The sequence below is a fragment of the Mesorhizobium sp. WSM4822 genome, from assembly GCF_055811155.1.
In genome coordinates this window covers 805386-860744 of the sequence record NZ_JBVVQM010000001.1, presented here as the reverse complement: position 1 = coordinate 860744, position 55359 = coordinate 805386, and the positions used below count along the sequence as shown (strand labels likewise).

General features: G+C 64.0%; 58 protein-coding genes (2 of these 58 running past the window's edge). 28 read left to right on the top strand and 30 right to left on the bottom strand.

Annotation, left to right across the window (positions count from 1 at the left end; translation table 11 throughout):
• From AC0L3E_RS04295 to AC0L3E_RS04245, 11 genes are all read right to left on the bottom strand, one after another.
• Positions 1 to 291 carry the 5' end (the start) of an exodeoxyribonuclease III gene (locus AC0L3E_RS04295; protein ID WP_128290287.1) on the bottom strand. Its footprint begins 480 nt before the window's first position, so only the first 291 of its 771 coding nucleotides appear in the window; it begins with the start codon at positions 289 to 291; the stop codon falls past the left edge of the window.
• Between the two features lie 4 nt (positions 292 to 295).
• A complete protein-coding gene (locus AC0L3E_RS04290) occupies positions 296 to 940 on the bottom strand; it encodes an alpha/beta hydrolase family protein (RefSeq protein ID WP_128309309.1) in 645 nt (214 codons plus the stop codon).
• 232 nt (positions 941 to 1172) lie between these two features.
• Positions 1173 to 2288: a tetratricopeptide repeat protein gene (locus AC0L3E_RS04285; protein ID WP_473604297.1), complete on the bottom strand. Its 1116-nt coding sequence runs from the start codon at positions 2286 to 2288 to the stop codon at positions 1173 to 1175.
• A complete protein-coding gene (ku, locus tag AC0L3E_RS04280) occupies positions 2285 to 3190 on the bottom strand; it encodes a non-homologous end joining protein Ku (RefSeq protein ID WP_024501732.1) in 906 nt (301 codons plus the stop codon). The genes AC0L3E_RS04285 and ku overlap by 4 nt, the downstream gene beginning before the upstream one ends.
• Positions 3191 to 3417: 227 nt before the next feature.
• Positions 3418 to 5910: a DNA ligase D gene (gene ligD / locus AC0L3E_RS04275; RefSeq protein WP_473604296.1), complete on the bottom strand. Its 2493-nt coding sequence runs from the start codon at positions 5908 to 5910 to the stop codon at positions 3418 to 3420.
• 43 nt (positions 5911 to 5953) lie between these two features.
• Positions 5954 to 6178, bottom strand: coding sequence for a hypothetical protein (locus AC0L3E_RS04270; protein ID WP_127317999.1), 225 nt, complete (start codon positions 6176 to 6178; stop codon positions 5954 to 5956).
• Between the two features lie 217 nt (positions 6179 to 6395).
• Complete coding sequence (locus AC0L3E_RS04265) at positions 6396 to 7577, bottom strand: glycosyltransferase family 9 protein (protein WP_473604294.1); 1182 nt, start codon at positions 7575 to 7577, stop codon at positions 6396 to 6398.
• Positions 7578 to 7680: 103 nt separating this feature from the next.
• Positions 7681 to 8904, bottom strand: a complete 1224-nt coding sequence (locus AC0L3E_RS04260) for a GNAT family N-acetyltransferase (protein ID WP_127269109.1) — start codon at positions 8902 to 8904, stop codon at positions 7681 to 7683.
• Between the two features lie 12 nt (positions 8905 to 8916).
• Positions 8917 to 10146, bottom strand: a complete 1230-nt coding sequence (locus tag AC0L3E_RS04255) for a GNAT family N-acetyltransferase (protein WP_473604293.1) — start codon at positions 10144 to 10146, stop codon at positions 8917 to 8919.
• 7 nt (positions 10147 to 10153) lie between these two features.
• Positions 10154 to 11461, bottom strand: coding sequence for an MATE family efflux transporter (locus tag AC0L3E_RS04250; RefSeq protein ID WP_473604291.1), 1308 nt, complete (start codon positions 11459 to 11461; stop codon positions 10154 to 10156).
• Positions 11458 to 12627, bottom strand: coding sequence for a glycosyltransferase (locus AC0L3E_RS04245; protein WP_473604290.1), 1170 nt, complete (start codon positions 12625 to 12627; stop codon positions 11458 to 11460). Before AC0L3E_RS04245 ends, AC0L3E_RS04250 begins: the two co-directional genes overlap by 4 nt.
• A 314-nt stretch (positions 12628 to 12941) precedes the next feature.
• On the opposite strand from AC0L3E_RS04245, the gene AC0L3E_RS04240 reads away from it, so the two are divergent.
• Together AC0L3E_RS04240 and AC0L3E_RS04235 are read left to right on the top strand one after the other, a co-directional pair.
• Complete coding sequence (locus AC0L3E_RS04240; RefSeq protein ID WP_473604289.1) at positions 12942 to 14111, top strand: DUF1972 domain-containing protein; 1170 nt, start codon at positions 12942 to 12944, stop codon at positions 14109 to 14111.
• Positions 14108 to 15370 carry a glycoside hydrolase family 5 protein gene (locus AC0L3E_RS04235; protein ID WP_473604288.1) on the top strand — a complete coding sequence of 421 codons (1263 nt, stop codon included), beginning with the start codon at positions 14108 to 14110 and terminating at the stop codon, positions 15368 to 15370. Before AC0L3E_RS04240 ends, AC0L3E_RS04235 begins: the two co-directional genes overlap by 4 nt.
• Here the strand turns inward: AC0L3E_RS04235 and AC0L3E_RS04230 are convergent.
• Both AC0L3E_RS04230 and AC0L3E_RS04225 read right to left on the bottom strand, forming a co-directional pair.
• The gene (locus AC0L3E_RS04230; RefSeq protein WP_473604287.1) at positions 15333 to 16664 is read right to left on the bottom strand and encodes a VpsF family polysaccharide biosynthesis protein; all 1332 of its coding nucleotides are present in this window, start codon (positions 16662 to 16664) and stop codon (positions 15333 to 15335) included. The two genes, AC0L3E_RS04235 and AC0L3E_RS04230, sit on opposite strands and share 38 nt — an antisense overlap.
• Before the next feature lies 1 nt (position 16665).
• Positions 16666 to 18768, bottom strand: a complete 2103-nt coding sequence (locus AC0L3E_RS04225) for a GumC family protein (protein ID WP_473604286.1) — start codon at positions 18766 to 18768, stop codon at positions 16666 to 16668.
• Between the two features lie 249 nt (positions 18769 to 19017).
• On the opposite strand from AC0L3E_RS04225, the gene AC0L3E_RS04220 reads away from it, so the two are divergent.
• The 4 genes from AC0L3E_RS04220 (at position 19018) to AC0L3E_RS04205 (ending at position 23516) form a co-directional block, all read left to right on the top strand.
• Positions 19018 to 20526, top strand: a complete 1509-nt coding sequence (locus tag AC0L3E_RS04220; RefSeq protein WP_473604285.1) for a glucosamine inositolphosphorylceramide transferase family protein — start codon at positions 19018 to 19020, stop codon at positions 20524 to 20526.
• 118 nt (positions 20527 to 20644) lie between these two features.
• A complete protein-coding gene (locus AC0L3E_RS04215) occupies positions 20645 to 21835 on the top strand; it encodes an FAD-dependent oxidoreductase (protein ID WP_473604284.1) in 1191 nt (396 codons plus the stop codon).
• A 429-nt stretch (positions 21836 to 22264) separates the two neighbouring features.
• Complete coding sequence (locus AC0L3E_RS04210) at positions 22265 to 23296, top strand: hydroxyacid dehydrogenase (protein WP_473604283.1); 1032 nt, start codon at positions 22265 to 22267, stop codon at positions 23294 to 23296.
• A gap of 103 nt (positions 23297 to 23399) precedes the next feature.
• A complete protein-coding gene (locus AC0L3E_RS04205) occupies positions 23400 to 23516 on the top strand; it encodes a putative RiPP precursor (protein WP_372337971.1) in 117 nt (38 codons plus the stop codon).
• A 283-nt stretch (positions 23517 to 23799) separates the two neighbouring features.
• Here the strand turns inward: AC0L3E_RS04205 and AC0L3E_RS04200 are convergent, their stop codons facing one another.
• Entirely contained in the window at positions 23800 to 24015 is a 216-nt protein-coding gene (locus AC0L3E_RS04200) for a hypothetical protein (RefSeq protein WP_127321045.1), read from the bottom strand.
• 454 nt (positions 24016 to 24469) lie between these two features.
• On the opposite strand from AC0L3E_RS04200, the gene AC0L3E_RS04195 reads away from it, so the two are divergent.
• On the top strand, positions 24470 to 25195 hold the full coding sequence (locus AC0L3E_RS04195) for a Crp/Fnr family transcriptional regulator (RefSeq protein WP_473604282.1): 726 nt from the start codon (positions 24470 to 24472) through the stop codon (positions 25193 to 25195).
• Here AC0L3E_RS04195 and AC0L3E_RS04190 read toward each other — a convergent pair whose 3' ends face one another.
• Positions 25196 to 25498, bottom strand: a complete 303-nt coding sequence (locus AC0L3E_RS04190; RefSeq protein ID WP_256746781.1) for a hypothetical protein — start codon at positions 25496 to 25498, stop codon at positions 25196 to 25198.
• A 228-nt stretch (positions 25499 to 25726) separates the two neighbouring features.
• Here AC0L3E_RS04190 and AC0L3E_RS04185 point away from each other — a divergent pair, with 228 nt between their 5' ends.
• The 3 genes from AC0L3E_RS04185 to AC0L3E_RS04175 all read left to right on the top strand — a co-directional run bounded on the left by AC0L3E_RS04185 (position 25727) and on the right by AC0L3E_RS04175 (position 29229).
• On the top strand, positions 25727 to 26473 hold the full coding sequence (locus AC0L3E_RS04185) for a helix-turn-helix domain-containing protein (RefSeq protein WP_473604281.1): 747 nt from the start codon (positions 25727 to 25729) through the stop codon (positions 26471 to 26473).
• Positions 26474 to 26637: 164 nt separating this feature from the next.
• Entirely contained in the window at positions 26638 to 26943 is a 306-nt protein-coding gene (locus AC0L3E_RS04180; RefSeq protein WP_127270646.1) for a hypothetical protein, read from the top strand.
• Positions 26944 to 27204: 261 nt separating this feature from the next.
• The gene (locus tag AC0L3E_RS04175) at positions 27205 to 29229 is read left to right on the top strand and encodes an acyltransferase family protein (protein ID WP_473604279.1); all 2025 of its coding nucleotides are present in this window, start codon (positions 27205 to 27207) and stop codon (positions 29227 to 29229) included.
• Positions 29230 to 29339: 110 nt separating this feature from the next.
• Here the strand turns inward: AC0L3E_RS04175 and AC0L3E_RS04170 are convergent, their stop codons facing one another.
• The gene (locus AC0L3E_RS04170; protein ID WP_127321050.1) at positions 29340 to 29933 is read right to left on the bottom strand and encodes a DUF6456 domain-containing protein; all 594 of its coding nucleotides are present in this window, start codon (positions 29931 to 29933) and stop codon (positions 29340 to 29342) included.
• 241 nt (positions 29934 to 30174) lie between these two features.
• On the opposite strand from AC0L3E_RS04170, the gene AC0L3E_RS04165 reads away from it, so the two are divergent.
• Positions 30175 to 30456, top strand: coding sequence for a DUF982 domain-containing protein (locus AC0L3E_RS04165; RefSeq protein ID WP_127268742.1), 282 nt, complete (start codon positions 30175 to 30177; stop codon positions 30454 to 30456).
• 108 nt (positions 30457 to 30564) lie between these two features.
• Positions 30565 to 30873 carry a DUF982 domain-containing protein gene (locus AC0L3E_RS04160; protein ID WP_164754123.1) on the top strand — a complete coding sequence of 103 codons (309 nt, stop codon included), beginning with the start codon at positions 30565 to 30567 and terminating at the stop codon, positions 30871 to 30873.
• Between the two features lie 243 nt (positions 30874 to 31116).
• Here the strand turns inward: AC0L3E_RS04160 and AC0L3E_RS04155 are convergent, their stop codons facing one another.
• Entirely contained in the window at positions 31117 to 31764 is a 648-nt protein-coding gene (locus tag AC0L3E_RS04155) for a GcrA cell cycle regulator (protein WP_473604278.1), read from the bottom strand.
• 573 nt (positions 31765 to 32337) lie between these two features.
• Here AC0L3E_RS04155 and AC0L3E_RS04150 point away from each other — a divergent pair.
• Complete coding sequence (locus tag AC0L3E_RS04150) at positions 32338 to 33042, top strand: XRE family transcriptional regulator (protein WP_127268739.1); 705 nt, start codon at positions 32338 to 32340, stop codon at positions 33040 to 33042.
• Positions 33043 to 33114: 72 nt separating this feature from the next.
• On the opposite strand, the gene AC0L3E_RS04145 is transcribed toward AC0L3E_RS04150, so the two are convergent.
• The gene (locus AC0L3E_RS04145) at positions 33115 to 33417 is read right to left on the bottom strand and encodes a hypothetical protein (RefSeq protein ID WP_127383501.1); all 303 of its coding nucleotides are present in this window, start codon (positions 33415 to 33417) and stop codon (positions 33115 to 33117) included.
• Positions 33418 to 33605: 188 nt separating this feature from the next.
• Between AC0L3E_RS04145 and AC0L3E_RS04140 the strand changes: the two genes are divergently transcribed.
• Positions 33606 to 33974: a hypothetical protein gene (locus AC0L3E_RS04140; RefSeq protein ID WP_473604277.1), complete on the top strand. Its 369-nt coding sequence runs from the start codon at positions 33606 to 33608 to the stop codon at positions 33972 to 33974.
• Between the two features lie 278 nt (positions 33975 to 34252).
• On the opposite strand, the gene AC0L3E_RS04135 is transcribed toward AC0L3E_RS04140, so the two are convergent.
• The 4 genes from AC0L3E_RS04135 to AC0L3E_RS04120 all read right to left on the bottom strand — a co-directional run bounded on the left by AC0L3E_RS04135 (position 34253) and on the right by AC0L3E_RS04120 (position 38177).
• Positions 34253 to 34417, bottom strand: a complete 165-nt coding sequence (locus AC0L3E_RS04135; protein ID WP_473604276.1) for a hypothetical protein — start codon at positions 34415 to 34417, stop codon at positions 34253 to 34255.
• Between the two features lie 109 nt (positions 34418 to 34526).
• Positions 34527 to 35543: an ABC transporter permease gene (locus AC0L3E_RS04130; RefSeq protein WP_027035281.1), complete on the bottom strand. Its 1017-nt coding sequence runs from the start codon at positions 35541 to 35543 to the stop codon at positions 34527 to 34529.
• A complete protein-coding gene (locus tag AC0L3E_RS04125) occupies positions 35540 to 37108 on the bottom strand; it encodes a sugar ABC transporter ATP-binding protein (protein WP_473604275.1) in 1569 nt (522 codons plus the stop codon). Before AC0L3E_RS04125 ends, AC0L3E_RS04130 begins: the two co-directional genes overlap by 4 nt.
• Before the next feature lie 121 nt (positions 37109 to 37229).
• Entirely contained in the window at positions 37230 to 38177 is a 948-nt protein-coding gene (locus AC0L3E_RS04120) for a substrate-binding domain-containing protein (protein WP_013530574.1), read from the bottom strand.
• Between the two features lie 351 nt (positions 38178 to 38528).
• On the opposite strand from AC0L3E_RS04120, the gene AC0L3E_RS04115 reads away from it, so the two are divergent.
• Positions 38529 to 39239, top strand: a complete 711-nt coding sequence (locus AC0L3E_RS04115) for a RibD family protein (protein WP_473604274.1) — start codon at positions 38529 to 38531, stop codon at positions 39237 to 39239.
• Between the two features lie 67 nt (positions 39240 to 39306).
• Here AC0L3E_RS04115 and AC0L3E_RS04110 read toward each other — a convergent pair whose 3' ends face one another.
• Positions 39307 to 40197: an SDR family oxidoreductase gene (locus AC0L3E_RS04110; protein ID WP_292335399.1), complete on the bottom strand. Its 891-nt coding sequence runs from the start codon at positions 40195 to 40197 to the stop codon at positions 39307 to 39309.
• A 90-nt stretch (positions 40198 to 40287) separates the two neighbouring features.
• On the opposite strand from AC0L3E_RS04110, the gene AC0L3E_RS04105 reads away from it, so the two are divergent.
• A complete protein-coding gene (locus tag AC0L3E_RS04105) occupies positions 40288 to 41121 on the top strand; it encodes a helix-turn-helix transcriptional regulator (protein WP_473604273.1) in 834 nt (277 codons plus the stop codon).
• A gap of 37 nt (positions 41122 to 41158) precedes the next feature.
• Here the strand turns inward: AC0L3E_RS04105 and AC0L3E_RS04100 are convergent, their stop codons facing one another.
• Complete coding sequence (locus AC0L3E_RS04100; protein WP_473604272.1) at positions 41159 to 41605, bottom strand: SRPBCC family protein; 447 nt, start codon at positions 41603 to 41605, stop codon at positions 41159 to 41161.
• A 137-nt stretch (positions 41606 to 41742) separates the two neighbouring features.
• On the opposite strand from AC0L3E_RS04100, the gene AC0L3E_RS04095 reads away from it, so the two are divergent.
• A complete protein-coding gene (locus AC0L3E_RS04095) occupies positions 41743 to 42495 on the top strand; it encodes a pseudouridine synthase (protein WP_473604271.1) in 753 nt (250 codons plus the stop codon).
• 118 nt (positions 42496 to 42613) lie between these two features.
• Complete coding sequence (locus AC0L3E_RS04090) at positions 42614 to 43015, top strand: VOC family protein (protein WP_127267214.1); 402 nt, start codon at positions 42614 to 42616, stop codon at positions 43013 to 43015.
• Between the two features lie 31 nt (positions 43016 to 43046).
• Here AC0L3E_RS04090 and AC0L3E_RS04085 read toward each other — a convergent pair whose 3' ends face one another.
• Positions 43047 to 43628 carry a histidine phosphatase family protein gene (locus AC0L3E_RS04085; protein WP_127267215.1) on the bottom strand — a complete coding sequence of 194 codons (582 nt, stop codon included), beginning with the start codon at positions 43626 to 43628 and terminating at the stop codon, positions 43047 to 43049.
• A 208-nt stretch (positions 43629 to 43836) separates the two neighbouring features.
• On the opposite strand from AC0L3E_RS04085, the gene AC0L3E_RS04080 reads away from it, so the two are divergent.
• The 3 genes from AC0L3E_RS04080 to AC0L3E_RS04070 all read left to right on the top strand — a co-directional run bounded on the left by AC0L3E_RS04080 (position 43837) and on the right by AC0L3E_RS04070 (position 45237).
• Positions 43837 to 44286, top strand: coding sequence for a universal stress protein (locus tag AC0L3E_RS04080; RefSeq protein ID WP_127267216.1), 450 nt, complete (start codon positions 43837 to 43839; stop codon positions 44284 to 44286).
• Between the two features lie 156 nt (positions 44287 to 44442).
• On the top strand, positions 44443 to 44961 hold the full coding sequence (locus AC0L3E_RS04075; RefSeq protein WP_127408821.1) for a sugar O-acetyltransferase: 519 nt from the start codon (positions 44443 to 44445) through the stop codon (positions 44959 to 44961).
• Positions 44962 to 45051: 90 nt separating this feature from the next.
• Positions 45052 to 45237, top strand: a complete 186-nt coding sequence (locus AC0L3E_RS04070) for a type II toxin-antitoxin system TacA family antitoxin (protein ID WP_236382721.1) — start codon at positions 45052 to 45054, stop codon at positions 45235 to 45237.
• Positions 45238 to 45291: 54 nt separating this feature from the next.
• On the opposite strand, the gene AC0L3E_RS04065 is transcribed toward AC0L3E_RS04070, so the two are convergent.
• Positions 45292 to 46041 (bottom strand): sulfite exporter TauE/SafE family protein, encoded by a 750-nt coding sequence (locus AC0L3E_RS04065; protein WP_473604269.1) that lies wholly within the window; start codon positions 46039 to 46041, stop codon positions 45292 to 45294.
• Positions 46042 to 46129: 88 nt separating this feature from the next.
• Entirely contained in the window at positions 46130 to 46279 is a 150-nt protein-coding gene (locus AC0L3E_RS04060) for a hypothetical protein (RefSeq protein WP_292335393.1), read from the bottom strand.
• 112 nt (positions 46280 to 46391) lie between these two features.
• Here AC0L3E_RS04060 and AC0L3E_RS04055 point away from each other — a divergent pair, with 112 nt between their 5' ends.
• Positions 46392 to 47306, top strand: a complete 915-nt coding sequence (locus AC0L3E_RS04055; protein WP_473604267.1) for a LysR substrate-binding domain-containing protein — start codon at positions 46392 to 46394, stop codon at positions 47304 to 47306.
• Here the strand turns inward: AC0L3E_RS04055 and AC0L3E_RS04050 are convergent.
• Positions 47272 to 48915 carry a tetratricopeptide repeat protein gene (locus AC0L3E_RS04050; RefSeq protein ID WP_473604266.1) on the bottom strand — a complete coding sequence of 548 codons (1644 nt, stop codon included), beginning with the start codon at positions 48913 to 48915 and terminating at the stop codon, positions 47272 to 47274. The genes AC0L3E_RS04055 and AC0L3E_RS04050 overlap by 35 nt on opposite strands.
• 269 nt (positions 48916 to 49184) lie before the next feature.
• Between AC0L3E_RS04050 and AC0L3E_RS04045 the strand changes: the two genes are divergently transcribed.
• From AC0L3E_RS04045 to AC0L3E_RS04020, 6 genes are all read left to right on the top strand, one after another.
• A complete protein-coding gene (locus AC0L3E_RS04045) occupies positions 49185 to 49685 on the top strand; it encodes an Lrp/AsnC family transcriptional regulator (RefSeq protein WP_127271168.1) in 501 nt (166 codons plus the stop codon).
• Complete coding sequence (locus tag AC0L3E_RS04040) at positions 49682 to 50845, top strand: saccharopine dehydrogenase family protein (RefSeq protein ID WP_127271167.1); 1164 nt, start codon at positions 49682 to 49684, stop codon at positions 50843 to 50845. Before AC0L3E_RS04045 ends, AC0L3E_RS04040 begins: the two co-directional genes overlap by 4 nt.
• Positions 50846 to 50956: 111 nt before the next feature.
• A complete protein-coding gene (locus AC0L3E_RS04035) occupies positions 50957 to 51745 on the top strand; it encodes an ABC transporter substrate-binding protein (RefSeq protein ID WP_127272106.1) in 789 nt (262 codons plus the stop codon).
• Positions 51746 to 51873: 128 nt separating this feature from the next.
• Positions 51874 to 52545 (top strand): amino acid ABC transporter permease, encoded by a 672-nt coding sequence (locus AC0L3E_RS04030; RefSeq protein ID WP_127271796.1) that lies wholly within the window; start codon positions 51874 to 51876, stop codon positions 52543 to 52545.
• Positions 52542 to 53216, top strand: a complete 675-nt coding sequence (locus tag AC0L3E_RS04025; RefSeq protein ID WP_127272108.1) for an amino acid ABC transporter permease — start codon at positions 52542 to 52544, stop codon at positions 53214 to 53216. The genes AC0L3E_RS04030 and AC0L3E_RS04025 overlap by 4 nt, the downstream gene beginning before the upstream one ends.
• Before the next feature lie 26 nt (positions 53217 to 53242).
• Positions 53243 to 54001 (top strand): amino acid ABC transporter ATP-binding protein, encoded by a 759-nt coding sequence (locus AC0L3E_RS04020; RefSeq protein ID WP_084652555.1) that lies wholly within the window; start codon positions 53243 to 53245, stop codon positions 53999 to 54001.
• A 7-nt stretch (positions 54002 to 54008) separates the two neighbouring features.
• On the opposite strand, the gene arsK is transcribed toward AC0L3E_RS04020, so the two are convergent.
• On the bottom strand, positions 54009 to 55247 hold the full coding sequence (gene arsK / locus AC0L3E_RS04015) for an arsenite efflux MFS transporter ArsK (RefSeq protein ID WP_473604265.1): 1239 nt from the start codon (positions 55245 to 55247) through the stop codon (positions 54009 to 54011).
• Positions 55240 to 55359 carry the 3' portion of an NAD(P)-binding domain-containing protein gene (locus AC0L3E_RS04010; RefSeq protein ID WP_473604264.1) on the bottom strand. Its footprint extends 1305 nt past the window's final position, so only the last 120 of its 1425 coding nucleotides appear in the window; its start codon lies beyond the right edge, outside the window — the gene reads right to left on this strand; the stop codon is at positions 55240 to 55242. The genes arsK and AC0L3E_RS04010 overlap by 8 nt, the downstream gene beginning before the upstream one ends.

Sequence of the window (55359 nt, the reverse complement as noted above, 5' to 3'; positions counted from 1 at the left end):
CACCGCCGCCTCGATATAACGGCTCTGCCTGTCGGCATCATCGCCGGGCAAGGCATCGCGGGTCAGCACTGGCTCGGCGCCCCGTGCCAGGATGGCAACACCGTTCCACGTCGGCTCGCCCTTCCACACCGCGCCATAGCCGGCCGCCGCCAATGCCGAGCGTGGAAACTGCATGTCGCGCGCCTTCAGCTCCTGCAGGCAGGCGACATCGGGCTTTGCCACAGCCAGCCATCCCAGCAGGTTTTCAAGCCGGCTGTTGATGTTGTTGATGTTGAAGGAGGCGATCTTCATCGCTTCAGGAAGCGATCCGACCCGACCACGCCTTGACCGTCTCGGCCAGCGTCTTCAGATGGTCGGCCGCCGAAAATCCCGAGATGCTCTTGCGAGGCTTGAGATCGTGGTCGCCGTCCTCCAGCCAGATGACCTCGATGCGATCGGAAAGGTCATAAGTCGCAACCTCGTCCCTGGTGCCGAACTCGTCGCGGGTACCTTGGAAGATCAGCGTCGGCGTCTTCAGATCGGCAAGGTGTTTGGTGCGCAATTGCTCGGGCTTGGCCGGCGGATGGAAGGGATAGCCGAGGCAGACCAGCCCTGAAATCTCGCCCTTGGCAAACATCTCGTCCGCGACCATGGAGGCGACGCGCCCACCCATCGACTTGCCGCCGATGATCAGCGGTCCCGTCACGCCCTTTGCCCTGAGGTCGGCTGTCGCCTTGATATATTCCGGGTTGACCGTCTCGGCTCGCGGCGGCGGTTTGCGGTGGCCGTAGCGGCGGGCAGCCATGTAGTGGAATTCAAAGCGTGCGACCTGTAAGCCGGCCGCGGCCAGCGCCTTGGCGGTGGCGGTCATCGAAGGCGAATCCATCGACGCGCCGGCGCCATGGGCGAGCAGGATGGTGATGGCAGCGGTGTCGGGACCGTCGAAGAGGAAGGTGGTCATGCTGTGATGTCCGGCGCGACGGCGACGCTGCTGATCTCCCCCCTCGTGGGGGAGATGCCCGGCAGGGCAGAGGGGGGCGTGAAGGAATGCCAGCCTTCGGTCATGCTTGCGTGCGGGAACACGCGCCAAAATTGGCCGATCTGTTGGCGGGACAGCGCCCCCCTCTGTCCTGCCGGACATCTCCCCCACAAGGGGGGAGATTGGCTGTCATCGCGGCCTTCGCCAATCATGTTCACCCCGCCGTCCGCGCCAACTGCAGATCCACGAACTGCACCCCCTTGGCCGCCACCCGCGCCCATTCCGAATCCGCGTCGAGTTCGAGATAGCGCACCCACAGGCGCCGCGCCTCCGGCAGATTGCCGGCGTCGAATTCCAGTCGGGCGAGGTTGAACACCGGATCGGCATAATTCTTGTCGAGCGTGATCGCCTTCTGCAGGTGCCTTCGCGCCGAGGCTTCGCGACCTTGCTCGCTCATCAGTCCGGCCAGGTTGAACCACGCCTCGACGAAGGCCGGGTCGAGTTTTATCGCATTGATATAGTCATGAGCGGCGTCCACCGCGTGGCCGCCGGCGCGCAGGCAGTTGGCGCGGTTGAAGGCGGCAATCGCATCGCTCGGATCGATGGCCAGGCAACGCTGGTAGAGCGCGGCGGCCCCATCATGGTCGCCCTGCTCCTCCGCCGCTTCCGCCTCGGCGAACAGCTCCTCCAGCGTGTCGTCACCCTCTGCCCCGGCTGTTCCGAGATCGAACAGCAACTGCCCATCGAGTTCGCTCTGGCCGCCTTCGAGATAGATGGCATCGGCGCGCCCATGCTGCGAGCCGACATTGAGCGACTTGGCGGTCAGCGACGCCACCGGGCCGGAGCGGTGGACGGAGCGCGCGATCGCCCCCCAGGTCGCGCCGCCGGCGATGAGCCCGGCATATTTGCGCGCCAGGATCAGGTCGCGGAAGGAATAGGGTTCCGCGTCATGCTCGAACGCATCGAACAGCGACAACAAATCGAGGTCGGCGCCGGATAGCCGCGACTGATCGATCAGCGATTGCCGCGACAGCGAAGACGCCTCCGGTGTCTTCATCAGTCCGAGAAGGCGCAGGAATCCGTTCTCGCTGATCAGCGTTCGACCGGCCGCGCGCTCGGCGGCGACACTGCGCTCGATCCCGGCATCGCCGTTTTTGACGAGGCCTGCCCTGGCGAGAAGTGTCCGGCCGAAGACGACATGTGTGGTGCGCCTGGTGATACCGCGCCGCAGCTGGCCGTGCCGGCGTTCCACTTCCCGCGCAGCCAGCCTGAGCGGAAAAGCCGCCAGCGCGCCTATCGTGCCGAAAACAGCGCCGGTCGGTGCCGTCATTTCTTGCTCTTGCCGACCGCCTTCAGCAGATTGGCCTTCAACGGATTTTCAGCAGCACCACCCGCTGCCGCCTTCTTCGCGGCGGGCTTGGCAACCTCGTCGGCCTTGCTTTTCGATTTGGCCGGCGGCTTCGATTGCGACAGGCTGGCCTTCAGCGCATCCATCAGGTTGATGACATTGCCGCGCTCGGGTGCCGCCGCGATGATCGGCTTGTGGCCTTTCAGCTTCTCGCGGATCATCGTCATGAGTGCCGCCTCGTAGCGGTCCTCATAATTCTTCGGATCGAAGGTGGTTTCCTTCTGCTTGATCAGCGCCTCGGCGAGCTGCAGCATTTCGGGGTCGGGCTTGCCAGCCGGGATGTTGCCGAAATATTCAGCCGTGCCGCGTACTTCGTTCGGGTTCCTCAAGGTACACACGAACATACCGTTCTCGCGCGCGCCGATCGTCACCACGCGCTCGCGGCTGGACAGCACCAGGCGGGCGATCGCCAGCTTGCCGGATTTGCGCATCGCTTCGCGCAGCACGGCAAAGGTCTCTTCCGCCATCGCACCGTCGGGCGCCATGTAGTAGGGCGCGTCCTGATAGATGACATCGACCTCGTCCTCGTCGACGAAGGCCTCGATGTTCATCGTGTGATTGGATTCGATGCGCACCGCATCGAGATCGGCATCATCGATGATGATGTACTGCTTGTCCTCGTATTCGTAGCCCTTGACCAGATCAGCACGCTCGACGAGCCCCAATTCGGGGTCGACCGGTTTCATGTTGATGCGGTTATGGGTCTTCTTGTGCAACTGGTTGAAGCTGATGCGCTCGCTGGCGCTGGTGGCGGGATATAGCCGCACCGGACAGCTCACGAGGCTGAGTTTGAGGTAACCTTTCCAACTTGCCCTGGGCGCCATGAAACACTCCTACGCGGCCATGCACTGACATTTGCTGCAGCGCTTTTCGTCCGAAGGACGATTGGCGCCGAGGAAATCCTACACCGACCCCACACGATACAGGCAAATCCCTGACGAAATCTTCCGGTACGTCTTTGAGGTCGTGGCGGAGAGAATAATTCAAATTGTCGGAAGCGTCGATGGACTTGGAATTGAGACGCTGGCGGGACTGCGCCCTCATCTCGCGACTACTTCCTCGTTCCCCCGAACACCGGCAAATCCCGCGCGAACTCGTCGATCTCCGCCCACGGATCACCCGACGTCGCCAGCAGCCCCGGCAGGGAGGAATAGTTCAGATCCTGCGGCGCATCGATGGATTCCAGATCGCTCCAGCTCACCGGCGTCGAGGCCGGCAGATTGGTGCGGGCGCGCAAGGAATAAGGGGCTGCGGAGGTGTGGCCGCGCGCATTGCGATGATAATCGATGAAGATGCGCTTCTTGCGGTTGTCCTTGCCCATGGTGGTGGTGAAGGTGTCCGGCGCCGTTGTCGCCAGATGCGTGGCGATGGCGCTGGTCGCCTGGTGCAGTTTCTTCCAGTTCTGCTTGCCCGTCACCGGCACGGTGATGTGGATGCCGCTGCCGCCGGAGGTCTTGGCGAACGGCACCAGCCCCAGGCGCTCCAATTCGCCCTTGATGTGCACGGCGGCCTCGACCACCTCGCGCCAGGTGATCCCTTCTCCCGGATCGAGGTCGAGGACGATCTGGTCGGGTCTGTCGAGGCTGGTGCGGTGAGTGCCCCAGGTATGGAACTCGACGACGCCGAACTGCGCCAGCGCCAGATATCCTTTCGCGCCTTCGACCGAGAGATAGGATTTGGTCTCGCCCTCCGAATTTGTCGCCTCGAATGTCACCACCGAGGGCGGCATACCGGTGAAGGCGTGGCGCTGGAAGAAGCAATCCTTCGGCAGGCCGGTCGGGCAGCGCACCAGCGACACCGGCCGGCCGAGGATGTGCGGCAGCATGAAATCGCCGACCAGCGCATAATAGACGGCGATGTCGAGCTTGGTCGGGCCGGTCTTGCCGAACAGCCGGCGCGTCGGGTTGGTCACCCAGATGGTGGCAAGGTCGGCCTCGGCGATCAGCCGCTTGCGTTTGGACGAGACCGGCGTCGACAGGCCGACATCTCTCAAACCGCGGAAGACGCCGTGGCGCAGTGCGTTGTCCGATGTGCGGTTGGCGTAATGGATGCGCGCCGACAGCAGCGGCCGCACCCAGTTCATCTCGCGCATGATTTCGCGCGGGACGCCCTCGGGCGCGGTGGCGCCTTCCCGCAGCGGCTCCAGCCTGGCGAGCAACTCACCGGCGGTGGCGGCATCGAAACCGGTGCCGACCTTGCCGCGATAATGCAATTCACCACCCTCGAACTCTGCCATGCCGAGCGCCGCCAGCCCTTCGGCCGCATCGGAGATGGTGAAGCCTGCGATGACGAAGTCGTCCGACAGCAACGCCTTGGTCTTGGTCCAGCTTTTGCTTCGGCCGCTCTGATAGATGGCCGTGGCGCGCTTGGAGACGACACCCTCCAGCCCCAGTTCCGACGCCTGGTCGTAGAGCCCCTGCCCCGAGCCCTCGACATGGTCGGAGAACTGGATGGCGGAATTGGCGCCGAGGCCCGACAGCATCTGCGCCAGCAGCGCCTTGCGCCGGACCAGCGGCGCCTTGGTCAGGTCCCAGCCGTCGAGATGGAGAAGATCGAAGGCGTAGAAATGGAGCTTGCTGCCGGCGCCCTGCGCCAGCGCATCCTGCAGCAGCGCGAAGCGGCTGATGCCCTTGGCATCGAGCACCACGATCTCGCCGTCGATGATGGCGTCGCGGCACGGCAATTTGGCGAACGCATGCGGCAGGTCGCCATAGCGCTTCGTCCAGTCGATGCCGCCACGGGTGATCAGCTTGACCGCGCCCTCAGTAAGATGCGCCATGGTGCGGTAGCCGTCGAATTTGATTTCGTGCAGCCAGACTTCCCTTGTGTCCTCGCCATCCGGTGGTTTTGGCACCTGCGTCGCCAGTTGCGGCTCGATACGGGCAAGCATGGGGGCCTTGAACGCACCCGGCAGCGTGCCGGGCTTCAGCGATCCCTGTCTGGGCGCGGGTTTGGCGGCTGGCTTCGCCGGCGCCGCCAGCTCCTCGATGCGCAATCCGGATTTGACGCTTTCCGGCCGGGCCGTGAGGATGTCAAGCGCGGTGTCGGCGGCGAGGTCGCGCTCCTTGAACAGCAGCCAGTTCTTCTTGTTTTCGTCTTCCCCGGGTTTCGGCTTCAGCCGGGTCAGCATCCAGCCGCCATTGAGCTTGTCGCCGGCCAGCCGGAACTTGAAGGCGCCGGTGCGCAAACTCTTTTCGACATCGTCCATCGGCGCCCAGCTGCCGGTATCCCAGACGATCATCGGCCCGCCGCCATACTCGCCTTCGGGAATGACACCTTCGAAGTCGATGTATTCGAGCGGATGATCCTCGGTCTCGACCGCCAGTCTTTTGTCGGCCGGATTGAGCGAAGGGCCGCGCGGCACCGCCCAGCTTTTCAAGACATCGCCGACCTGCAGGCGCAGATCATAATGGTCTGCGGTGGCGTGGTGCTTGTGCACGACGAAGCGGTTGCCTTCATCCGTGATGAGGCCGCCTGCCGGTTCCGGCGTTTTGGAAAATTCACGCCTCGCGCGGTAGGATTGGAGCTTTGGCGGGGTGGTCATGGCAAAGGTCGAAGCACGGAGGCCAGGAACAAGCCAGTCGCGCTCAATCGTCAGCAGCCGGCGTCAACTCGAGCTCCGCCGGCGACAGTCCCTGCTGCAGCTGGCTCAGCCGGAATTCGTCGACCCAATAGGCCTCGCCGTCGACCAGAACCCGGGCCTGGTAGCTGCCTGCCGAAAAACGCTGCGCGGTGATGTAGACCTTGTGACGATCGAGCGCCTTGCGCACCGCGGCGCGCTTGGAATTCTGACCTGTGACGGGACTGAACATGACACTGCCCTCGGTCGCCCCAGACACACAACGCGGCCGCTGCCGGCAGCCTGACGACTGGGGTCAAGGATGGCGGAGACGCGCCGTCCTGTCAATTTCGCGGACAGCGCAGGATGCGGCCCGGTCAAATTTACCAATCTTTTGAAGATGTTTGGGCTTTGGCCTGAATCAAGACGTGAAGCGCGCCGTCAAACAATCGCCCGTCGCTGCCGCCCTGCTACGCGGCCGGCATGCCCGAATGAGCAGATTTTTGAACTTCCGTGCCGATGAGATCGAGTGTCGCCGCCGCAACATCGGCAACCTGGAGCCGCTGGACGCAATAGACCCCACCGGCGTTGTTTTCTTTACACACACCTGGAGCGATGCATGGGCAAGGCATGGGCGGCTGGAGCGTCCGGTTGGGAACACCGAACGGGCCCCATTGCTCTGGCGACGTCAGACCGTACAGCCCCACCGCTGGAGTTCCGACAGAGGCCGCGATGTGCATCGGGCCGCTCTCATTGCCAAGAAAGATCGACGCTTCGGCCAACAATGCCGTCAGGACCTCAAGCGAGGCTTTTCCGACGACACTTGCGACCGGCGATGCTGCCACTTCAAGGATCCTTTGCGCGGCAAGCCCTTCATCCGGCCCGCCAACAAGGAGGGATCGCAGCCCGGTTTTGGCGTATACTTCGTCGATGACCGCAGCAAAATGTTGCGGCGGCCAACAACGTCCTTCGAACCTCGCGCCGGCATGCACGGCCACGTACGACTTCTTCGCCAAAGCGTTTTCCGCAAGAAGCCTGGCACACTCTTCCTGGGCAGTACTGGTCGGCTGCAGCCGAGGTGTTGGATCCTCACAATCCAGCCCAAGGGCGCAGAGTGGAGACAGGTTCCTGTAGAGATAATGCGGTCCGCCATGTCCGAAGGTCGCGGCGAGAACGTTTGCAAGCTGGATTTCCCAGAACTTCATCGGATGCTCGGAAGGATCGAAGCCGACGCGAAGTGGAGCGCCGATCAAACGATGCATGATCCGCGAGGTTTTTGAATCGGTAAGGTCGATGCTAAGATCAAATCTTCGATGCCGCAGATCAGAGATGACGCCACGATAGTCGCTCAAACGCTTGCGCAGAGTCCTTCCTCTGCCACGGGATTCAAAGCCAACGGCAACATCGGCGATCCCTTGCGCGACGATGAACTCCTTGAGACCCGGCGCACAAAGCATGGTCACCGATGCTTGTGGATAAGAAAGACGTAGATTGCGAACCAAAGCAGATGTCAGAACGACATCTCCAATGTACTTCGTTTGAATAATGAGGATGGAACGAATCCCATCTCCTACACTTGCATTCATCGAGATGATCTGCCGAAAACGCCAACTTAAAAAAATCCGCCCGTGACACTCATTTCTGAACGTCAAGCTGCGCTTTCAAATATACAGCTAACCAACCCTGTCAACAAGCTTCCCGTGCCGGCCTTGGTGCCTCTGCATCGGTCGCCGCAGGGCCAGCAAGCGCTCCTCCTCAGTCCTTCAGTCGCCGCAAGCGGCGCGTCAGGCCCTGGACGGCCTTGAGCAGCCGGGGACGCGACCGCGTCATGCCTTCGACCCGGCTGCGCAGCAAAATGGCTGCGTTCGCAGCCCTGCCCCGCACCGTCACCGGTTCACAGATCTCGGCCAGAACCGAGCTCGAGGCGCCGATATGTTGCTTGTAGCCCTGGCCGCCGACCGACAGGTCGAAATAGTCGAAGCCCCGCTCGCATCCCCACATCATCAGCTTGCCCATCGTCGTCAGGCCGGGTGAGACATTGGCGACCGCATTCTGGTCGATGCCGAGCAGGAGGGCGTGAAGTGTGCCTTTTCTGACCAGCACATAGATGGAGGCGAGCCAGGCTTCACCGACGCGTAGTCCGAAGAGCCGCACCGATCCATTGGACAGGCCTTGCAGCGCCGCGGCGCGGTAAAAATCGACGACCGGCGCCTGCGTCAGGAGGTCGAAACGCCCGAGCTCACGGAAACGCTTGAGCCGCAGTTCCAACAGAGCATCCAGGAGCTCCTCGGCCAGATCAGGCGTGTCGGCCTCGATCAGAGCGAGGCCACCAAGCTGTTCGAAGCCGCGACAATGCTTGCGGAAGGCCTTGGCGAAGGACGGCTTGCAGATCCGCTTGATGAGCGTCTCCGGATCGCCATGCAGGACGAGGCCGGAGCTGACCTGGATGGAGTCGCGCGCCACCGAAAGCAGTGCCAGCGGATTGGCCACGCCGTGGACCTGCTGCGGAATTCCCGCGATATGGATGCGATCCGCCGGTGGCAGCACGGCACGGACCGCCGCCCACATGGCGTCGGCACTCTGCCTGGTCCACTCTATCCCATCCGCCAGCAGCGGCACTGAGTAGTCGCACACGCGACAGCTCAGCCATTCGATCACGTGGTGGCCGAAGGCCCGGCGCCGCATCAGCGGCAACAGCATGGCCGGCGCGCCGGTCACTGCGTCACTCACCTCGACGAGGACCAGATCCGCGTCTTTGGGCTTCAGCCGTGCGGCGATTCCTTCGACCCAGGCATAATGCTGGTGGGCAGTGCAGACGCCGTGAGCTTCAAGGAGCAGCCATAGCAGCCTTACGGTGTCGAAGCTGGTGTGCAGCCGAGCCGTGAAGTGCGCGGTTGCATCAACGTTGGCGACAGTCGGGGAAACCGGCCCACCGGGCAAATCCTTTATCGGAGTCGTTCCCGCCGCGTAGCTTGCCACATGCTTCTCCCGTCATTCTGATCCCCCGCGCAGGCGCCGCAAACCCCGCATCAGTCCCTGGAGCCTCTTCAGCAGCCGAGGTTTGGAGCGCACGAACACCTCGGCCCGGTTGCGGATCTCGATGGCTGCGCTCACGGCGCTGCCTCGCACCGTGATCCCGTGGCAAAGCTCGCGCAGACCCGAACCCAAGGCACCCATATGCTCCTTATAACTCTGGTTGCCTACCGACAGGTCGAAATAACTGAAATCGCGCCCGCGCGCCCAGCTCATCAACTTGCCCATGATCAGAAGTCCAGGCGAGACATTAGGCACCGCGCCCTGATCGATTGAGATCAGCAGAGCATGAACGGTGACTTGATGGATCAGCAGGTATTGGACCGCGATAAGAGCTTCACCCACACGCAACCCGAAGAGCCGCACCGACCCATCCGACAGGCCCTCGAGAGCAGCGTTTCGATAGAAATCGACAACCGCCGCCTGCGTCAGCAGGTCGAAGCGGCCCAGTTCGCGAAAGCGGCTGAGCCGCATCCGGACCAGGCCGGCGAAGATGACCTCCACCAGGGCCGGCGTGTTGGCTTCGACCAGTTCCACGCCGCCAAGCCGTTCGAGGCGACGCCAGTCCTTGTTGAAAGCCTTGACGAAGGATGGCCGGCATAGGCGCTTGAGGACGGTCTCCGGATCGCCGTCGATGGCGAGGCCGAAGCTGGTATGCAGGGAATCGCGCGTGGCCGCCAGCAGGGCCAGCGGATTGGCGACACCGCTGATCGATTGCGGAATTCCCCTGATCTGGATACGGTCCGCCGGCGGCAGCACGGAGCGCACCGCGGCCCACGCGGCCTGCGCCGACTGCGTCGTCCACGGGCTCGCATCGGCCAGCAACGGTGCCGAATAGTCGCAAACGCCACAGCTCAGCCACTCGATCACCCGATGGCGGAAAGCCGGTCGCCGTATCAACGGCACCAGCATTCGCGGCACGCCCGTCACGGCGTCGTTTACCTCCACGATGAGCAGTTCCGCACCTTCAGGCATCAGCCGCGCTACGATCCCCTCGGCCCAGGCATAATTCTGGTGGGCGGTGCACACACCGTCCGCCTGAAGGCGCAACCAGAGCGGCCTCACCGCTTCCAGGCTGGTGTGGAGCCGCGCCGTGTATGCATCGTTGGAGACGACGACGGCCGGATGGGAGGACTGGCCATCGGGCGAGCCGGTCACCGCAGCAATTTGCACCGCCTGGACTGCCATATTTTTCCTATCGCTTTGCCGTGGCGAACGACAGCGTGCGCCGCCAGGCGCCCAACCGGCTGTCGCGCGCCTCATCGGGATGCTCGATATTCCACATGCGGTGATGCGCGAAATACCATGATGCCACGAGCACGAACATCTCCGAGACGGCGGAACCCAACAGCGCCCACGGCGGAGACGCGATTGCCAGCAGGGCCGCGATCAGTGCCAGCCCGACGACCGCGCCGCCCGTCGTGGTGAACGCGACGATCCGAAAATCGCCGAGTATCTCAAGCACGATGCGGGGCATGATATAGAGCATGATCGGGACAAAATTCGCGATCACGAAAAGTCCGATGAACCAGGTCGAAGCGTCCTGGAGAGCCTGGGATTTTATCATCGGCAGGACGAACATGATGGCGCATCCATATGCAAGGCCGCCAAACCCCATGACGAGTGCCCAGATCTTGGCCTGCGTCCAGACACGGCCCGTTTCATTGTTCCGCATCAGCCTGGCGAGATCCGGCTGCGTCATGTTGACGAAAGCAAGGCTGATGATGCGCAGCGGAGCAAACAGCACCAGAACCGCCGCCAGCGGTGCGTAGGCGGCAGGACCGGCAATGCCGGCGACCAGCAGCGCCAGACATTGGCCCTGGATGTTGGTGGTGGTGGCGCTGAATGCCGACCAGCGCAGCTGGGGCCAGAGCCTGACATAGCGTCGCCGGGTCGGCATGCGGAAGCTGATGCGAAGCGAGCGCCGAGCCAGCCGGACCAGGACGAAAATGCCGAAAACATTTGCCGCGGCTAGTGCATAGAACACGGTCTGCAGCGGGTCTTGGACCAACCAGATCGACAGCCCGGTCAGGACACAGCCGGCGACTGTAAAAGCGCCATCGCTGACGGAGACGACAACCTGCTGGCGCCGTGCAAAGAAAGCCGTGCGCATATGGCTGCGCAACGACCAGGCACCGACGAAGCAGCCGGCGGCAATTCCGCTTGGATCGCCAAGGACATGCATCAGGACTGCCGTGCCGACGGCCATCAGCAACGCCACGATCAGCGCCGCCGTTCCGAACGCCACGTCATAGCTATCGACGCCGGCGCTGTTGGTGCTCTTGCTCATCCAGATGCTGGCGGGAACGGCGGTGAGCGACCTGATATAGGACAGGCCGACACCGCCCATCACCATACCGATGGCGAAGAGGCCGTAGCCCTGCGCCGACAGCATGTGCAACAGCATGATGTTGAGGGCAAAATGAAAGCCGCTCTGCATCGCCTCGCCGCCGATCATCAGCACGAGGCGTCGAACCAGATGGCTCGGAAACGCTAGCTTCACGGCCGCGTCTCCGCTTCGCGGGCAGCAGGCACCCTGCCCGGCCGCGCGATGGTCGTCTTCAGCTTGTCGGCGGCGATCGCGGTGATCGCCGCGGCCGCGACCGGCTCGCTGAAGATTGCCTCGTAGCGCGCGCGTCCGGCAGCGACAAACCCGCGCCAGGCCTCAGGGGCGAGGATGATCTCCTGCAATTTCGCGCCAAGAGCTGCTGCGTCGCCGGGCGGAACATGCCAGCCGGTCTCCCCGTCGCTGACCACTTCCACCAGCCCGCCGATCGCCGATACAAGCGGCGGCCGGCCGTAAGCCATCGCCTCGATGGCGACGCGGCCCAGCGATTCCGGACGCCGCGACGGCACGGTGACGATATCCGCCCATCGATAATGCTCCGAAGGGTCGGGAATGAAAGGCAGGACTCTGACGCGCCCGGTAAGCCCCATGGTTTCGACCAGTTCGGCAAGCGCATGCTCACGCTCGGTGCTTTCGAAGGCGCCGCCGACCAGCCGCACCTCGATCCTCGCCTGGAGTTCCGCCGGCATCGAGGCGATCGCCTCCAGCAGGATTTCCTGCCCCTTGATCCGGTTGATACGGCCAAGCAGCAGCACCCGCAATGGGCGCTTGCCATCATACGTCATCGGTTCGACCGACGCCGGCCCGGCAACACCGTTGTAGACGACATACGCACGCGCCGCCTTGGGATCACCAAACGCGGCGCGTGTCGCGTGTGAATTGAAGATCAGATCCGCATGGCTCCAGCGCATCAGGCCGACGAGTATCCTGCGCATGGCGCCTTCGGGGATTTCGTGGATGTGCAGGACGGCCTTTTGGGGAAGAAGGCGTGCGGCCAGCGCGTAGTCGGCCACGATCGAGGTGTTGACATAGACGAGGTCGCAATCCTTGAGCCGCCGCCACGCCCTGAACACGGCAATTGGCAATCGCGCCATCTCGACGGTCGCAAGGCGCGCAATGGCCTGGCGCCTCAGCACCCACAGCGGTTCGAATACGATCCGGCTGGCATGCGCTTCCAGAATCCGCACGATCGGCCCGCTACGTGGCAAAACCACTTCGATGTCGGCCGACGGAAACGCGGCGCGCAGCGCGGCAACGCTCTCCGCAAAGCTGCGGTCAGAACCATAGAGTTCATAACCCTGATGAACGCAGGCAATCCGCATCTTTATATCCCGCCGGGTGCTACAACCATCGCGCTGGGCGATTGTGGCAGAAGCCCGTCCGCAAGAATCATGCCTGGTTCGATACGCCCGACTGCCGGCCGTACGCCCCAGGCATTGCTTCGTTTCGATACAGCTACGCACAGAAGGGTTGACCGAGAATGAAACAACCATCGGCTTCAACACCGTTTTTTTACAACCCCGCGCGATGATCCCTCGCAGGATACCGAAATCGGGAGGTGGCACGGAAGTTGCCATCTGCTCATTATAAATTAAGCAATATCTAATGTATGAGACATGTGAAAGTGCCGCCGGCCATGAAACCAGAAACGCCCGCCATTCTGATCCTGGGGACCCGCGGCATACCCGCGGCCCATGGCGGCTTTGAAACCTTTGCCGAAAAACTGGCGCTGTTTCTTGTCGGGCGCGGTTGGAAAGTCGGCGTCTATTGCCAGGATGAGGTCGAGCGGATCGACCAGAGGGTGCGCAGCGAAACCTGGCGCGGCATCGAGCTCATTCACATCCAGGTTGCCTCCAAGGGACCGCGCGCGACGCTGGAATTCGACTGGCAATGCGCCCGCGACGCCGCCCGGCGACCGGGCGTTTGCCTGGTGCTCGGCTACAATGGCGCGGTCTTCCTGACCTGGCTCAGGCTGAAGCGACGCAAGATCTTCACCAACATGGACGGCATCGAGTGGCGCCGCCCAAAATGGGGAATGGCGGCGCGAACCTGGTTCTGGCTCAACGAATGGATCGGCGCATGGGCCTCGCATCGGCTGGTCGCCGATCATCCCGCCATCGCAGATCACCTGGCGACGCGCCGGCCGCGCAGCGCCATCGCCACCATTGCCTATGGCGCCGATCCGGTGACATCAGCGCCCGAGGCGCCGGTCCGGGCGCTCGGCCTCGAGCCCGGGCGCTATCTCATCTCGATCGCCCGCATCGAACCCGACAACAACATCCTGCCGATCGTCGAAGCTTTTTGCTCTGCCAAGCGCGACATGAAGCTGGTGGTGCTGGGAACGCTGTCCGACGACATCCCCTATCATGCCGCCATCCGCAAGGCGGCGAATGACTCGGTGGTCCTGCCGGGCGCCATCTACGACCAGGCGACGGTCAAGGCGCTCAGATACCACGCCCGCGCCTATCTGCATGGCCACACGGTCGGCGGCACCAACCCGTCGCTGGTCGAGGCGCTGGCGGCCGGCAACATGGTGATCGCCCACGACAATCCCTACAACAGATGGACCGCCGGGGCTGCGGCGATCTACTTCACCGACAAGGACAGTTGCGCCGAGCGGATGCAGCAGGCGCTGGACGATGACGCCTTGGTCAAGGCCTGCGGCGTTGCCGCCAGGGCGCGCGCCCGCGAAGCCTTTCGCTGGGACGATGTCCTGCTTGCCTATGAAAATGAGGCCTATCATTTGCTCGGCATGACCGCCGCCAAGACCACCGCGATGGACCACGCATCGCCAGGAACCGTATGACAGGCTGGTCGCGCCGGCGGGTGCTGCGGACGGCGCTGTCCACCGCGGCGGCTCTCGGCTCGCTCCCGGTCGCACCAATCGCTCGCGCAGCCGCCGGGCCGCGATTTCGGCGCGGCGTCAACGCCTGGCCCTGGTTCTCGCTGACGCGCGAATTTCCCGCTCCGCGCACTGACTATGACTGGCCGCCCTTCCAGTCGCAACGGCCGGTGCCGACCCCGGACGACCTGCGTCGGCTGCGCAGGACCGGGCTCGATTTCATCCGTCTGCCTGTTGATCCCGGCCCTTTCCTGGCCGCCGACGCCATCACGCGCGGCCGGTTGCTGGACATACTTGACGCGGCTGTCACGGCCACTCTCCACGCCGATCTCGGCATCATCGTCAACATCCAGGCCAATGCCGCCACCCATTACTGGAACCCCGACCGCATGGTCTCCAGCACCGCGGCGCCCGCCTTCGATCTCTACCGCGGGCTGGTCGGCGAGCTTGCCGGCAGGCTGGCGCGGCTCCAGCCCGGCAGGGTGGCGCTCGAGCCGGTCAACGAGCCGGCGCAGGCCTGCGCGTCGAACGAATGGTCGCAGATCCAGCTTTCGCTTCTGACGGCGGCAAGAGCATCGGCCGCGACCCTGCCGCTGGTCGTCACCGGCGGCTGCGGCTCGATGGTGAGCGGACTGACCGCGCTCGATCCGGCACCGCTGTCCCCGTTCGAGCCGATCCTGTTCACCTTCCACTTCTATGAGCCCTATCTGTTCAGCCATCAGGGGGCACCCTGGATGCGCGAGCCCGTCTACCGGTCGCTCAACAATGTGCCGTGGCCGGCATCCGCCGGCTCGCTGGAACAGACGCTGGCATCGGTCAGGGCGCGCATGGCGCAGGACACCGAAACCCCTGAAGACGCCAAGCAGGCAGCCTATGCCGAGACCGAGCGTGTGCTGAAAGTCTATTTCGACGCCCGGCCCGACCGCTGGTTTGTCGACAAATATCTTCGCCAGGTACGCGACTGGGCCGACGGCCACGGCCTTGCGCCGGAACGCATCATCATGGGCGAGTTCGGCGCGCTGCGCACCGACGCCCGCTATGTCGCCGCCCCCAATCCGGATCGCGTGCGCTACATCGCCGATGTCAGGCGGAGCGCCGAGGAACTCGGCCTCGCCTGGGCACTGTGGGATCTCTTCGATGGCATGGGCATGATGGACGACACCACCCGGGCACTGGACCCCGATATCATCGCGGCGCTTGGCTTGACCATGCCGGCGGACTGACGGGCCTGAACGCTGCCCGCGTCGGCCGGTAAAGCACCAGCGCCAGCACCACGAACTTGGTCAGCAGCGTCGTCTTCGACGCGACGCTTTCCGAGGTGTTGATCAGAATGACCCAGCCCAGCATCGGCAGCCAGATGCCGGGATGGCAGCGGCGCGCCACCTCGAACAGGAACAGCACGAAGCCGAACGTCAGCAAAAGGGTGAAGAAGGCGCCCTGATAGAGGACGGTGCGGATAATCGGGTTCTCGATGCCCTGTTCGAGACCGTTGATGCGGCGCAGGCTGTCGATCAGGTCGACATCCGGCCCCACGATCAGATCGCGTAATTCCAGGTGCTTGAAGAGCTCGAACATCTCGACGCGGGCATTGGCGCTGCCGCTGTCCGACACGAAGCGCTCCAGCAGCGCATCGAAAAAGCCATAATATGCCGCCACGATGATGACGACCGGCAGCAGTGCGGCAAGCATGAAGCCGAGTGCCGCACCCAAGAGATTGACGCGTCCCCGGCGCAATTTGCTGATGCCCTTGGAAAGCAGATAGCAACCGCCCAGCACAATCGTCATCACCATCGCCGAACGGCCGCCGAACGCGACAAGTGCCGCGCATTGCAGGCCGATCAATCCTATCCGCACAGGCGTCGACAGGGATCTGGCACCGGAGAGCAGCGCAAGCACGTAGATCGACGTCACCATGGCATTGGCGAGCGGATGTCCCTGCAGCGCGCTCGAGCGCAGATCGGTGGTAAACGCCACGCCGTCGAGGCGATAGGGGAAGATAAGCGTCTTGGTGGCGAACTCGAAAAGGGCAAGCAGCGCATTCGCCGTCATGACAACGTGAACGACGGTCTGCAGCCCGGCGAATGTCCGTTCGTCGTCCTCGCTGAGCATCAGCACCAGAAGTGCCGCGGCCACGAACGTATCGATCATGCCAGCCATGCCGGGCCGCTGCCTGGCGATGACGACGAACAAAAGCACGATCGATATGGCGGCCATCAGCGCGCTGGCCGGCCGCCTGTCGGCGAGATGGACGATATAGCCGACCGGATTGCCTGACGCACATGAGCGCCAGGCAAACAAGAGGACGATGAGATAGGTGGACGGGTGGATCTTGGTCGCCGGGTTGCCGAACAGGCCATCATAATTGTAGCCGACCAGCCACAGCATGCCGCCCGAGATGCCGAACAGCACCGCTACCGCCGCGATCAGTCCGAAGCGCGTCAGCGCATCGAGCGACGTGCCGGCGCGGGGTGCGGCAGCACCATGGTTCGAAGCGCTTGCGCTCCAACTGGCAGCCATATCAGGCGGCCTCGTCGACCAGCAAGGCGGCCGTCGGCAACCGCCCCATGACGGAAACCGCCTGCGCGGTCGTCGTGACGTCCCGCATCGGGGTGGCGTTCAGCGTGGCGACGAGTACGATCTCGTCGGCCATGGCGACCAGCGGCGAGGCATTGAGATTATCGGCCAGCGCGCCGCCGTCGATGACGACGAGTTCGAAGCTCCGGCTGGCCCGGGCCAGCATCTGCTGCGCAAAATAGATGCCATGCGCTTCCTGGAAAACCGCCTTTGAGCGGCCCCTGCCCAGCACGGCAACGTTGCTGCCGGCGGCGTAATGGCTGACGGCCTCAAAGGCGTACTCGCCGCGCAGCACATCGAGGATCCCCGGCTGCGGATCCTTCTGGTCGCCGCCGCCGGCATTGGCATCGATGAACAGCACCCGGCTGCCCCTGGACGCCGCGGCATTGGCCAGCAGCCGCGCCACCCGGCTGCGCTGCGCGCCCTCGCCCGGCGACGATGTCACCAGGATGGAAGGCACCAGCGGCCAGTCCGCCGGACGCTGGCCCGAACTGAACATGCGCCTCAGCGCAAGGCCGACAACGGCGTCGGTCTTCTGGCTGGAGGCGGCGGCCGAACTTGCGCCGAAAGGCCACCAGCGCCACCCAGTGCCTGAATTTGCCGGCACCACGCCCAGCACCGGCGCGTCGATGGCCGACTGCATCTGCGCGCTGGAAAGCACCGTCGGCGAGGAATATTCGGCGATCAGCGCCAGACCGGTGCCGAGCCCGAGGCCGCCGAATATCGCGCCCAGCAACAGCAGCGGCAAAGGCGGCCAGCTTTTCTTCAAGGCGGGCATGGCATTGGAGATGATGCGCGCATTGGTGCTGTCGACATTGATCTGCTCGCGCGTCTCCTGGGCGCGCTGGAGATAGTTCGAGTAGACGGAACGCAGCGCCTCGAGATCGCGCTGCAATTCGCGCAGCCGCACCGAGGCCTGGTCGGTGTCGAGCGACTTGCTCTTCATGCCGGCGACCTTGGCTTCCAGCGCCTGCTGGTTGGCCAGCGCCCGTTCGTAGTCCGTCTCGGTGGCGGTGGCGATGCGGCCGAGCTCGCGCGCGATCAGCTGGCGCGTGTCGCGCAGCTGCTGCTGGGCTGCGATCAGCGAAGGATGACGCGGCCCCAGCTCCGTGCCGAGCTGCGAGACCTGGTCGACCAGCGTCGCCTCTTGCGCCCGCAGGCTCGAGATCACCGCCGAACGCATCGCCTCCGAGGTTGCGTCCGCCGTGCCGCTCTGCCGGCGCATCTGGTCGACCTGCGCCTTCAGCGCCGCGGTGCGGCTCTGCGCCGCCGCAAGCTGCGTGTTGATCTCGGTCAGTTCCTGGTCGCTGACCAGGTTCCCTGCCGCCATCACCATGTTGTTGGCGGACTTATAGGCCTCGACGGCATTCTCGGCCTGCTGGACGCGTTTGCGCTGCTCGTCCAGCCGGGCGGTGATCGACTCGGAGGCGTCCCTGGCCATTTTCGCGCGCGCGCTCGCCTGATCGACCAGGTAGGCCTGCGCGATGGCGTTGGCCAGGAAGGCGGCCTTGTCGGCGCTCTTGGCGGTGACGATGACGTCGAGGACCAGGACCTTGTCGGCCCGCTTGACCGCCAGGCGCCGGCGCAGCGCGTCGAGTGTCTGCACCGACCTGTCGCCTTCGGCCGATGCCGAACCGAGCAGGCGCGACAGCAAGCCCTGCCCGTTGAATTCCGGATCCTGCGTCAGGTTTGTCGCCGCGATCGCCCGCATCAGCACGCCTGTCGACTGGACCACGCTGACCTGGCTCTCGACCTGCGTGATGCCGCCATCGGGCGAGATACGGCTGGGATTGACGTCGTTGGTGACCACCTGCAGGTCCTGCGGATCGATCAGGATTTCCGCCGCCGAGCTGTAGAGCGCGGGTGTGAAAAGACCGTAGAGAAGGGCGACCAGCGTCAGCAGCGCGACAGTGCCGAAGATCCAGAACCGGCGGCGCACCAGGATGCGCTTCAGGTCGCCCAGTTCGACAGTCGAAGCTGCGTATGATCCCGCGCGTGCCGCATCCGGAGAGTGTTGCTGAGGAACCATGGGCAGGGATGATTGCATGGCTGCCTCCGACAATACTCCATATGCCGGCAAGGTCAGTTTGCGGCGATAACCTAGCTATTCCTCCAACTGTTAAAACATTGTTAATTATGTTGAGAGGTGACGTGAATTTTGGCACGCGGTTTGCTTAAAAATATACATATCGAGGTGTTGGTTACGCGGCGAGCGGAGACGGATGCAGATGGGGTTACAATTTGACCGGACCGGCCTGGCCGGCAAGGCCGGGCACCGCGTTTTCGGGCCTCCACCATGCAGATAAGTCTACGCCTGGACGGCGACTGCGTCCGCGCCTTTCATCTCACGCTGCTGGAGCGCCTTGCCGCGCTCGGCGACGAACTGTCCGTCGATGTCAGGCCGGCGGGCGGCGGCATTCCGCGCAGCGCCGCAGCCCTGTTTCAACTCGAAACGGCGATCCACGGACTGCCCCATGATGGACTGGCCCATGATGGACTGGCCAAGCGTGTGCCGCTTTCGGCGCTCGCGCCCTATCGGCAGTCCCCCGCTTCGCCCGACCTGGTCGTCGACCTCTGCGGCGATGTCAGGCTGGAAAGCACACGGGCCTGGCGCGTCACCTATGACGGCGCCAGCGGCGAAGCGGCCTTGCTGGCCTCGATCCTCGCCGGCCGCACGCCACTTGCCCGCATCGAGGAGAACGGCGTTGCGATCGCGGCCGGGCGTCTGGGCACAGAATATGGCGGCATCGCGCTGGCGTCCTTCCAGGATATGCTGGCGCGCACAGCAAGCCTGATCGTCGCTGCCATGTCAGGCGCGGCAAAGTCGGTGCCCGATCTGCCAGAGCCGGCGCAGGCAGGCAGCCCGCCGCCAATGCCCTCGGCCGGCAAGCTTGGGGTCAGAGCCGGCAAGGCGCTGGCGCGGCGGATCGTCCAGAAGATCTATCATCTTTGCTACAACGCGCCGCATTGGAAGGTCGGCTGGCGGCAAACCGGGGGCTCCGATCTGTTCGACCTGCGTGCCCATCCGGCGTCGGGTTGGCAAGAGTTGCCGGACGATGGCAGCCGCTTCTACGCCGATCCGTTTCCCATCCTCTACCAGGGCCAGCTGACCCTGTTCGTCGAGGACTATATCCACCGGCTCGGCAAAGCCATCATCTCCGCCGTGCCCTTCGGCCCGGCAGGCCCGCTCGGACGACCTGAACCGGTGCTGGAGCTGCCCTACCATCTCTCCTACCCCTTCGTCTTCGAGCGCGACGGCGAAGTCTGGATGGTGCCGGAAAGCTGCGCCAACGGCACCGTCGATCTCTACCGGGCCACCGCCTTCCCCGGTGGATGGGTCAAGGAGGCGACGCTTCTGTCCGGTGTCGTGGCCAGCGACGCCACGCTTGTCGAGCATGGCGGCGCCTGGTGGCTGTTCGCCACCGTCCGCGACGGTGGCGGCGCCTTCTCCGACGCGCTGCACCTATGGTCGGCGCCGAATTTTCGCGGCCCCTGGACGCCGCATCCCAAAAATCCCGTGCTGATCGACATCGCCTCCGCGCGGCCGGCCGGCCGCATCGTCAGGCGCGGCAACGACCTGCTGCGCCCGGTGCAGGACTGCCGCAGGAGCTATGGCGCGGCGCTTGGCATCGCACGCATTTCTCACCTTGATTTGATCGGCATGGAGCAGGTCGTTGAAACCATCTTAAATCCAGGTGCGCTATGGAGCGGGCGTAAACTTCACACGCTCAACGAGGCTGGCGGCTTTGAGTTCATCGATGGCTCGGCGATCGCACCGCGCTGGAAGCAGCGGACCCGCGATTAACCTAAACATTGGTTACTACCAGGCACGCGCTCCGGTTGCTTGCGGTTGATTTAGCTCCGGAAGATATTTTCTACCGGAGATTGTGAAACGTGCAGTTGCCACCAGAAAGGGCAGCAAAATGAGTATCTCAGAGGCTGGCCCGGCCCAAGTCGATGTGGCGATCGTCGGCGCCGGAATGGCCGGCACCACCTTGGCAATGCTGTTGGGACAAGCCGGGCGCAAGGTGGCGCTGATTGATCCGCACCGCGTCCACCACGAGGAATTCCGGGCCGAGAAGATCGGCATGGATCAGATGCTGCTGTTCGAAAAGCTCGGCCTCGATGCGACACTCAAGAGCCTCGTCACCTCGACGACCGACACGCATATCTTCCGCCTCGGCCAGTTCTTCGCGCATGAGAAGAAGGCTGAATTCACATTCTCCTATGGCGCGTTGATCAATGGCCTGCGCGACGCCTTGCCTGCGCAAGTACCGCTGACGGTCGGCAAGGTGACCGAGGTCTCGACTGGACCGGACCGGCAGCGGCTTGTGCTGGCCGACGGCGCCGTCATCGATGCCCGCCTGCTGGTGGTGGCAACCGGCCACGGCGAGGCGGTGCGGCGCGCCGTCGGCGTCGAGCGTATCGAGCAATCGAAGGCGCATTCACTGTCGATGGGATTCGACCTCGCCATCTCCCCGCGTGATTTCGGTCATCAGTCCGTCACCTGCTACAGCAGGCGGGCTGCCGACCGTATCGCCTACATCAGCATCTTTCCCCTCGGCGACAAGATGCGGGCGAACATGTTCGGCTATCGGCAAGTGGCCGAGCCGTGGACGCGGGCGTTTCGCCAGGAACCGCAAAAGATGCTCTGCGAGCTGATGCCCGAAATAGCGGCGCGATGCGGCAACTTCGAAGTCGCAAGTCCTGTCGAGGTCAGGCAGATCAGCCTGAGCACCACGCAAGGCCATCGCCGCGACGGGGTCATCTTCATCGGCGATGCTTTCTGTACCACGTGTCCAACACCGGGCGTCGGCATCGGCCGGGTGATGACCGACGTCGATCAGCTCCATTCGGTTCACATTCCGCGATGGCTCGAAACACCAGGCATGGCGGCTGACAAGATCAACGCCTTCTATGACGACCCGGTCAAGGTGGCTGCCGATGAGGATGGCATGCGGGTGAGTTACTATGCCAAGTCGATCACCGCCGGCACCGGACTGGAATGGCGCGCAAGGCGCCTGCGCAACAACACCGCGCGCCGGCTGATGATCATCGGCCGCAAGGTCCGGCATCTGGGAAAACGGCGGGTGCCCATGGCCAATATGCAATAGGGCGCGACCAGTCGCGCCCTATCGATTGCCAATATTGATTGCCTTATAAGGCGAATGCGTCAGACGCCAACCGCTCAGGTTGCCGTCGACGGAGGTGCCGATGGGGTAGTCTGGGCCGTGACGCCCGAAAGCCTGTCGCGCTTCTGCAAGGTTGGTTTCTCGTATTTCTTCACTGTAAAGTGCCCTCCAAATTGGTACGGCGCCAGCAGAACCAATTCCCTGCCCCGTGTCAATTGCGTCATTACTGGTTCTTACGTCGTCTCCGCGCCATCGTAGTCAAACGATTCTTCACTGTTGCATTGCCGGCACATATCGGCTCCGACAGGACACCTCATCCCAGCGCCAATCCCGCTCTACTCGGCTCTCCGCGCGATGTTGTAAATCGTTTCATCCAGGGTATTTTGGCCATCGGGAACAGAGGGAATAGTCATGTCCAACAGCGCCTTGCCGCTGGTTATCAGTGCGCCGGAACCACGCACGCTCGACCTGATCTTCACAGCCCGGCAGCTGGCGCGGCTCAAGGCCCATTATCGCATTGTCGAGACGACCGCTGACGGCGTCGCGAAACTGCCGGCCGACGTGCTGGGCGAGGCGCGCTATATCATCGGCCAGCCGCCCATATCGCCCGAAACGCTCGACCGGATGAAGGCGCTGCGCTGCGTCTTCAATGTCGAGACCAACCTCATCAACAACATGCCCTACGAGACCTTGTTCGCGCGCGGTATCCATGTCGTCACCACCGGCCTGGTGTTCGCCGAGCCGGTCGCAGAGCTTGGCCTTGCCATGGCGCTCAACCTCGCCCGCGACATCGTCGATGCCGACCTCGCCTTCCGCCAGGGACAGGAACTGTGGGGCGGCGACGGCAACCAGACGGCGCGGCTCCTGTCCGGCGCGGATGTCGGGATCATCGGTTTCGGCGATCTCGGCCGGGCGCTCAACCGGCTGCTGTCGGGTTTCCGCACCCGCACCAAAGTCTTCGATCCCTGGCTGCCGCCATCGATCCTCATCGACAATGGCGTCGAGCCGGCCTCTCTCGACGAGGTGCTGTCGACCAGCGACTTCATCTTCGTCGTTGCCTCGGTGACCAGCGAGAACCAGGGTTTTCTCGGTGCCGAGGCCTTTGCCGGCATGCGCAAGGGCGCCGCCTTCATCCTGCTCAGCCGCGCCGGCGTGGTGGACTTCCCAGCGCTGATGGCGGCGGTGAAGAGCGGCCACATCGTCGCCGCCAGCGACGTTTTCCCCGAAGAACCGCTGGCGCGGGACCATCCGGTGCGCACCCTGCCCGGCTTTCTGCGCTCGGCTCACCGCGCCGGCGCGCTCGACATCGCCTTCAAGCGCATGGGCGATATGGTGCTTGAGGACATGGACCTGATCGACCGCGGCCTGCCGCCGCTGCGCTCCAAGCGCGCCGAGCGCGAGACGGTTTCGCGCATGCGTTCCAAGCCGGCCGACAGGAATTGAGGCGTGGGTTTTCGTCCCGGTTGGCCGGCCCTCGACAAGGTCGGCTTGACAAGGGCGCGGCCGGCGATGACGCTGCCGCAATCGAACTTTGCGGAGGGAGGCCATGAACATGAAGAAGATCTATGAAAAGCCGATGCTGCTCAAACGGCAGAAACTCTCCGCCGTGACGGCGCAGCAAGCCAATTCAGGCGTAATAGGCCCGACAGGCCCGGCAGGCTGACACCTCGCGGCATCCAATGAAGGTTAGCATCGGACGCACCCGGGGCGGGCGGTACGGCAGCCGCTCCAGGCGCAGCTTCAGTGTCCACGGCTGCTCTTCGCCCTGCGGGCGACCGCTTCCATAAAAGAGCGGGCGGCAGCGTCACAAGCCGTTCTGGACGGTCCGTTCGCGGACAGCACGACCTCCGCGGCCTTCCGCGACATGCCGTATTTCCGGGCGAAGACCGCAGCGTCGTAAGGTTCGTTTTCGGCTACCGGTGCCGCGGACGTGATCCTGGCTTTGGTCATTGGCGCGTCCGCCGGAAACTCTCAAGCAACTCGCCTTCATTGCGGCAGCCATTCTGAAACAGCGAAAACACCGTGGCCGCCAGAAGCTGCACGTCCGACTCCCCCGACATGCGATCGAGTTTGCGTTCCAGGCAGACCCGATCGAAGACGCGCTGGCACAGTTGCAGATCGGAAGGATGGAAACCAGGATTGCGCTTATGAAGGCTCGACATAAGAAGCCCCTTTCGGAGCAGCGACCACTTCCTTGACGCTGTGGGTCAAAAAATGAAATCGGGCTGAGCAAGAGTCAACATCGGCCTTCATCACAGTAAATATCGTACAATTCTCCCGCCGCTCTGCCCCACTTTTCGAACGGTTCTCGAGCCCGGCGCGACATGGCGCCTTTGTCATTAGCCGGCGGATTTCATCGACCCTCACCGTGATCCGGCGCTCTCATGAAATATGTCGGTTTTGTACCAAGTGGCGCTTGGTACGTTTCCGACACTAACATTCAGGCCGATCTTTTCATATGCGAACGGGCGTTGGGGGGCGCCGTGCTTCGAATTTCATATCGCATTGATATCTTTCTTCGTTCAGAGCCCCTATACATAGGCGATCGTCCGTACGTTTTTACGGGCACGGACGGCTGGGAGATTGGATGGCTCTTGCCCTGCATTGGGCCACGCCATGTCTGATCCCACCAAAAACCATCAATACCGAAATCAGCTGCTGCGGCGCATGCCCGCGGATGATCTGGCGTTGCTCGAGCCGCACATGCAGCGCTGCGACTTGCCGCTGCGCATGATGCTGGTGACCCCGAATATTCCGATCGAGGCCGTCTACTTCATCGAACAGGGCATCGGTTCGGTGGTCGCCAGCACGGCAAGCGGCCAAGAGGCCGAAGTGGGCTTCATCGGCTTCGAAGGCATGACCGGATACGCCCTGGCGATGGGCGACGACCGTTCGCCGCATGCCTGTTATGTCCAACTCGAAGGCGAAGCGATCCGCATCGAAGCCGGCGCTTTCAAGGCAGCATTGGAGGCAAGTGCAACCTTGCGCATGTTCCTGCTACGCTTCGTCAACGCGCTACAGACCCAGGCCGGCTGCACCGCGCTCGTCAACGCGCGGCTGAAGCTCGAGGAGCGGCTGGCGCGATGGCTGCTCATGTGCGACGACCGCGTGCCGGGCGAGCATCTCGCCATCACCCACGAATTCCTGGCCATCATGCTTGGTGTCAGGCGGCCAGGCGTCACCGTCGCCCTTCAATTGCTCGAAGGCCGCGCGTTGATCCGCTCGCGTCGGGGCGAGATCGTCATTCGCGACCGCGCCGGGCTGCTGGAACTTGCCAATGGCAGTTACGGCGAAGCCGAGGCCGAATATACAAGGCTGATCGGCGAGATCGGCGCGGCCTGATCAGGAGCGGTTGCCGCCGGCATCCGGCTTGCCCGATGTCGCTTTGCCGGGCGGTGCCGCACCGCCTTTAAATGCGCCCCGGCCAATCGGCCCATCCCCGTCGATCGGTCCATCCTTGGCTATCGGCAACCCGGCATGCTCCAGACTTGCAAGCTTGCACTTCGTTTGTTCGGCCGCCGCTCCGACAAGGCAGTCGATGGTGAACATGGCACCGGCGTGATCGCTGGCCGCGACCGCCTGGCGGATCTTCGTCAATTGGGCTTGCGTGTAGTCCAGAAGCTCGACCAGGCCGGTATGATCCAAACCGCCCTCCATTGCAGGATGTCGAGAGGCCGATCTCAGGTCGCTCTTGCCATCGAAATACGCCCATTTACACGGCTTGCATAGCCGGACTGTCAGAATCGTACAGTCTACGCGCCACCGGGTCGTTGCCTATTGGCCAAAGGTCCATCTTCGCGCCGCCGCCACGGCATGCAACTGTATATAAGCAATCGCTTGAATACTGGTCCGTACGTCTGTCGGGGAGATGTCGTGCCAATTCGCGAGAATCTCGCCGCCAATCTCAGGCGGCTGGTCCAACGCCACGCTTCCGTCAGCGCGGTGTGCCGTGAGCTTGGCATCAATCGCACCCAGTTCGAGCGCTATCTGCAAGGCAAGGCGGTTCCCAACAAAGCCACCGCAAGGCTGATCTGCGACTATTTCAAGATCGATGAGAATGAGCTGTATCGTGAGCCGGCCGCCGCGGCAGCCAAGAGCGACGGCAACGCAACGCTGCGCCAGGCCCTGTACGAAAACATGGTGCGGCCGCCGTCGCCCGCCATCGCCGGAGGCACATATTTCACCTATTTTTCGATGCCCGGCCGACCCGACTTTTTGATGCGCTCGGTCACCTTCGTGCGGCGCGAGGCCGATCTCGTCACCTTCAGGCGGGTGACGCGCTGGGCTTCGGGCGATGGCCGGGGTGGATCGAGAATACCCGGCAACCATTACGGCGTGGCGATCTCGCGCCTGAACTGGATTTATTTCACCGGCATCAACCGCCGCCAGACCACCGAGCCCTCAATCATGACCGTGCAGTGGGCTCCCATCTCCGAACCGGTTCTGGTGGGCAGGGCGATCGTCCTCACCGGATCAGGGCCGGCCTTTGTATCCGTCATCATGCGGCAGGACGTCGCCAGGATCAGCACGAGGCGAGCGCTGCAGATGGCCCATATCGTCAGTCTCGACGACCCCAGCGTCGATCGCCTGGTGGTCAGCCTCGCACGAGAGACCCGATAAACTCGCTTCTTACGGGAAAAATCGGGGAAAGTTTCAAGTTTTTCGACTATATTTTTCTTCGTTTCGGGATTTTTGCGCAAAAAACCCCGGAACTTTCACCCAAACCTGTCGTTTTCCAGCTGATCGTTGCTTCGACGATCCCAAAGCAACAGGAGGAGTACGCCATGAACATCAAGATGATCTGTTTCGGCGCGATGACGCTCTCGATGGTTGCCGGTACGGCGCTTGCCGCGAGCGACACCGGCACGTCGGCTCTCGACGATCCGGCCAAGATGCAGCCCTTCTATACCGACTCCAGCAGGAAGACGATGGTCAGCGACGACGATTTCGTGAAGGCCTGGAAGGCCCTTACGCCGGACGACCAGACCGCGATGATGAAGGCCTGCGAGGATGAGGCGAAGGACGCCACTGCGGCCAACAGCCATCCGGAATTCTGCAGCAGCGTGAAAGCGAACGGCGGCAGCAAGTAGCAATCCAGCGGCCCGATGAGAAACAGCCCCTTCGCGGGGCTGTTTTGCGTCTGCCGCGGGGCGCGCGGACAAGCCCGCCACGCAACGATCAAGCCACGCAACGATCAAGCCCGGCCGGCGCGCCGGCCCATTTCCCATTCCTGCTATGTTGCACCGCGATAAAATTGCTCTATGTTGCACTGCGATAGATTTGTTGCATTGCGATATCAGCCTGCCCGGCCGACGTTGCGCGGGGGCTGGGCCTTGCACGAAGGAGCCGTCGTGGCAGCATCGTTCCGGCCGGACATACAAGGATTGCGCGCGCTCGCCGTCGGCGGTGTCGTCGCCTACCATTTCGGCCTCACCGCGCTCCCCGGCGGCTTTGCCGGCGTCGACATCTTCTTCGTCATCTCGGGCTGGCTGATAACAACCCACCTCATGCAGGAGATCGGCGAGACCGGCCGGCTCGACCTTTGGCGCTTCTATGCCAGGCGCGCGCGGCGGCTTCTGCCGGCAGCTTTGTTCGTCATCGTGGTTACGCTGGCCGCCGGCTACTTCATCCTGGCGCCGCAGGAGCAGGCGCTCTATTCGCGCGGCGCCATGTTCGCCTCCGCCTATGCCATCAATCTGTGGCTGCTGCGCTGGTCGTTCGACTATTTCGCCGCCGACGCCACCAGCAATCCCTTCATCCACTTCTGGTCTTTGTCGGTGGAGGAGCAGTTCTATCTGGCCTGGCCGGCGCTGCTTCTGCTGGCCGCCTGGCTGCGGCCGGGCCGGCGAACGGCCGCAGCCGTGATCGGCGTTACCGGCCTTGCCTCCTTCGCCGCCTGCCAGTGGCTGACCAGCGCGGCGCCGGCCTGGGCCTTCTATTTTTCACCGCTGCGCGCCTGGGAGTTCGCCGCCGGCGGCCTGGCGACGCTGGTCCCCATGGCTTTGCTGCAGCACCGCATCTGGCTGCGGGCAGCACTTGGCTGGCTCGGCCTGGCGCTGATCGCGACCGCCTATCTCCTGTTGAGCGAGGACCTGCCCTTCCCCGGCTGGTACGCGTTGCTGCCGGTGGCGGGCACCGTGCTGGTGCTGCTGAGCGGCGTCGGCGGGCCGCAGAGCAATAGGCGGACCGGCTGGCAAGCCCTTGGCCCGGCTACCGCTTTGTCCCTGCCGCCCTTGCAATGGATCGGCACGCTCTCCTATTCGCTCTATCTCTGGCATTGGCCGGTCATCGTCTATGCCGGGATGCTGGCGCCGGAGCTTTCCGTGCCGCAGCGGCTTGGCTGTGGCGTGCTGGCGCTCGCCCTGTCGGTGCTCACCTATCATTTGATCGAAGACCCTGCGCGGCGCGGCGCCTGGATGGCGGTGGGCGCCCGCGCCTTTCCCAAGGCCATTCCAGGCGCAAAACCGCTTCGCGCTTTTCCCGGCCTTGTGCTGGTTCCCGCGCTGATGCTGACCGGCACCGGCGTGGCGGTCGCCTATGCCAACGCGCATCTGGCCACGCGCAACATCGGCCCCGAGCAGCGCGGCATCGAGCAGGCGGTCGAAAGACCTTCCATCGCGCGGGCCGTCGACAAGAACTGCCTGGCCGACTTCCAAACGGTGACGCCGAAACCCTGCATGTTCGGCCCGGCCGATGCCAGCCGCACCATCGTGCTGTTCGGCGATTCGCACGCCGACCAGTGGTCGACGCCGCTGATCGAAGCAGCCAGGCGCAACGACACAAAGATCATCACCTATCTCAAATCATCGTGTCGCGCCTCGCGGCTCTCCACCTTCAACACGGTGCTGAAGCGCGACTACACCGAATGCGACGCCTGGCGCGAGCAGGCCATATCAGAGATCATCCGCCACAAGCCGCGCCTGGTGGTGATCTCCGAATTTTCCATCGGCAATCTGATCCGCGACCTGCCACCGGACGAACGCACCGCTGAAGTAGCGCGCTGGCAGGCCGGCCTGCGCTCGACCTTGCAGGCCTTCAGCCGGGCCGGTGTCGAGACGGCTGTTATCCGCGACACGCCGATCAACGCCAGCTTCGCCGGCTCCTGCGTGGCGCGCACCCTGTGGTGGCGCGAGGCACCCTCGCCGCACTGCGACACGCCAAGAGCCGAAGCCGCCAACGACAGCACCGCCGCCGCCGAGCGCGCCGTGGTGACCAGCGTGCCCGACACCCGCTACATCGACCTCACCAACCAATTCTGCGGCCCGACCACCTGCCACGTCGTCATATCAGGCAAGCTGGCGTTTCGTGACAGGCACCATCTGGCGACGGGCTTTGCCGAGACACTGGCGGGGCCATTGGAGCGGGCGCTGTTTTAGGCGCCTGGGTATCTGCGCCCGGTCCGCATTGTTCATCACATATTGCGAATCTGTGGAACGGGCTTGATCACCGATCCGGCAGGCATCGCCGGTCGGATCCATTTCACACCTCACCGCCTCATCATCATCCCGTAATGCACTGCCAACAAATCCAGCCCCACCTTCAGCAGCTTCGTCACCACGTTCCGGCCTTCGCCGGTCTGCTCGGACAGGCGCTTGAGGGAACCGTCCGCGCAGCAGACTTGTCGCACCACGGCGGCCACCTCCCAATGGCCTAGCGCTCTTGTGGCGGCGGCATAGGCCCTGCCGGCGTCGAGCACACTGTCGGCGATGCCGCCGCCATCGCGGCCGCCGTCGACGCGCTCGGTCCAGCGCATCGGCTTGACATCAGCCTGCTGGCTGCAGCGGAAATCCTCGCGGTAGCGCAGACCTGCCTCGCGCTGCTGGCGCGACAGCGAGGTGATGCCGACAAGCGCATCGATGGCGCGCACCCGCACGATGCCGCCGGTGGCGGCGTAGCCGTCATTCGACACCTCGTAGACACGAGCAGCCTCCAGCGTGCCCGCCGCCAGCCGCTTGCGGCCGAAGGCGTCATCCCTGAGCGCGAAATCATGGCCGATCTCGCGGCGTATGCGCACCTGCTCGGCCTCGCCCTTCGGCAATTTCGGCGCCTGCGGTTTGACGGGTCTGGTCCTTTTGCTCATGGGAGGCTCCTGGTTGGCTCGGGATGATGGAGAACGGCAAAGCGGCGATCCTTCGCGCTATTGGGCATCTCCCCACATGGTCGGCAGGGCGGAGAGCCGCCGTTCGGTTGGCCTTCGTTGAATCGGAGGTCGTCGCCTCCTCGCCGCTGCGCCAGCATCCTTGCCGCCCGGCATCCAGGCTGATGGAACCGGCGCGAGCTTTCGACGTTATGTCGCGTCCATGCCAAGGGGAGGTTCGCCGATGACAGCCTTCATGCCGGTTACCGTGCGCTTTTGCGATAACAAAACCATGCTGGTCAGTTCGGTGGCCGGCGCAGCCGAGGCATTGCGCCACCAATGGCCCGACAAGACAGCACCTGGTTATCTCGAGGCGACGCGGCTGGTTACGCTCGCCGTCGAAGGCATCTGCTGCCAGCGCATTGCGTTCGACGCCTTCACCAGGGCGGCCAAGCAACAGAACATACTGGTGGCCAGGCCCAAAAGCCGCGCCCATGACTGGCTGAACGCGGTGGCTAGCCCATGAGGATCGCGCGCCGGCCGAAAAATTGATGCAACCGGCCGCCAGCGGGGCGCGTTTATCGATGCGGTAGTTGGAGCCGCGCGCAAAGCGAAGGTGAACGCCGTGGGTACGATGAAAACCGGAGTGCCGCTCAAAGTGCGGGTGGAAGATGAGATCGAAGAGATCGACAGCGTCAGCGAAGCCGCCGATTTTCTGCAGCGTTGGCCGCTTGAGCGACGCGGCCATGTCTACCGCAGTGCGCTGAACGCCTGCAGCGCGGCGATCGCCGCGCAGATTTCCGAAGCCGACGCCATGAAAGTGTTTACCGGCTTTGCCCGGGTGACCGGCATATTGATCGCCGAAGGCAACCCGGCCATGGCGATGGACGCACGGAGCGTGCAGAGCCGCACGCCCAAGCAGGGCCGGCAGATGCCGAAATAGGGTTTTGACGATTTTGCTTCGGGCTTGATTCATCTCAGATCCTCCACCTCTGTGCGAGGCAGCCCCCCTCACCCAGCCTCCGCTTCGCTCGGCTGGCCATTCCGGGGCGAGCCACGTGTCTCGCCCGTCCTTCGGACCCCGAGGGGAGACTTGCACCGTCGGTGCCCTCCTCTTCTCCCCAGCGGGGAGAAGGTGGCCCGAAGGGCCGGATGAGGGGGCTGGCGCAGCAATGGGAGAGCGGGCTCATCCCGCTACAAATACGCGGCGCTGAAACCGCGCCTGATGGTAGGTGCAATAGCTTTTCAGCGCCCTGGTGCGCATGCCGCAGCACAGCATGTCGGCGCCCGGCCGACTGCTTGGCGCATCGTTTTCAGAATCCTCCTCCACCGTCAGATCCAGCGGCGCGCGGCAGCGTGAAAACAGGCAATCGATGAAACGCATCGCCACGCCATGCGGCTGCCGGCCGATGGCCGTACGCGGCGGCGCCGGCGTCTCCACGCGATAGGCTACGCCGTCGGCGATCAGCACGCCCACCTCGCGCACGAACGAATGGCGCCTGGGCCGGGCCACTTCACGCGCGGGGATGTCCTTGGCGGCAAGCACGCCATGCATCTTGCCGACGACAGGCGTCGCAGTCCCCGGGGCGCCAGTCGCCTGCTTGCTTTCAGCGCGCTTGCCCACCGCCTGTCTGGCTCGCGGCGGCGGTCCCTTGCCATTGGCAAAACCGATCGCGCCCAGCATGGCGTTGCGGTGCACGATGCCGATGATGGCGTCGCGCGACACCGGGCTGCCGCGCAACGCGCTGAACGCGACTGCAATCCTGGAGGCTGAAAGCCCGTCCTTCAGCCAGCGGCCGATCTCGTGCAATTCCGCGTCGCTATAGCTTGCCATATCCAGCTCCATCCAAAGTTCGGCCGCACGCCGTCGGGCAGCGTCAAGGTTCGACCCGGCAGTCAGGTTGTTTTTCAAGAGCCGGCTGTCAGCCGACCAGCCTCAGCCGGGTTGGGTAGATTTCCCGCCGGCAAGGTGCAGAAGCCGCGCCTCGGCCGTGTTTCTATCCAGGGCGGAAACCGCCCTGCCCGTTGGCCTGTCGAACAGGATGACGGTGCCGTCCTCGGTGCGGATGCAGGAGCGGCCAGCCGAAAAAACAGCGCCGGCGCCATGCCGGTCGGATTGGGGGCCGGAGCCGCTGGGAGCGGCGGCTCCGGCCGTTCCGGTCGCCGGAGACGGGCGGACCGGACCCGGGGCTGGTGCAGTCAAGCACCGAGCCTCGGGCTTCATCCTGGCCGGGGAGGAGGACAGCCGGGATGAAAGGGGGGGCGACAGCCGCCGGGCACACCGCGCACGGGGCCGGCGCGATTGCGCCATCAAAGGTGGACAGGTTTTGCATACCTGTATATAAGCATAACTCATAAATTTATGCAAGCCATTCTTTCATAGACGAGAGCCACTTTCATCACTCACATGGTCGCCATGGCAAGAACGGAACTGTCGATCAAGGTCGGGGCGGCGATCCGCAAGGCGCGCAAGCAGCGCGGCCTGGTCATGCGCCACATCGCCGAGCACAACGACACCGATGTCGCCGCCGTCGGCAATTGGGAAACCGGCCGCAATCTGCCCAAGACCGAGAACCTCCTGAAGACCGCCGCCTTCCTGCGCGTCGACCCGGTGGCGCTGGGTCAAGGGCAGGTCGTGTTTCTCGACGATGCCGGACCGGTCGCCGATGCGGAGATCGTCACCGATACCGGTCCGCTACCCGCGGGGTCGATGGATATCGAGGTGCTGGGCGCGGCCGTCGGCGGCGACGATGGCGATTTCACCTTCAACGGCGAGCCGGCGGGTTACGTCCAGCGCCCGCCGGGGGTGCGCAACCTGCCGAAGGTGTTCGCCCTGCACGTGCTCTCGGATTCCATGGTGCCGCGTTATGAGCCCGGCGACCTGATCTATTGCGGCGGCCGCGACGCCGTACCGGGCGACCATGTGGTGATCGAGACCTTCCCCGAGGAAAACGAGCGCAACGGCAAGGCCTTTATCAAGAAGCTGGTCAAGCGCACGGCGGGCGAGCTGGTGGTCGAGCAGTACAACCCGCCGAAGACGCTGACCTTCAACCGCTACGCCATCAAACATGTCTGGCGCGTGATTCCGCTGAAGGAATTGCTGGGGTATTGAGGACGGGGCGTTCTTCCTTCTACCCCCTGCGAGAAGGAAGAACCAGCGCTGGCACCCTTCCTTCGACAAAACTCAAGCTCGCCGTGATCCCTCCAGCGGCACCTCGCGCTCATTCAGCATCCGCGCTTCGCTGCGCACGCGCTGGCGCTCGTCGACAAACGCCGCCTGGATCGTAACCGTCGCCCCCGGCAGTCCGTCGGCGCGGCAGGCCGAACAGACGATGCGGCCCGACAGAGCGGACAGCGGCGTATTCCCCGTCACCCCGAACCGCTTCAGCTGATCGGGTCGCCACCACCTGTTGCGGCCGCAATCGGCGCACTCGACCGAGATCGAGGCGACATGCGCGATTGTCGGCTCCTTGCCCGGTAATGCCATCGCCCCTCCCCATCCTTTTTGTTCCCGATTTGTTCGCATATTCCTGCGTTTTGAGCCGGGAGTCGAGTCGCAGTTTTCAAACTTTCGCAGAAGTTTTCTTCTAGTGTAATTTGAGTTATGCTTTCATATATATATAAAAATGTGAGTCGGACACGAACCTGCCCACTGCATCAGACCCGGGAGCGATAATGGACGCTTTTGCCGCCGATTTTGCCCGTTCCTGCGGTTACGCCGGCGACAGCCTGGCCCTGCTTGAAGCCTTCGAAGCCATCCGCCGCAACGGCATCGCCCACGCCCGTCAGGATCACGTCAGGCGCAAGGCGGTGATCGACGAGTTGAAACCGTCGCAAGCGCTGTTCCTGGCCGCGATTGGCCCGGCGCTCTCGGCGGAAGAGGCCATTGAGGACGCCGCCCGCTTCATAGCCTGCTGGCGCAACATACCGCGCTGGCGCCAGGAGCGGCGCTTGCCCGACCTGATCAGGGCCAAGCATCAGCGGCTCGTGGCGCGCTTCTTTCGACGGTACGGCCATTTTCTGTGGGCGCGCGAAGCAGCGTGAGGGCTGGACCAGCCATTTGCGGGTTCCATCAGTCGTTTTTTCTTTCTAGACTGCACAGGGGTGGCTGATCGTTCGACGTGCATAGTTTGGAATGTTCAAGACTGCCCGTTCAAGATTTCAGACCTGGGTAACGGCCGGCGCGGGAACCATCGCCGCCCTGTTCGTCGCCGGCCTGATGGGCGCGTTCGGCGCCCTGCCCGCCCACGCCCCGCCGCAATTGCCGTCCGATGCCGCCATCGATGCCGGGCGCTGGCGGGTCCAGCCGGCGCGCGCCTATGTCAGCCGCGCCCGGCGAAGTGATTGGCCAGCGCCACCTTCGCCGCGAGCTGCATGAGGAGATCGCCGACCAGCACGCCGGCCAGCACGAGTGCCACGAGTTGCAGCCAGAACCGCCGCAGCAGCGAAAAACCTAGGGTGATCGGTCTGATGATATCGGAAAACATGAGGTTCTCTCACGATGCCACCCGCCAAAACCTTTCTAGCAAAGGACGGCTGTTTTGTAAGAAAGGGGGCTCCCCTTCTCCCCTTGTGGGAGAAGGGAGAACCGTCCCCTCACCTTCTCACCCGCGACTTCAGCCACCGATCAAACGCCACCGCCAGGATCAGGATGAGCCCGATGACGATGCTTTGCGTGTAGGACGAGACGTTGTTGAACTGCAGCCCGTTCTGCAGCACGCCGATGAGCGCCGCGCCGACCACCGTGCCGCCGACAGAGCCGATGCCGCCGAACAGCGAGGTGCCGCCGATGACGACGGCCGAGATGACCGTCAGCTCGTAGCCAATACCGGCGACTGCTTCGGAGGAGTTCAGCCTGGCCGACAGCACGAAAGCGGCAAGCCCGGCGAAGAAGCCGACGATGACATAGACCGAGACCAGGATACGGTCGACGCGCAGGCCCGACAGCCGCGCTGCTTCCGCATTGCCGCCGACGGCATAGACGGCGCGGCCATACCGGGTGTAGCGCAGCACGATGTGGCACAGGATGGCGGCCGCGGCGAAGATCAGCGCCGGCACCGGCACGGGGCCGATCAGCCCGGTGCCGAACCAGCGCATCGAGGCGTCGAAGCCCGAGATCGGGCCGCCGTTTGAGATAGTCAGCGTCAGCCCGCGAAACACCGTCAGCCCGCCCAGCGTAACGACGAAGGGCGGCACTTTCAGCCGGGTGATGACAAGCCCTTGGACCCCGCCGGCAGCAGCGCCCACAACGACGGCGGCCAAGAGTGCTGCGAACCAGCCGAATCCTTGCGTGCCGCTCGTCGACAGCGACAGCGTGTTGGCGGAGCCACCCTTGGCGACCACGGCGGCGACCATACCGCAGAAGGCGAGCAGCGAACCGACCGACAGGTCGATGCCGGCGGTGAGGATGACGAAGGTCATGCCGAGCGCGATCAGCCCGGTGATCGAGATCTGCCTTGTGATGTTGAACAGGTTGATCGGGTCCATGAAGCTCGGCTTCAGCACGGTGAAGACGATGATCAGCGCCACCAGGAACAGCAGCGGCCCGAAGCTCATCAAAAGCCGCGCGAAGTTGATGCCGCCGCGCTGATCCTGTTCCCCCGCCACGCTCATAGTGTCTCCTTGCGGTCGAGTGCCATCAGTTCCATCAGTCTTTCCTCGTTTGCCTCGACGCCCGGCATCTGGCCGGTGATGCGGCCCCGGCGCATGGTGACGATGCGGTCCGACACTGCAAGCACCTCGGGCAGCTCGGACGAAATCATCATCACCGCAATGCCGCGCGCCGCAAGCTGCACCAGGATCTGGTGCACCTCGGTCTTGGCGCCGACATCGACGCCGCGCGTCGGCTCGTCGACGATCAGCACTTTCGGATCGCGCGCCAGCCAGCGCGCCAGGATCACCTTCTGCTGGTTGCCGCCCGACAGGCCTTCGATCGCCTGCTCGGCCGAAGCCATGCGGATCGACAGCATTTTGCGAAACCCGGACAGCGCATCGCGCTCGCGCCGCTCGGCCATAAAGCCGAAACCGTTGCTGAAGCTGCCCAGCGAAGCGATGGAGAAATTCGGCAGGATGCCCAGCGCGGCAAAGATCGCCTGGTGCTTGCGATCCTCCGGTAGCAGGCCGATGCCGAGCGCAATGGCGTCTGCGGGCGATGCCGGGGCGATCGGCTTGCCATCGAGCGTGATGGTGCCGGCCGCGATACGGTCGGCGCCGAAGATGGCGCGCGCCAGCTCGGTGCGGCCCGAGCCGACAAGCCCGGCAACGCCGAGGATTTCACCGGCCTTGAGGTCGATGTCGACGCCGTCGAGCACGATGGCGTGCGGCGCTTCGGGATCGCGCACGGTGCGCAGGCCGCGCACCGACAGCACGACATCGCCGGCCACCGCGCGTTGCGCCGGCCGGGCATAGAGCTCGGACGCCGCGCGGCCAACCATCTTCTCGATGATTTTGGGCAGGGCGATCGGTCCACCCTCACGGTCGAGATGCCCGGCCAGCCGCCCATCGCGCAGCACCGTCATGCGGTCGCAGATGGCGGAGGCTTCCTCCAGCCGGTGGGTGACGAACATGATGGCGACCTTGTCCTTGCGCAGCCGGTCCATGATCGACAGCAACCGCTGCACCTCGGTCTCGGTCAGCGCCGAGGTCGGCTCGTCCATGATGATCAGTCGGCTTTTCAGCGACAGGGCGCGGGCGATCTCGACCAGTTGCTGTTCGGCCACCGACAGCGCCGACACCGGCGTCATCGGGTCTATGGAGAGACCGACGCGGGCGATGATCGTGCGGGAGTCCTGCTCCATCCGCCTCCAACTGACCAGCCCGAGCGGACCGGTCGGCGCGCGGCCGATAAAGATGTTTTCCGCCACCGTCAGCGTCGGGATCAGGCTGAGCTCCTGGTAGATGGTGACGATGCCGAGCCGCTTGGCATCCTGCGGGCTGGATGGATGATAATCGGCACCGTCGAAAGTGATGCGGCCGCCCGACGGCGGCATGACGCCCGAGAGGATTTTCAAGAGCGTCGACTTGCCGGCCCCGTTTTCGCCGAGCAGGCCGAGGATCTCGCCGGGGCGGATATCGAGCGACACGTCGCTGAGCGCGGTGACGCCCGAGAAATGCTTGGTGATGCCTTCGACGGCAAGCAGGACGGGTTCGGGCGATGCGGCTTCAGCGGCTGGCGGCAAGGGTGGCTCCTTCCATGCAGTTGATGTCGCCTGTCAGCGCTTGAACGCCCCCTCTGTCCTGCCGGACAGAGGGGGGCGCTGTCCCGCCGGCTTTGCCAATCGGCCGATCCCCGCCAAACCCCTACTTCGTCTCGCCAATCCGCTCCGCCTTGTCGAGATTGTCCTTGCCTATGACGATCGGCGTCAGCAGCACCAGCTTCTCCTTCGGCTCGGTCTTGTCCTTGGCAAAGGCCACCGCGATGCGCACCGCGGTGCGCGACTGCTCGCCGGGAAACTGCTCGACGGTGCCCGCAAGCTTGCCGTCACGCACCGCGACCAGCGCTTCCGGCAGTGCATCGAAGCCGTAGATCTTGACGTCGGTGAAGTTGCGCGCGGCACAAGCCTCCATGGCGCCCAGCGCCATGTCGTCATTGGCGCAGACGATGGCGTCCGGCTTGCCGTTGGCGGCAAGGCCGGCCTCGGTCACCGACAGCGCCTCGGCGCGGGCGAAGTTGGCGGTCTGCTCGAAGACGATCTGATACTTGTCCTTCAAGGGATCGAGCACATTGTGCACGCCCTTGTTGCGGTCGATCGCCGGACCGGCGCCGGGCTGGCCCTGCAGATGGAACAGCTTGGCGCCGTTGGGGAACGCCGCCACCACGGCGTTGGCTTCCGCCTCGCCGCCCTTGACGTTATCGGCGCCGACATGGGCGAGGATGCCCTCGACGCCGTCGACGCGGCGGTCGATCGTCACCACCGGAACGCCGGCCTTGACCGCTTCCTCGATGGCCGGCGCCAGCGCGTTGACGTCGAGCGGCGAGATGACAATGGCGTTGACCTTCTGCACCAAGGCCGCCTCGATGTCGGCGGTCTGCTTGGTGGCCGAGTTCTGGCCGTCGCTTTCGGTCAAATTGACGCCTTGCGTGGCGGCTTCCGCCTTGATCTCGTTCAGCATGTGCACGAAGAACGGAAAGCCGAGACTGGGCACCGAGCCAAGGATGGTGAGCTTGTCCTGCGCAAACACCGAGGGCGCGGCGACCATCATGGCGCCGAAAGCCGCGGACGACAGCAGGAATTCACGTCTGTTCATGGGATCCTCCTCCACAAAAACGCACGACCCCGAAAACCGGGATCGGTTTCAGGAAGGATCATGCATCGGTTCAAAGTGTTGGAGCATCCTCCCTGCGCCCGAAAACGCATGCCGCTCCAGCTGGCCGCCGCTGTAAAAAGAGCCTCCCACCGACGCCTGCCTGGGGATGCTAACCCAGGGTCAACCATTTGTGCAACCTCGATATAACAGAGGTGCCGGGCAATTTATCGGAATTGTCGGATTTTGGTTTGCAGCGTGGGCAACATCTCCCTGAGGTGCCTGGCTTCCATTCCCTCTGCCCGGCACTACCTTGGACTGACTCGCGAAGCTTTTGTGATCTGGAGAACCCGTATGAAGCCGCAAATCGTCTGCCATATGCTCGCATCACTCGACGGCAGCCTTCATCCAAGCCGCTACACGACAAGTCCGGACGGGACCCGGGCGGAGTGGTCGAGCCTCTACGAACATATCCACAGTGATCTCGCGGCTGACGCCTGGATCGTCGGCCGCGTCACCATGGCCGAGATGAGCAAGGCCGCCGCGCACCCACCAGCCAATGTCGGCAAGGTCGACCGGCCCTATCATTTCGCGCAAATGGATGCGGGCAGTTATGCCGTGGCGCTCGATGCCTCGGGCAAGCTTCACTTTTCCAAACCCGACATCGGTGGCGACCACGTCGTGGTGCTGCTTGGGCGCGACGTCGCCGACAGCCATTTGGCCGAACTCGCCGCCGACGGCGTGTCCTATATCGTGTCGGAAGCGGCGGACATCGATCTCGCGGCGATGCTCGAGGTGCTCGGCAGCGAACTCGGCATAAGCCGGCTGCTGCTTGAGGGCGGCGCCGGCATCAACGGTTCGTTCCTTGCGGCCGGGCTCGTCGATGAACTGAGCCTTCTCGTGGCGCCCGCGATCGATGGACGCGCCGCGAACCAGGCCTTCGTCGAGTTCGGCGAGAGCGGCCTGGCGGGCAAGATGCAGTTGTCCCTGATGAGCTGCGAGGCCTTGGCGCATGGGCTCGTCCATCTGCGCTACGCCGTCACCCTGCTTGACGTTGCTCGCTGAACGGAAATGACCGCCAACCCGGCTATCCCGGATTGGCGGCCCGCTTCTGCGCCGACGCTTCAGCCGGTCAAACGGCGTATTGCATGGCGTCGAGATCGGCGATCAGCGTCGGGCCGGTCGGATGCCAGCCCAATCGTGCCTGTGTCAGCGCGCTGGAGGCCGGCAGATCCATCGGCGCGAACATTGCCATCCAGCCGAAATGCTCCGCCGCTCTTTCCGGCGCGATGGAGACGACCGGCAATTTCAGGCCCCGGCCAAGCGCCTCGGCGATGGCCCGCACCTCGACGCCTTCCTCGCCGACCGCGTGATAGCGTGCTCCCGGTTGCCGCTTTTCCACGGCCAGCCGGTAAAGCCGCGCCGCATCGAGGAGATGGCCCGCGGAGAAGCGGTTGCGGCCTTCGCCGACATAGGCCGAGACGCCCCTTTCACGCGCGATCTCGATGAGCGGCGAGATAAGCCCTTGCTTGACCGGATTGTGGACCTGCGGCAGCCGCACCACCGACAGATTGATGCCGTTTTCCAGAAGCGCATTGCCGGCCAGCTCGGAGGCTATGCGCGGATTGGGGTGGCTGGCATTGAAGACGTCCTCAATCGCCAGTTCGCCATGCCCAGGGCTGCCCATGCCGACGCCGGAGGTGATCACCAGCGGCCGGTCGGAGCCGGCCAGGGCGGCGCCGAGAGCGGCGATGACGCGCTTGTCCTTTTCGCAATTCTCGGCAAACCGCGAGAAATCATGGTCGAACGCCGTATGGATCACAGCCTCCGCCTTCGCCGCGCCGTCGCGCAGCCCCTCGGGATCTTCGAGGGTGCCCCGATGCACCTCGGCGCCTGCCGCGACCAGCGCCTCGGCGCCGGCGTCGGAGCGGGTCACGCCGACCACCTGGTGGCCCGCCTTGATGAGTTCGGGAACGATCGCCGAACCGATGAAACCGGTCGCGCCGGTGAGAAAGATACGCATGCAAAATCTCCTGCACAGTTGCCTGCGTAATATTGCTGGTCTATTATTCTATTAAAGTAGTGATCTTATCATGGTATAATGGCTAACAGGATGCCCTCCAATTCCGCCGGCTCGCTGGCAGCGTTCCTCAAAGACCGGCGCACGCGGCTCGATCCGGCTTCCTTCGGCTTTTCGGGCCGCCGACGCACGCCGGGACTGCGCCGGGAAGAGGTCGCCCAACGCGCCAACATCAGCCCGACCTGGTACACATGGCTGGAGCAGGGCCGCGGCGGCGCACCCTCGGCCGATGTCCTCAATCGCATCGCCAAGGGGCTACTGCTGACCGAGGCGGAGCGCGAACATCTTTTCATGCTGGGGCTCGGGCGCCCGCCCGAGGTCCGCTACACCGGTGCCGAGGGTGTCAGCCCACGGCTGCAGCGCCTCATCGACACGCTCGATGCCAGCCCCGCCATAGTCAGGACCGCTACGTGGGACGTCGTTGCCTGGAACCGCGCCGCGCGGGTCGTGCTGACCGACTACAGCGCCCTGCCCGAGGGCGAGCGCAACATCCTGCGTTTCATGTTCCTGCGCCCCGCCATCCGCGCCAAGCAGCACGACTGGCAAAACCTGGCCCGTTTCGTGGTCGGCTCGTTTCGTGCCGATGCGGCACGCGCCGGCGCTGTCTCCGAGGTGCGCGAACTCGTCGACGAGCTTTGCAGCGCCAGCCCCGAGTTTGCCGCCCTGTGGCGGGCAAACGACGTGCTCAGCCACGGCGACGGGACAAAGCGCCTGAAGCATCCGGAACTCGGCGATATCGAGCTGGAATATTCGGGCTTCGCGGTCGACGGCCGGCCGGATTTGAGCCTGACCGTCTACAACCCGGTCGACAGCGCCGTCGCCGACCGCATCCGCGCGCTGGCTCTCGCCCGACACCCCAAAGAGTAAGGGCCGGACGACCCGTCCACGGGGATGACGCCCGCCCTCAAGCGCGCTCGCAGACCGCCTTCAGGATCTGCAAGGTCGGTCCCCAGTAGAGATTGGCGTGCGGACGGATCGCCGGTTCGGCGAAGTCGCTGAGCGTCAGCGTCAACAGCGTTCCCCCATCCGCCGGCGCCAGATCGAAGCTGAGCACCGTGTGGTTTTCGGGCACGTCCGCCAGACGCGGGGCCGACAACGTGCTCCAGTAGCTGTAGGCGAAGCTCCTTCCCGGCTCAAAAGCGCGGATGATGCCATGGTTCTCGAACGGCATTCCGTGCAGCAATCCGCGCATCACGATCGCGCCGCCGGCCTGTCCTTGCAGGCTGACGGTCAACTCCTCGTCGGACATCCATTGCGGGATCATCGCGGGCGTCGTCAGCACCTGCCAAATCTTGGCAGGCGTTGCAGCGATGACGACGGTCTTGATGATCGGTGCGGCAGACTCACTCATGCGCTGCAATTTATCGCGGATGCGGCGACGACAATATCGTCGTTCGGGCGGTGCGGCGCATGCGAAGGCAGCAGCGCGGCTTGCGAAGCGGTCGTCGCCCGTGGCATCTGTCGGCTCCACCAGCGCAGACGGGCAGCATGACACCACGGCAGACACGGCAGAGCGGCAGGCAGGCGGCGCCCGGCGTCAGTCTCAACCGGGCGCTGTCGAAGCTCGGCCTGTGCTCGCGCACGCAGGCGGATGTGCTGATCGCGGAGGGCCGCGTGCGCGTCGGCGGCAAGGTCGTGCGCAATGCAGCCCTGCGGGTCGACCTCGACCGCGACCGCATCGTCGTCGACGACAGGCCGGTGGTTGCCGAGCGCAAGGTCTATCTCATGCTCAACAAGCCGCGCGGGCTGGTCACCACCCGCGACGACCCGCAACAGCGCGACACCGTCTATGCCTGCCTCGAAGGGCTCGACCTGCCCTTCGTCTCGCCGGTCGGCCGCCTCGACAAGGCCAGCGAAGGCCTGCTGCTGATGACCAACGACACCCGATTTGCCAACCGGCTGGTGGACCCGGCTTCGCATTTGCCGAAAACCTATCACGTGCAGGTCGGCACGGTGCCGGACGCGGCGATGTTGAAGACGTTGCGCGCGGGCGTGAGCGTCGACGGCGAGATCCTGACCACGAATTCGATCGAACTTTTGCGCAGCGGCGGCCGCACCGCCTGGCTGGAGATCGTGCTCGACGAAGGCCGCAACCGCCACATCCGTCGCCTGCTCGCCGCGCACGGCGTCGAGGTCCTGCGCCTCATCCGCATCGCCATCGGCCGCCTGCCGCTCGGCGACCTCGCCAAGGGCACGGCACGGCGTTTGACACCGGAGGAACTGGCGCTGCTGACGGGGTGAGCAGCGCGTGCGCTGGTGCAGGCTCACAGCAATCCGTCCTGACGGAAAGCTGTCAGGAGGCCTGGCCTATAGGTCGGATGGGAGCCGGCCACGGCTTCAACGATCAGGAGCCAAAGCAATGAATTTCGTCTCTGTCCGCATCATCACTTCGGACGTTCAGCGCCTCGTGCGCTTCTACGGCGAGATCACGGGCATGCCCGTGACGGTCTACACGGAAGACTTCGCAGAACTGGCGACACCGGCCTGCACGCTGGCGATCGGCAGCACGCGCACCTTGATGCTGTTTGGCGGCGACATCGCCCGCCCCGCCGACAACCACACCGTCATCCTCGAGTTCCGCGTCGGCGACGTCGATGCTGAATTCGCCAGGCTCTCGGACCTCGTCAGGAATGTTACTGTGCAGAAGCCAACCACAATGCCCTGGGGCAATCGCTCGCTGCTGTTTCGCGACCCCGATGGCAATCTGGTGAATTTCTTCACGCCGGTGACCGCCGAAGCGATCAAGAAATTCGACAGGTAGGGCGGAAGCGGCGCCGCTGGCCAAAGCCGCCCTACTTCTGGTTCCATTTCCGGATGACCGGCTCGCTCAAATCATGCTCGTAGCCGAGCACGCTGATGCTGGCTGTTTCGAGCACAAGCAGCGCGCCGCCTTCGGGCGGCAGGCCAATCCAGCGCGCCGCCAGCACGCGCAAGAAATGCGCGCTGGAAAACACCAATATGCCGGCATTGGCCTCGCGCAGCCCGGCGATAATCCTGTCGGCCCGCGCGCCGACATCGGCCGCCATCTCGCCCTTTGGACAACCATCGCGAAACACATTCCAGCCGGGGCGCTCGGCCAGGATCTGTTTTGTCGTCAGCCCCTCATAGGCGCCGTAGTCCCATTCCTGCAGATCGTCCTTCTTGACGCTCTGCGCGTCGAAGCCGGCCAGTACGCTGGTGTTGTAGGCGCGCTGCGACGGGCTCGACCATACGGCCGAAAAAGACAGCCCCTTGAGCCTATCGGCGACACCCCGCGCGGCGGCCTCGCCAACCGGGGTCAACGGCATGTCGGTGCGACCGGTATGCTGCCCCGAAAGGCTCCATGCCGTCTCACCATGCCGGACCAGATGGATTTGGGGATACGCGTTGCTCATGGAATGCCTTTCAGTGTCGCCAGCACCTTACGCGACGATGCGGCAAAGGGGAATCCGCTTGGTACAAAACTGCGTGGTCGCCTGGCCTTGATCGGCGGCGGGCCGGCCCTGTGATCGGCCCGAGGCCGCAACTATATCAAGGCCAGGCCTCCACAAGGCTCCCGCCACCACAAGGGCACGGGCCCTTGCACAACAAGTCGAGATCGTCATGTACAAACATCTGCTCATCGCCACGGACGGATCGGAACTGGCCGACAAGGGCGTTACTCACGGCCTAACGTTGGCCAAGGGCCTCGGCGCTGCTGTCACCTTCGTCACCGTCTCGGAACCATTCCCGATCTTCGCCTTGGGCGGTGCCATGGCCGGCTATGCCGCCGGCAACGAACTGGCTGCCTACAAGGAAGAGGCGGGACGACACGCTAAGGAAGTGCTCGACAAGTGCAAGGCGTCGGCGAACGCCGTCGGCGTCTCCGCGGAGGTCGTGCATGTCGAGGACAAGCGGCCCGCCGAAGCCATCCTGGAACTGTCGCAGGCCCTGGGCTGCGACCTGATCGTCATGGCTTCGCACGGCCGCCGCGGACTGGGCAAGCTGCTTCTCGGCAGCCAGACGGCGGAAGTGCTGTCCTACACGGAAATCCCGGTTCTGGTGGTGCGATAGGGCGTTTTTCCGGGCTGGAACTGACTTTCGGAATCATGCTCAAATAACAGCCGGAGACCATCCCGGCGCGGCTGTCGTGCGCCAACATTGTTCGACCGCGCCGGAGAAAATTGACGAATGGCGGACGAGGGTCGCACCAGGATAATTCCCAGCGGAATGCCGCAGTCGGCCGCCATGCTGGCCGACGTCAAACGGGCGATGGCGACCACCGCAAGCCTCAACCGCTTGACCTTCAACGACGCGGCTGAAGTCCGGACCCTGTTCAGCGAACTCATTGGCAGGAAGGTCGACGACAGCTTCCTGCTGATCCCGCCCTTCTACACGACCGGCGGATCCGATATCCGCGTCGGGCGCAATGTCTTCATCAATCAGAACTGCACCTTTTATGATCTTGGCGGGCTCGACATCGCCGACGATGTCATGATCGGGCCGAATGTCAGCCTCATCACCTCGGGCCATCCCCTCGAACCGTCGCGGCGTCGCGCCTTCACGACCGCAAAGCCGATCGTGATCGAACGCAATGTCTGGATCGCGGCCGGCGCGACGGTCATCGGCGGCGTGACGGTGGGCGAAAACTCGGTTGTCGCGGCGGGTTCCGTGGTCACTAGGAACGTTCCCCCGAACACGCTTGTCGGGGGAAACCCGGCCAACGTCATCAGGTCGATTGCCGAATGAGGGCGCGACTTTTCATCGGGCGGCCGGACCGACAGATCGTAGTGACATCGTCGCTATGCTATGCTGTTAACGCAGGGAAGGAGCCCATTCATGCGCAAGGACTTCATGCTTGAAGCGTTGCAGCGTGCCACTGAAGACACGTTGCTCAACCGCGACATCTTTGCTGTCGAGCCGGATGTCTACGCCGCTTTTCTGGAACGTCTCGACGCGCCGCAGCATCCGAACCACCGGTTGCGCCGCACCATGACGACAAAGCCTCCGTGGGACGCTGCATGACGCTGATGATCACGCTCCGCGCCAATCCCCACCGGCCGCTTAGGATGCCGAAGATCAGAGCGCGGCCTCCAAGACCAGATACCCGCCCAGCATCAGCAGCCCGGCGAAGAACACCGTGCGAAACGTCTCGACGCTCATCGCCTGGCGCAGCGCCTGGCCGGCGAACATGCCGGCGAGCGCCGGCGCAAGCGCCAGGACCGATCCCGCCAGTTGCATTGTCGGCGATGCGAACGCGCCTGCCTTGAACAACCCAAGGGCAAGAGCCGCCGTCGACACGGTGAAGGACAGGCCGAGCGCTTGGATGAGGTCTTCCCGGCCCAGCCGCAGCGATTGCAGATAGGGCACGGCCGGGATGACGAAGACCCCGGTGGCGCCGGTGACCAGCCCGGTCGCCACACCGACCAGCGGTGATACCAACGCCTCGTGGCGCGCCGGCGTGGTGAAGCCAAGCTTGAGCAGGCCGAGAATGGCGTAAAGCACCAGCGCCGCACCGAGCCCGGCCGAGGCAACGCCAGAGTGTGTGCCGGTGAGCAGGCCGGCCCCGGCGACGGTGCCAAGCACGACGCCGGCCATCATCGTCCACAACCGCTTGCACAGCCCGCCGAAGGATGGGCCGGTGAACAACTGCCAAAGATTGGTGACCAGCGACGGGATCAAGAGCAGGGCAGCCGCCTGCGCCGGCGGCATCGTTACCGCCAGCAGCCCCATCGCCACGGTCGGCAGCCCCATGCCGACGACACCCTTGACGAAGCCCGCGGCAAGGAAGACCGCGCCGATCCAGGCGATGACGCCGACGCTCAGCACGGTCGTTCCTTCGGGGTGCCGCTTCGATCAGTCATGCAACAGCATGTCCGCCGCATCATCGTCGGGCGCGGGTTTTGCAGGCGTTGCTTCATGGTGGACAGGGGGCAGCCATCGCCACGCAACCGCGCTGGCCGGGCTCCGCTCGCGCCATGGCAAGCGAGGCCACCGCGATCGCAAGCACGATCGCCGCGCTTTCAAGTATGCCGGGTCCATGCCGGCCTGTCGCCTTTTCGCTCATCGCGCATCTCCATCGCAAAAGATTTGACTGACATGCCGGCCGCCCACAATGTGGAAGTTACGCCATCAGCCTTCGCCTGCGCCGAAGGCTGAAACCCTGCAGGAGAAGAAAGATGCGCTTCGATCTTACCGATCTCCGGCTGTTCCTGCTGGTCGCCGAGCGCGGCAGCATCACCCATGGTGCCGAACTTGCGGGGCTGGCGCTCGCCTCCGCCAGCGCCCGCATCAAGGGCATGGAGGAAAGCCTCGGCGCGCCGCTTTTAGAGCGGCGGCGGCGCGGCGTGGTGCCGACGGCCGCCGGGCAGGCGCTGCTGCACCATGCGCGGGCGGTGCAGAACCAGATCGAGGCGATGGCCGGCGACCTCGGCGCCTATGCCACGGGCTTGCGCGCCCGCGTGCGGCTGATGGCCAACACGGCCGCCACCAGCGCGCTGCTGCGCGACATGCTGCCGGCCTTCCTCGTCGCGCATCCCGGCATCGACATCGACCTCGACGAGCGCCCCAGCCACGAGATCGCAGAGGCGGTGGCAAGCGGTGCCGCCGATCTCGGCATCGCCGCGACCTGGGCCGGCCTTTCGCACCTGGAGCAGAAGCCGTTCTTCATCGACAGGCTCATGGTGATCGCCGCGCGAGACTGGCCCGACCTCGAAGGCAATACGGCCAACCTCGGCGACCTGCTCGGCGAAGCCTTTGTCGGCCTGAGCGCCGGCCATCCCTTGCAGGAGCACATCACCCGTCAGGCCGCCCGCCTTGGCGGCCATCTGCACTTCCGCATCCGCGTGCCCGGCCTCGACAATGTCTGCCGGCTGGTCGCCCAGGGCGCCGGCATCGCCATCGTGCCCGAAAGTGCCGCGCGCCGCTCCGCCCGCACGCTGCGCAGCCTACGGTTGACCGACGACTGGGCAACACGCCAGCTCAACCTCTGCCCGCCGCTTCGAGGATCTGACGCCACAGGCAAAACTGCTGGCGGAGGCGCTGGTGTGAAGTCGCGCTCTACGGCGCTTTGCCCATGGAGCGTAGCGCGTTGATCGCAGCGAGGTATTCGATGAAATGCTTTGGGCAATCGCTTAGCACGAGCCGATAGAGCGGCAACGTCTCGTCGTCACGATGCTGCAGCCGCTGGAATTCCGCTGTGTAGAAATTGGCCTCGCAGACCTGCTCGTTCCTGATGGTTGCATCCGGATCATCAGCCGCCTTCAGTGTCACTTCAGGCGCCTGGTCACCTAGCAGCATGCGGACCAGCGGCGCCGGCCATTTCGTCATGTCGAGCTTTGCCACGCGCAGGATGCTCGACTGCCCGTTGCGGCGCCGGGCAAGGTCCACCCAGATTGCGGAATACGCATCCTGGGGCTGCATTTGGGCGGACTTCTCCAGATCGGCCTGTGCCTTGGCGGCCGGACCAAAGTAGAATCCGGCAATGCCGCGACTTTGATAGAAACCCGCGAATTTTGGGTTTCGACGAACAGCCTCGTTGAAGTTGGCGAAGGCCTCGACATAGTCTGTCTTGTACATACTGGCGATACCCAGCGCTTCGTAGGCGCTGGGATAGTTCGGCGCATAGTGCAACGCCTGAGTGCAATCATTGATCGCGCGATTGTTTTTTGCCATGTACAGCCACACGTAACAGCGCCCGAGATAGGCGGCGGCATCTTCAGGATTGAGGAAGATCGCTTGATCATAGTCCGCGATGGCGGTGTCGTATTTGCCTTTATCGCTCCAGGCCGCGGCACGGTTCCTGTAGGCGCCAGCATAGCCGGCATCTATTGCGATCGCGAGATTGTAATCTGATATGGCTTCATCGTATTTATGCCTGGATGCCCAGACGAGGCCCCTGCTGTCGTAGGCTTGCACATAGCCTGGATTGATGGCGATCGCGTAATCGTAGTCCGCCAGCGCAAGATCATACTCGCCTTTGTACGACCAGACCCGACCCCGATTGGTGACGGCTTCGGCATAATGGGGATTGAGGGTGATCGCCTGGCTAAGGTCGGCTAAGGCCCGGTCCGCATCATCGATGTACGACCATAGCAGACCGCGATTGTTGTAGCCGACGGCGTTTTTCGGATCGAGGCTGATCGCCTGATCGTACTCGGCAATGGCCCGCTTGTAGAACATCTTGCTCGCCCAGACATCAGCGCGGTCGCGGTAGATCGAGGCATCCTTTGGATCGAGCCTGATCGCCTGGTCATAGTCAGCAATGGCGCGAGCCTTGTCGCCTTTCTTCATCCAGATCTCGGCGCGCCGTCGAAAGGCGAGGATATGATTCGGATCGAGCGCAATCGCCTGGTCGAGGTCCGCAATGGCGCGGTCATATTCGCCGCTGCCGTCCAGTGCATTCGCTCGGTTGAAATGGGCAAGGGCTTGATCATTCACCGATACGGCCTTGTCCTCCAGCAGGCTGGTGCACACGACGATCCGCTTGGGGGCGTCGAGCTCATCGTCGCCGCAATTGTGCAGACGATTATCGGCTGCCATGACCGGCGGGCCGAATGCGAGCAGGACCGCAAGGCAAGCAAGGTAACACTGCGCCACTTTAGTCAAACGCCCATATCGATGAAGCATCATGTCAGAAAAACTTGGAACATCATTGCAGATCGCCGACCTTGTGCCAGCTTGATCGGGCAAATTCTTGACCAAGAAAATTAATATCGAAGAAATCCGGACGGGCCACGCGCCGGCGGCATGCGTCGACAGCGGGGCATCACCACCTTCAATCGCCCGATCACAACACGATTGTCCTAGTCTGCGCGCTGCCTTTCGCCAGCACGTTCGGCCGCCTGCAGGCAGACGACCTACCCAGTTCGCGTGAAAACAGCGCCTTGCTTTTCAAATATCCGTGACGTAGTTTGTTTGCACATTGGCAAAAAAATAGCCGAAGTTTTTTCCTTTTGTGAAAGACGGGGACTTTGCGGGAACATCTCGATCTGACCGATCGGCGGCTGGTCAAACAGCTGTCGCAGGATGCACAGCCGGGCATCAACCGCATCGCCGAGATGTTGGCGATTTCGGTGCCGACGGTGCGCACGCGGCTGCGCAACCTGCTCGACCGCAACCTGCTCAAGATCGTCGGCCTGCTGAACCTGACCGAGCGCCCCGAGCTGATCTCGGCCATTGTCGGCATCAATGCCCAGGGGCGCGGCCGGGCCCGCGAACTGGCACAGCGCATTTCCGAACTGCCCTTCGTCAACTCGGCTTCGGTGGTCACCGGGCGCTTCGACATCATCGTTGACGTGACGGTGGCCGGTGACGTCGCCGATCTCTATCGTGTCACCAGCGAACTGATCCCCGGCGCCGGCGAGCCCGGCGAAGTCGTGCGCAGCGAAACCTTCGTCGTCATGGCGTCCTGCAACAAATGGGTCAGCCTGCCGGAAGGCTGCTGGTCGGACGACCGCAAGGAGCCGGCATGAAGATCGCGGTACTAGGCGGCCTCGGCCTGCAAGGTCGGGCGGCAATCGCCGACCTCGTCGCCAGCGTCGGCGTCGAGGAAATCGTCTGCGTCGATACCGCAGCGGATGGCCCGGCCCGGCTTGCCGGCCTGACCGATCTTGCCCGCGTGCGCTTCGTGGTGCCTGAAGGCGCGATCGGCCCGGCGCTGGCCACTGTGCTTGATGATGTCGACGCCGTCATCGACCTGTTGCCGCAGCCGCTGATGCGCCAGGCGGTGCAGGCCGCGATCGCCACGCGCACGCCGCTGGTCACCACCAATTACGCCAAGTCGATCGCCGACCTGGCGCCAGCCGCCGAACAGGCCGGCGTCTCGATCATGACCGAATGCGGGCTCGACCCCGGCATCGACCTCGTGCTGTACGCGCGCGCCGCCAGGCAGTTCGATTCGATTTCCTCGATCGATTCCTATTGCGGCGGCATCCCCGAGCCGAAGGCGATGGCCAAGCCGCTGTGCTACAAGGTGAGCTGGAATTTCGACATGGTCCTGGTCAGCCAGAACCGCGACAGCGTGATGATCGAAGACGGGAAACGCGTCGCGGTGCCGGCCGGCCAGCAGCACGACAATCCGTTCATCCATGAAATCGAGGTTGCGGGTCTGGGCAAGCTCGAAGCCTTCCCCAATGGCGATGCGCTGCATTATGTCGAGATGCTGGACGCCGCCAAGGGATTGCGCCGCTCCGGCCGCTACACGCTGCGCTGGCCGGGATGGTCGGCCTTCTGGGCGCCGCTGAAGGAGCTTGGCTTCCTCTCCGAAGACAAGGTGCCCGGCACAGGCAACAGCCCGCGCGAATTCCTCGGCCGTCTGCTCGGCCCGCAACTGCAATATGGTCCCGGCGAGAAGGACCTGTGCGTGATGCGCAATGTCTTTTCCGGCCTCGAAGACGGCCGCGCCAAGACGGTGACGTCGGACCTGATCATCGAGCGGGACCTGGCTTCGGGCCTGTTCGGCATGAGCCTCGGCGTCGGCTATCCCGCCAGCATCGTGGCGCAGATGCTCGCGCGGCGTGAGATCACCAGACCGGGCCTTTTGAACCCGCTGCTGGACGTGCCCGACATCAGGTTCTTCGACGAACTGGCCAAGCGCGGCATCACGGTTTCCGAGACGGTGGCACGGGACTGAGGCAGGAAGATTTTCGAACGGTGGCTGCCGTCGGCAACGGCGCTGCCGCTCAAAAAGCACCCCAAAGGGTGAAAAACAACGTGGAACAATAAAACAAGGAGGAATACCGAAATGAAGATTGCCAGATTTTTCATCGCCGGGCTTGCACTCGCCGGGCTCACTGCCGCTGCCAGTGCCGGTACGCTCGACGACATCACCAAGCGCGGCGAGTTGCGCGTCGCCGTGCAGACTCAAGGACCGCCCTTCTCGCTGGTTGGCGCCAACGGCGAACGCACCGGCAGTTCGGTCGAACTGGCCGAACTGATGGCCAAGGAAATGGGTGTGAAAATCACGTTCCTCGACTTCGACTGGGATGGTCTGATTCCGGCGCTGTTGTCGGGTAAGGCCGACCTTCTGGTCGCCGACATGACACCGACGCTGGCGCGTGGCATGAAGGTCGCCTTCACCACGCCTTACATGTACACCGGCAGCACCGTCTTCACCAAGGCCGACAGCAAGTTCAAGACCACTGAGGACTGCAAGGCCAAGGGCACCAAGATCGCCGTGCTGCTCGGCGCCACCGGCGAGAAGGAAGCCAAGAAAGCCTTCCCCGACGCCGACATCAAGAGCTACAAGGGCGGCGGTCCGCTGCTGCTCGACGCCGTCAACAACGGCCAGGCCGATTGCGGCGTCAACGACGTCTCGGCGGTCAAGGGCCAGTCGACCGCCTATCCGGCCGGCAGCTTCACCATCATGCCGGACCTGTTGTCGAAGGAGCCGCTTGCCTTCGCCACCCGCTATGACGAGCCGGACCTGCTGATCTGGATGAACCTGTTCCTCAACCAGGTCACCATCGATGGTCGCCTGCAGAAGAACCTCGACTACTGGGTCAATTCCGACGCCTGGAAGAAAGACCACTGAGGAATTGAATTAGCGAGTAGCGAATAGGGAGTAGCGAATAGGGAATGGCCGTTCCGGCCATGCTTTGCTGCTCCCTAATTCCCTACTCCCTACTCGCCCTTCCTGCACTCTGGGGATTGCACCCAACGATGCTCGAAAATTTCAGTTTCCGCACCATTGTCGAATATCTGCCGCTGTTCGGACAGGGCCTGATCACGACCGTCTGGCTGTCGGCGCTGTCCTTTGTCGGCGCGCTCATCGTCGGCATCGTGCTGTGCGCCATGAACCTGCAGCGCGGCTGGCTGTTTCGCGTGCCGGCCAAGGCCTATATCGACGCCGTACGCGCCACACCCTTGCTGGCGCAGCTCTATTTCCTCTATTTCGGCCTGCCCCGGCTCGGCTTCGTCCTGCCTGAGCTGGTCGTCGGCATTCTCGCGCTGTCGCTCAACAGCGGCGCCTATATCGCTGAAATCATTCGCGCCGGCATCCTGTCGATCCCACGTGGCCAGGTCGAGGCCAGCGTCGCTTCGGGCATGACCTATGTCCAGCGCATGCGTCTGGTCGTCCTGCCGCAGGCCTTCAAGGTGACGATCCCGCCGCTGCTTGGCCAGGCGATCGTGCTGGTCAAGGATTCCGCCCTTCTGTCGCTGATCTCGGTTTCCGAACTGACGCGCGCCGGCCAATTGCTCGCTTCCGACCGCTTCATGCCGGCCGAAGGTTTCCTCACCATCGCCGCCTTCTACCTGCTGCTGTATTACGGACTGAAAGGACTGGCTGGCGTCTCCAGCCGCTGGCTCGGCACGGCGGGGGCGCGGACATGATCTGGCAACAACTGCAAAGCCTCGCCGGCTCTTATCCGCTGGCCCTGCGCGGCCTCGGCATGACCGTGATGCTGTCACTGATCAGCCTGGTGCTCGGCACCCTGCTTGGCTTCGGCCTCGGCATTCTGCGGACCGGCGGCAACCGGCTGATCTCGGGCTTGATCGGGGCCTGGGTCGACCTGATCCGCGGCACGCCGTTCCTGGTGCAGATCTTCCTGATCTTCTTCATCCTGCCTGAGTTCGGCATCGAACTCGATGCCTTCACCGCCGGCATCATCGCGCTGACCAACCTCGCCGCCTGCTTCATCTGCGAGATCGTCGTTGCCGGCATCCGCTCGGTGCCGACAGGTCAGGTCGAGGCGGCGCTGGCGTCCGGCCTGTCGCGCTTGCAGCGCATGCGCCAGGTGGTCCTCCCACAGGCGATGCGCATCGTGCTGCCGCCGCTGGTCGGGCAGTATGTGCTGCTGATCAAGGATTCTTCTGTCGTCTCAGCGATCGGGCTCACCGACCTCACCCGGGTTGGCTGGCTGGTGGTGCAGCGTGTGCCCAACGGCCTGCTGGTCTTCTTCCTCGTCGGCGTCGGCTATTTCATCGTCTGCTATCCGCTGATCATGCTGGCCCGCCGGCTGGAGCAGCGCATGGGCGCGGCGCATGGCGAGGTGCAGTTGTGACTTCCAACCCCAAAGGTCCAGAAAACATGACCAAAACGGGCCTTGCCAAAACCGGCATGATCGACTTTCGCGGCGTCAACAAATGGTTCGGCACGCTCAATGTGCTCAAGGATATCACGCTCAGCGTCGAGCCGCGCGAAGTGGTCGTCGTCTGCGGCCCGAGCGGCTCGGGCAAGAGCACGCTGATCCGCTGCGTTAACGGCCTGGAGGCGATCAAGGACGGCGACCTCGTCGTCGACGGCCAACGCCTGGGCGACCCCGCCACCAACATGACGCAGCTGCGCACCGAGATCGGCTTCGTCTTCCAGTCGTTCAACCTCTACCCGCATAAGACGGCACTCGAAAACGTCACGCTCGCCCCCATCCATGTCCGCAAGATCCCGCGCGCCGAGGCTGAAAAAGCAGGCCGCGAATTGCTGGCCAAGGTTGGCCTCGCCGACAAGGTCAATGCCTATCCCGCACAGCTCTCCGGCGGCCAGCAGCAGCGCGTGGCGATCGCGCGTTGCCTCGGCATGCGGCCCAAGATCATGCTGTTCGACGAGCCGACCTCGGCACTCGACCCGGAGATGATTTCCGAAGTGCTCGACGTGATGGTGGCGGTCGCCGAGGAAGGCATGACCATGATGGTGGTGACACACGAGATGGGCTTTGCCCGCAAGGTCGCCCAGCGCGTGGTGTTCATGGACGCCGGCGCCATCGTCGAAAGCGGCACGCCGGACGAGTTCTTCTCACACCCCAAGACCGACCGCAGCCGCGCTTTTCTGAGCAAGATTCTCAGACATTGAGGCGCGGTCAGGCCGCCTCTTCCGGATTGCCGCCAATGGCGAACGCAACCCGGCCGCGGCGCCTCAACAGCGCGATGGCGAGGAAGGCGATCACGCCGCTCGCGGCGACGACCACCAGCACCCACAGCGAATTGGCGACGGATGTCCGCGCCATCATGAAGGCGAGCGCGAACGGCGCGAAGGCCGAGGTGAACTGGCGGGCAGCGCTCGCCCATCCGAGCCGCGCGCCATAGCCTTCGCGGCCGAAGAGTTCGAGCGGCAAGGTGCCGCCGACGATGCTGGTGAGGCCGGAGCCGAGGCCGAACAGCAACACGAACAGGAAGGCGCCGGGCAGCCACGGCGTCGTCAGGAGCAGCGCGCACAGCCCGGCTGTGAGCAGCGACGCGGCAATGACGGCAAGGTGCGTTTGCTGCAGGCGGCCGCCAAACAGCATGTTGATCAGCCGGCTGGCGACCTGTGCCGGCCCGAACAGGGTCGAGACGAAGAGGCCTGCGGTTCCGAGCCCCAGCGCCGCCGTCAGCGGCACCATGTGGATGAGGATCGCCGACAGCACGAAGCCCTCGGTGGCGAACCCCGCCAGCATGAGCAGGAACACGGCCCGGCCACGCCACGGATTGAGCGGCGCGCCCGCTTCAGGGATCGGCTCGCGCTCTTGGCTTCTGGCCGTTGCGTGGCGGCGCGACAGGCGCATCAGCCAGGCGTGGATCGGCAGGCAGAGCCCGAGATTGAGAGCGGCGAACAAGAGATAGACCTCGCGCCATGTCAGATGCGCATGCAGCGCCGAGGTCAGTGGCCAGAACAGGGTCGAGGCAAACCCGGCGATCAGCGTCAGATGGGTGATGCTGCGTTGCGGCCGGGGAACCCCGATCTGCACGATCGCGACGAAGGCAGCGCTGTAGAGGACGAAGCTGGAGGCCAGTTCCATTGCCAGCAATGCCAGAACGAAGCTCACGCGGTCGGGCGCGACGGCGCACAGCGCCAGCGCCACGGCTGCCGCCACCGAGCCGACGGTCATGATGCGGCCGGCGCCGAAGCGGTCGGCCCACCGCCCGGCAGTCGGCGCGAACAGGCTGCCGGCAAAGAGCGAGGCCGACAGCGCGCCGAATACCCAGCCTTCCGTGAGCCCGAACTCCCCAGCCATTGCCGGCGCGAGGATCGAGAAGCTGTAATAGAGCGTGCCGTAGCCGATGATCTGGGTCAGTCCAAGCGCCCAGATTGCCTTGCGCAGGACAGATCGTTCAGGCATCGACGCCGGCCGCCATATTCTCTCGCGTCTCAGTGGCTGGCGCGGTTGCGCAGCCGCAACCCGATGCGCCGGTTGCCTTGGCGTCCGCATCCCTGATGCAGCAGGCATCGAC

Excerpts from the sequence above, each read along its gene's own strand:
- AC0L3E_RS04215 (WP_473604284.1), top strand. The coding sequence starts at position 20,645 with ATGAGTATCTCAGAGGCTGGCCCGGCCCAAGTCGATGTGGCGATCGTC.
- AC0L3E_RS04235 (WP_473604288.1), top strand. The coding sequence starts at position 14,108 with ATGACAGGCTGGTCGCGCCGGCGGGTGCTGCGGACGGCGCTGTCCACC.
- AC0L3E_RS04060 (WP_292335393.1), bottom strand. The coding sequence starts at position 46,279 with ATGAGCGAAAAGGCGACAGGCCGGCATGGACCCGGCATACTTGAAAGC.
- AC0L3E_RS04290 (WP_128309309.1), bottom strand. The coding sequence starts at position 940 with ATGACCACCTTCCTCTTCGACGGTCCCGACACCGCTGCCATCACCATC.
- AC0L3E_RS04150 (WP_127268739.1), top strand. The coding sequence starts at position 32,338 with ATGGTCGCCATGGCAAGAACGGAACTGTCGATCAAGGTCGGGGCGGCG.
- AC0L3E_RS04180 (WP_127270646.1), top strand. The coding sequence starts at position 26,638 with ATGAACATCAAGATGATCTGTTTCGGCGCGATGACGCTCTCGATGGTT.
- AC0L3E_RS04100 (WP_473604272.1), bottom strand. The coding sequence starts at position 41,605 with ATGAGTGAGTCTGCCGCACCGATCATCAAGACCGTCGTCATCGCTGCA.
- AC0L3E_RS04115 (WP_473604274.1), top strand. The coding sequence starts at position 38,529 with ATGAAGCCGCAAATCGTCTGCCATATGCTCGCATCACTCGACGGCAGC.
- AC0L3E_RS04110 (WP_292335399.1), bottom strand. The coding sequence starts at position 40,197 with ATGCGTATCTTTCTCACCGGCGCGACCGGTTTCATCGGTTCGGCGATC.
- AC0L3E_RS04255 (WP_473604293.1), bottom strand. The coding sequence starts at position 10,146 with ATGGCAGTCCAGGCGGTGCAAATTGCTGCGGTGACCGGCTCGCCCGAT.
- AC0L3E_RS04055 (WP_473604267.1), top strand. The coding sequence starts at position 46,392 with ATGCGCTTCGATCTTACCGATCTCCGGCTGTTCCTGCTGGTCGCCGAG.
- AC0L3E_RS04105 (WP_473604273.1), top strand. The coding sequence starts at position 40,288 with ATGCCCTCCAATTCCGCCGGCTCGCTGGCAGCGTTCCTCAAAGACCGG.
- AC0L3E_RS04230 (WP_473604287.1), bottom strand. The coding sequence starts at position 16,664 with ATGGCTGCCAGTTGGAGCGCAAGCGCTTCGAACCATGGTGCTGCCGCA.
- AC0L3E_RS04165 (WP_127268742.1), top strand. The coding sequence starts at position 30,175 with ATGACAGCCTTCATGCCGGTTACCGTGCGCTTTTGCGATAACAAAACC.
- AC0L3E_RS04220 (WP_473604285.1), top strand. The coding sequence starts at position 19,018 with ATGCAGATAAGTCTACGCCTGGACGGCGACTGCGTCCGCGCCTTTCAT.
- AC0L3E_RS04195 (WP_473604282.1), top strand. The coding sequence starts at position 24,470 with ATGTCTGATCCCACCAAAAACCATCAATACCGAAATCAGCTGCTGCGG.
- AC0L3E_RS04085 (WP_127267215.1), bottom strand. The coding sequence starts at position 43,628 with ATGAGCAACGCGTATCCCCAAATCCATCTGGTCCGGCATGGTGAGACG.
- AC0L3E_RS04205 (WP_372337971.1), top strand. The coding sequence starts at position 23,400 with ATGAACATGAAGAAGATCTATGAAAAGCCGATGCTGCTCAAACGGCAG.
- arsK (WP_473604265.1), bottom strand. The coding sequence starts at position 55,247 with ATGCCTGAACGATCTGTCCTGCGCAAGGCAATCTGGGCGCTTGGACTG.
- AC0L3E_RS04135 (WP_473604276.1), bottom strand. The coding sequence starts at position 34,417 with ATGTTTTCCGATATCATCAGACCGATCACCCTAGGTTTTTCGCTGCTG.
- AC0L3E_RS04025 (WP_127272108.1), top strand. The coding sequence starts at position 52,542 with ATGATCTGGCAACAACTGCAAAGCCTCGCCGGCTCTTATCCGCTGGCC.
- AC0L3E_RS04145 (WP_127383501.1), bottom strand. The coding sequence starts at position 33,417 with ATGGCATTACCGGGCAAGGAGCCGACAATCGCGCATGTCGCCTCGATC.
- AC0L3E_RS04020 (WP_084652555.1), top strand. The coding sequence starts at position 53,243 with ATGACCAAAACGGGCCTTGCCAAAACCGGCATGATCGACTTTCGCGGC.
- AC0L3E_RS04285 (WP_473604297.1), bottom strand. The coding sequence starts at position 2,288 with ATGACGGCACCGACCGGCGCTGTTTTCGGCACGATAGGCGCGCTGGCG.
- AC0L3E_RS04095 (WP_473604271.1), top strand. The coding sequence starts at position 41,743 with ATGACACCACGGCAGACACGGCAGAGCGGCAGGCAGGCGGCGCCCGGC.
- AC0L3E_RS04240 (WP_473604289.1), top strand. The coding sequence starts at position 12,942 with ATGAAACCAGAAACGCCCGCCATTCTGATCCTGGGGACCCGCGGCATA.
- AC0L3E_RS04030 (WP_127271796.1), top strand. The coding sequence starts at position 51,874 with ATGCTCGAAAATTTCAGTTTCCGCACCATTGTCGAATATCTGCCGCTG.
- AC0L3E_RS04140 (WP_473604277.1), top strand. The coding sequence starts at position 33,606 with ATGGACGCTTTTGCCGCCGATTTTGCCCGTTCCTGCGGTTACGCCGGC.
- AC0L3E_RS04245 (WP_473604290.1), bottom strand. The coding sequence starts at position 12,627 with ATGCGGATTGCCTGCGTTCATCAGGGTTATGAACTCTATGGTTCTGAC.
- ligD (WP_473604296.1), bottom strand. The coding sequence starts at position 5,910 with ATGACCACCCCGCCAAAGCTCCAATCCTACCGCGCGAGGCGTGAATTT.
- AC0L3E_RS04155 (WP_473604278.1), bottom strand. The coding sequence starts at position 31,764 with ATGGCAAGCTATAGCGACGCGGAATTGCACGAGATCGGCCGCTGGCTG.
- AC0L3E_RS04090 (WP_127267214.1), top strand. The coding sequence starts at position 42,614 with ATGAATTTCGTCTCTGTCCGCATCATCACTTCGGACGTTCAGCGCCTC.
- AC0L3E_RS04130 (WP_027035281.1), bottom strand. The coding sequence starts at position 35,543 with ATGAGCGTGGCGGGGGAACAGGATCAGCGCGGCGGCATCAACTTCGCG.
- AC0L3E_RS04210 (WP_473604283.1), top strand. The coding sequence starts at position 22,265 with ATGTCCAACAGCGCCTTGCCGCTGGTTATCAGTGCGCCGGAACCACGC.
- AC0L3E_RS04160 (WP_164754123.1), top strand. The coding sequence starts at position 30,565 with ATGAAAACCGGAGTGCCGCTCAAAGTGCGGGTGGAAGATGAGATCGAA.
- AC0L3E_RS04075 (WP_127408821.1), top strand. The coding sequence starts at position 44,443 with ATGCCGCAGTCGGCCGCCATGCTGGCCGACGTCAAACGGGCGATGGCG.
- AC0L3E_RS04225 (WP_473604286.1), bottom strand. The coding sequence starts at position 18,768 with ATGCAATCATCCCTGCCCATGGTTCCTCAGCAACACTCTCCGGATGCG.
- AC0L3E_RS04120 (WP_013530574.1), bottom strand. The coding sequence starts at position 38,177 with ATGAACAGACGTGAATTCCTGCTGTCGTCCGCGGCTTTCGGCGCCATG.
- AC0L3E_RS04170 (WP_127321050.1), bottom strand. The coding sequence starts at position 29,933 with ATGAGCAAAAGGACCAGACCCGTCAAACCGCAGGCGCCGAAATTGCCG.
- AC0L3E_RS04270 (WP_127317999.1), bottom strand. The coding sequence starts at position 6,178 with ATGTTCAGTCCCGTCACAGGTCAGAATTCCAAGCGCGCCGCGGTGCGC.
- AC0L3E_RS04200 (WP_127321045.1), bottom strand. The coding sequence starts at position 24,015 with ATGTCGAGCCTTCATAAGCGCAATCCTGGTTTCCATCCTTCCGATCTG.
- ku (WP_024501732.1), bottom strand. The coding sequence starts at position 3,190 with ATGGCGCCCAGGGCAAGTTGGAAAGGTTACCTCAAACTCAGCCTCGTG.
- AC0L3E_RS04080 (WP_127267216.1), top strand. The coding sequence starts at position 43,837 with ATGTACAAACATCTGCTCATCGCCACGGACGGATCGGAACTGGCCGAC.
- AC0L3E_RS04035 (WP_127272106.1), top strand. The coding sequence starts at position 50,957 with ATGAAGATTGCCAGATTTTTCATCGCCGGGCTTGCACTCGCCGGGCTC.
- AC0L3E_RS04070 (WP_236382721.1), top strand. The coding sequence starts at position 45,052 with ATGCGCAAGGACTTCATGCTTGAAGCGTTGCAGCGTGCCACTGAAGAC.
- AC0L3E_RS04040 (WP_127271167.1), top strand. The coding sequence starts at position 49,682 with ATGAAGATCGCGGTACTAGGCGGCCTCGGCCTGCAAGGTCGGGCGGCA.